General features: G+C 32.3%; 61 protein-coding genes (1 of these 61 cut by a window edge). 32 read left to right on the forward strand and 29 right to left on the reverse strand.

From position 1 onward, the window contains the following. From H8K90_RS07655 to hisIE, 9 genes are all read left to right on the forward strand, one after another. Window positions 1-115: the 3' end of a prohibitin family protein gene (locus H8K90_RS07655; RefSeq protein ID WP_186845379.1), read on the forward strand. It extends 698 nt beyond the left edge of the window; only the last 115 of its 813 coding nucleotides appear in the window; its start codon lies off the left edge, out of view; its stop codon occupies window positions 113-115. 269 nt (window positions 116-384) lie between these two features. After that, window positions 385-1,242, forward strand: a complete 858-nt coding sequence (gene hisG / locus H8K90_RS07660; protein ID WP_186845380.1) for an ATP phosphoribosyltransferase — start codon at window positions 385-387, stop codon at window positions 1,240-1,242. A gap of 1 nt (window position 1,243) precedes the next feature. After that, window positions 1,244-2,530: a histidinol dehydrogenase gene (gene hisD / locus H8K90_RS07665; RefSeq protein ID WP_186845381.1), complete on the forward strand. Its 1,287-nt coding sequence runs from the start codon at window positions 1,244-1,246 to the stop codon at window positions 2,528-2,530. Next, complete coding sequence (hisC, locus tag H8K90_RS07670) at window positions 2,527-3,561, forward strand: histidinol-phosphate transaminase (RefSeq protein WP_186845382.1); 1,035 nt, start codon at window positions 2,527-2,529, stop codon at window positions 3,559-3,561. The genes hisD and hisC overlap by 4 nt, the downstream gene beginning before the upstream one ends. Window positions 3,562-3,647: 86 nt before the next feature. Next, window positions 3,648-4,784, forward strand: coding sequence for a bifunctional histidinol-phosphatase/imidazoleglycerol-phosphate dehydratase HisB (hisB, locus tag H8K90_RS07675; protein WP_186845383.1), 1,137 nt, complete (start codon window positions 3,648-3,650; stop codon window positions 4,782-4,784). A 92-nt stretch (window positions 4,785-4,876) separates the two neighbouring features. Then, the gene (gene hisH / locus H8K90_RS07680) at window positions 4,877-5,458 is read left to right on the forward strand and encodes an imidazole glycerol phosphate synthase subunit HisH (RefSeq protein WP_186845384.1); all 582 of its coding nucleotides are present in this window, start codon (window positions 4,877-4,879) and stop codon (window positions 5,456-5,458) included. Between the two features lie 68 nt (window positions 5,459-5,526). Next, entirely contained in the window at window positions 5,527-6,261 is a 735-nt protein-coding gene (gene hisA / locus H8K90_RS07685) for a 1-(5-phosphoribosyl)-5-[(5-phosphoribosylamino)methylideneamino]imidazole-4-carboxamide isomerase (RefSeq protein WP_186845385.1), read from the forward strand. Window position 6,262: 1 nt separating this feature from the next. Then, window positions 6,263-7,018 (forward strand): imidazole glycerol phosphate synthase subunit HisF, encoded by a 756-nt coding sequence (hisF, locus tag H8K90_RS07690; protein WP_186845386.1) that lies wholly within the window; start codon window positions 6,263-6,265, stop codon window positions 7,016-7,018. Beyond that, window positions 7,015-7,614, forward strand: coding sequence for a bifunctional phosphoribosyl-AMP cyclohydrolase/phosphoribosyl-ATP diphosphatase HisIE (hisIE, locus tag H8K90_RS07695; RefSeq protein WP_186845387.1), 600 nt, complete (start codon window positions 7,015-7,017; stop codon window positions 7,612-7,614). Before hisF ends, hisIE begins: the two co-directional genes overlap by 4 nt. Window positions 7,615-7,708: 94 nt before the next feature. Here hisIE and H8K90_RS07700 read toward each other — a convergent pair whose 3' ends face one another. Together H8K90_RS07700 and H8K90_RS07705 are read right to left on the reverse strand one after the other, a co-directional pair. Then, the gene (locus tag H8K90_RS07700; RefSeq protein WP_186845388.1) at window positions 7,709-8,899 is read right to left on the reverse strand and encodes a S41 family peptidase; all 1,191 of its coding nucleotides are present in this window, start codon (window positions 8,897-8,899) and stop codon (window positions 7,709-7,711) included. Window positions 8,900-8,994: 95 nt separating this feature from the next. Beyond that, on the reverse strand, window positions 8,995-9,789 hold the full coding sequence (locus H8K90_RS07705; RefSeq protein ID WP_186845389.1) for a LytTR family DNA-binding domain-containing protein: 795 nt from the start codon (window positions 9,787-9,789) through the stop codon (window positions 8,995-8,997). A gap of 513 nt (window positions 9,790-10,302) precedes the next feature. On the opposite strand from H8K90_RS07705, the gene H8K90_RS07710 reads away from it, so the two are divergent. Both H8K90_RS07710 and truA read left to right on the forward strand, forming a co-directional pair. Continuing rightward, window positions 10,303-12,075 carry a T9SS type A sorting domain-containing protein gene (locus H8K90_RS07710; RefSeq protein ID WP_186845390.1) on the forward strand — a complete coding sequence of 591 codons (1,773 nt, stop codon included), beginning with the start codon at window positions 10,303-10,305 and terminating at the stop codon, window positions 12,073-12,075. 195 nt (window positions 12,076-12,270) lie between these two features. Beyond that, the gene (gene truA / locus H8K90_RS07715) at window positions 12,271-13,056 is read left to right on the forward strand and encodes a tRNA pseudouridine(38-40) synthase TruA (protein ID WP_186845391.1); all 786 of its coding nucleotides are present in this window, start codon (window positions 12,271-12,273) and stop codon (window positions 13,054-13,056) included. Between the two features lie 54 nt (window positions 13,057-13,110). On the opposite strand, the gene H8K90_RS07720 is transcribed toward truA, so the two are convergent. Both H8K90_RS07720 and H8K90_RS07725 read right to left on the reverse strand, forming a co-directional pair. Next, complete coding sequence (locus tag H8K90_RS07720) at window positions 13,111-13,560, reverse strand: hypothetical protein (protein WP_186845392.1); 450 nt, start codon at window positions 13,558-13,560, stop codon at window positions 13,111-13,113. A 126-nt stretch (window positions 13,561-13,686) separates the two neighbouring features. After that, the gene (locus H8K90_RS07725; RefSeq protein WP_008271622.1) at window positions 13,687-13,908 is read right to left on the reverse strand and encodes a hypothetical protein; all 222 of its coding nucleotides are present in this window, start codon (window positions 13,906-13,908) and stop codon (window positions 13,687-13,689) included. Between the two features lie 251 nt (window positions 13,909-14,159). Here H8K90_RS07725 and H8K90_RS07730 point away from each other — a divergent pair, with 251 nt between their 5' ends. The 5 genes from H8K90_RS07730 (at window position 14,160) to H8K90_RS07750 (ending at window position 16,858) form a co-directional block, all read left to right on the forward strand. Then, complete coding sequence (locus H8K90_RS07730; protein WP_186846172.1) at window positions 14,160-14,657, forward strand: Dps family protein; 498 nt, start codon at window positions 14,160-14,162, stop codon at window positions 14,655-14,657. Window positions 14,658-14,711: 54 nt separating this feature from the next. After that, entirely contained in the window at window positions 14,712-15,614 is a 903-nt protein-coding gene (locus H8K90_RS07735) for a mechanosensitive ion channel family protein (protein WP_186845393.1), read from the forward strand. A 114-nt stretch (window positions 15,615-15,728) separates the two neighbouring features. Then, the gene (locus H8K90_RS07740) at window positions 15,729-15,890 is read left to right on the forward strand and encodes a DUF1328 domain-containing protein (protein WP_186845394.1); all 162 of its coding nucleotides are present in this window, start codon (window positions 15,729-15,731) and stop codon (window positions 15,888-15,890) included. A gap of 41 nt (window positions 15,891-15,931) precedes the next feature. Continuing rightward, window positions 15,932-16,105 carry a hypothetical protein gene (locus H8K90_RS07745; RefSeq protein ID WP_186845395.1) on the forward strand — a complete coding sequence of 58 codons (174 nt, stop codon included), beginning with the start codon at window positions 15,932-15,934 and terminating at the stop codon, window positions 16,103-16,105. Window positions 16,106-16,180: 75 nt separating this feature from the next. Further along, window positions 16,181-16,858, forward strand: coding sequence for a DUF2461 domain-containing protein (locus H8K90_RS07750; RefSeq protein ID WP_186845396.1), 678 nt, complete (start codon window positions 16,181-16,183; stop codon window positions 16,856-16,858). 7 nt (window positions 16,859-16,865) lie between these two features. Here the strand turns inward: H8K90_RS07750 and H8K90_RS07755 are convergent, their stop codons facing one another. Then, the gene (locus H8K90_RS07755; RefSeq protein ID WP_186845397.1) at window positions 16,866-17,282 is read right to left on the reverse strand and encodes a glyoxalase; all 417 of its coding nucleotides are present in this window, start codon (window positions 17,280-17,282) and stop codon (window positions 16,866-16,868) included. A gap of 260 nt (window positions 17,283-17,542) precedes the next feature. Between H8K90_RS07755 and H8K90_RS07760 the strand changes: the two genes are divergently transcribed. Continuing rightward, window positions 17,543-17,938 (forward strand): acyl-CoA thioesterase, encoded by a 396-nt coding sequence (locus tag H8K90_RS07760; RefSeq protein WP_186845398.1) that lies wholly within the window; start codon window positions 17,543-17,545, stop codon window positions 17,936-17,938. On the opposite strand, the gene H8K90_RS07765 is transcribed toward H8K90_RS07760, so the two are convergent. Then, the gene (locus H8K90_RS07765; protein ID WP_186845399.1) at window positions 17,935-19,173 is read right to left on the reverse strand and encodes a mechanosensitive ion channel family protein; all 1,239 of its coding nucleotides are present in this window, start codon (window positions 19,171-19,173) and stop codon (window positions 17,935-17,937) included. The genes H8K90_RS07760 and H8K90_RS07765 overlap by 4 nt on opposite strands. Beyond that, window positions 19,166-19,459, reverse strand: coding sequence for a DUF3817 domain-containing protein (locus H8K90_RS07770; RefSeq protein WP_186845400.1), 294 nt, complete (start codon window positions 19,457-19,459; stop codon window positions 19,166-19,168). The genes H8K90_RS07765 and H8K90_RS07770 overlap by 8 nt, the downstream gene beginning before the upstream one ends. Before the next feature lie 133 nt (window positions 19,460-19,592). Here H8K90_RS07770 and H8K90_RS07775 point away from each other — a divergent pair, with 133 nt between their 5' ends. From H8K90_RS07775 to H8K90_RS07790, 4 genes are all read left to right on the forward strand, one after another. Beyond that, window positions 19,593-22,064, forward strand: a complete 2,472-nt coding sequence (locus H8K90_RS07775; protein ID WP_186845401.1) for a zinc-dependent metalloprotease — start codon at window positions 19,593-19,595, stop codon at window positions 22,062-22,064. 1 nt (window position 22,065) lies between these two features. After that, complete coding sequence (locus H8K90_RS07780) at window positions 22,066-22,530, forward strand: DUF4251 domain-containing protein (RefSeq protein WP_186845402.1); 465 nt, start codon at window positions 22,066-22,068, stop codon at window positions 22,528-22,530. A gap of 169 nt (window positions 22,531-22,699) precedes the next feature. Continuing rightward, the gene (locus tag H8K90_RS16895; protein WP_222611336.1) at window positions 22,700-23,155 is read left to right on the forward strand and encodes a cold-shock protein; all 456 of its coding nucleotides are present in this window, start codon (window positions 22,700-22,702) and stop codon (window positions 23,153-23,155) included. Next, a complete protein-coding gene (locus tag H8K90_RS07790; protein ID WP_246457617.1) occupies window positions 23,130-23,684 on the forward strand; it encodes a GyrI-like domain-containing protein in 555 nt (184 codons plus the stop codon). The genes H8K90_RS16895 and H8K90_RS07790 overlap by 26 nt, the downstream gene beginning before the upstream one ends. Before the next feature lie 16 nt (window positions 23,685-23,700). Here H8K90_RS07790 and H8K90_RS07795 read toward each other — a convergent pair whose 3' ends face one another. Together H8K90_RS07795 and H8K90_RS07800 are read right to left on the reverse strand one after the other, a co-directional pair. After that, window positions 23,701-25,929 (reverse strand): type IA DNA topoisomerase, encoded by a 2,229-nt coding sequence (locus tag H8K90_RS07795; RefSeq protein ID WP_186845403.1) that lies wholly within the window; start codon window positions 25,927-25,929, stop codon window positions 23,701-23,703. A 60-nt stretch (window positions 25,930-25,989) separates the two neighbouring features. Further along, on the reverse strand, window positions 25,990-26,928 hold the full coding sequence (locus H8K90_RS07800) for a peptidoglycan DD-metalloendopeptidase family protein (RefSeq protein ID WP_186845404.1): 939 nt from the start codon (window positions 26,926-26,928) through the stop codon (window positions 25,990-25,992). 177 nt (window positions 26,929-27,105) lie between these two features. Between H8K90_RS07800 and H8K90_RS07805 the strand changes: the two genes are divergently transcribed. The 5 genes from H8K90_RS07805 (at window position 27,106) to lpxD (ending at window position 32,562) form a co-directional block, all read left to right on the forward strand. Continuing rightward, window positions 27,106-27,525: a PepSY-like domain-containing protein gene (locus H8K90_RS07805; RefSeq protein ID WP_186845405.1), complete on the forward strand. Its 420-nt coding sequence runs from the start codon at window positions 27,106-27,108 to the stop codon at window positions 27,523-27,525. A 106-nt stretch (window positions 27,526-27,631) separates the two neighbouring features. Beyond that, entirely contained in the window at window positions 27,632-29,185 is a 1,554-nt protein-coding gene (locus tag H8K90_RS07810) for a DEAD/DEAH box helicase (protein ID WP_186845406.1), read from the forward strand. 69 nt (window positions 29,186-29,254) lie between these two features. Further along, entirely contained in the window at window positions 29,255-29,857 is a 603-nt protein-coding gene (locus H8K90_RS07815; RefSeq protein ID WP_186845407.1) for a DUF4251 domain-containing protein, read from the forward strand. A gap of 106 nt (window positions 29,858-29,963) precedes the next feature. Beyond that, window positions 29,964-31,082, forward strand: coding sequence for a DEAD/DEAH box helicase (locus H8K90_RS07820; protein ID WP_186845408.1), 1,119 nt, complete (start codon window positions 29,964-29,966; stop codon window positions 31,080-31,082). 490 nt (window positions 31,083-31,572) lie between these two features. Further along, window positions 31,573-32,562, forward strand: coding sequence for a UDP-3-O-(3-hydroxymyristoyl)glucosamine N-acyltransferase (gene lpxD / locus H8K90_RS07825; RefSeq protein ID WP_186845409.1), 990 nt, complete (start codon window positions 31,573-31,575; stop codon window positions 32,560-32,562). 135 nt (window positions 32,563-32,697) lie between these two features. On the opposite strand, the gene H8K90_RS07830 is transcribed toward lpxD, so the two are convergent. Further along, window positions 32,698-32,961, reverse strand: coding sequence for a hypothetical protein (locus H8K90_RS07830; protein ID WP_186845410.1), 264 nt, complete (start codon window positions 32,959-32,961; stop codon window positions 32,698-32,700). Between the two features lie 368 nt (window positions 32,962-33,329). Between H8K90_RS07830 and H8K90_RS07835 the strand changes: the two genes are divergently transcribed. Next, window positions 33,330-33,521 (forward strand): cold-shock protein, encoded by a 192-nt coding sequence (locus tag H8K90_RS07835; RefSeq protein ID WP_186845411.1) that lies wholly within the window; start codon window positions 33,330-33,332, stop codon window positions 33,519-33,521. Between the two features lie 86 nt (window positions 33,522-33,607). Here the strand turns inward: H8K90_RS07835 and H8K90_RS07840 are convergent, their stop codons facing one another. Next, window positions 33,608-33,994, reverse strand: a complete 387-nt coding sequence (locus tag H8K90_RS07840; protein ID WP_186845412.1) for a hypothetical protein — start codon at window positions 33,992-33,994, stop codon at window positions 33,608-33,610. A 2-nt stretch (window positions 33,995-33,996) separates the two neighbouring features. Beyond that, window positions 33,997-34,305 (reverse strand): HPF/RaiA family ribosome-associated protein, encoded by a 309-nt coding sequence (locus H8K90_RS07845; RefSeq protein WP_186845413.1) that lies wholly within the window; start codon window positions 34,303-34,305, stop codon window positions 33,997-33,999. 185 nt (window positions 34,306-34,490) lie between these two features. Here H8K90_RS07845 and H8K90_RS07850 point away from each other — a divergent pair, with 185 nt between their 5' ends. Next, entirely contained in the window at window positions 34,491-35,228 is a 738-nt protein-coding gene (locus tag H8K90_RS07850) for a hypothetical protein (protein ID WP_186845414.1), read from the forward strand. 741 nt (window positions 35,229-35,969) lie between these two features. On the opposite strand, the gene H8K90_RS07855 is transcribed toward H8K90_RS07850, so the two are convergent. From H8K90_RS07855 to H8K90_RS07895, 9 genes are all read right to left on the reverse strand, one after another. Then, on the reverse strand, window positions 35,970-36,350 hold the full coding sequence (locus H8K90_RS07855) for a hypothetical protein (protein ID WP_186845415.1): 381 nt from the start codon (window positions 36,348-36,350) through the stop codon (window positions 35,970-35,972). Between the two features lie 10 nt (window positions 36,351-36,360). Then, window positions 36,361-37,392, reverse strand: a complete 1,032-nt coding sequence (locus H8K90_RS07860; RefSeq protein ID WP_186845416.1) for a hypothetical protein — start codon at window positions 37,390-37,392, stop codon at window positions 36,361-36,363. 11 nt (window positions 37,393-37,403) lie between these two features. After that, entirely contained in the window at window positions 37,404-39,869 is a 2,466-nt protein-coding gene (locus H8K90_RS07865; RefSeq protein ID WP_186845417.1) for an AAA family ATPase, read from the reverse strand. Next, window positions 39,869-40,204: a hypothetical protein gene (locus tag H8K90_RS07870; RefSeq protein ID WP_186845418.1), complete on the reverse strand. Its 336-nt coding sequence runs from the start codon at window positions 40,202-40,204 to the stop codon at window positions 39,869-39,871. Before H8K90_RS07870 ends, H8K90_RS07865 begins: the two co-directional genes overlap by 1 nt. A 216-nt stretch (window positions 40,205-40,420) precedes the next feature. Then, complete coding sequence (locus H8K90_RS07875) at window positions 40,421-41,539, reverse strand: hypothetical protein (RefSeq protein ID WP_186845419.1); 1,119 nt, start codon at window positions 41,537-41,539, stop codon at window positions 40,421-40,423. Between the two features lie 752 nt (window positions 41,540-42,291). Further along, window positions 42,292-42,450, reverse strand: coding sequence for a hypothetical protein (locus H8K90_RS07880; protein ID WP_186845420.1), 159 nt, complete (start codon window positions 42,448-42,450; stop codon window positions 42,292-42,294). 90 nt (window positions 42,451-42,540) lie between these two features. Next, window positions 42,541-43,590, reverse strand: a complete 1,050-nt coding sequence (locus H8K90_RS07885; RefSeq protein ID WP_222611337.1) for a S1C family serine protease — start codon at window positions 43,588-43,590, stop codon at window positions 42,541-42,543. Window positions 43,591-43,602: 12 nt separating this feature from the next. Next, window positions 43,603-44,301 (reverse strand): hypothetical protein, encoded by a 699-nt coding sequence (locus tag H8K90_RS07890; protein ID WP_186845421.1) that lies wholly within the window; start codon window positions 44,299-44,301, stop codon window positions 43,603-43,605. Window positions 44,302-44,356: 55 nt separating this feature from the next. Then, entirely contained in the window at window positions 44,357-44,671 is a 315-nt protein-coding gene (locus H8K90_RS07895; protein ID WP_186845422.1) for a DUF2147 domain-containing protein, read from the reverse strand. 250 nt (window positions 44,672-44,921) lie between these two features. Here H8K90_RS07895 and H8K90_RS07900 point away from each other — a divergent pair, with 250 nt between their 5' ends. After that, a complete protein-coding gene (locus H8K90_RS07900; protein WP_186845423.1) occupies window positions 44,922-45,965 on the forward strand; it encodes a sensor histidine kinase in 1,044 nt (347 codons plus the stop codon). Further along, the gene (locus H8K90_RS07905; RefSeq protein ID WP_186845424.1) at window positions 45,962-46,687 is read left to right on the forward strand and encodes a LytR/AlgR family response regulator transcription factor; all 726 of its coding nucleotides are present in this window, start codon (window positions 45,962-45,964) and stop codon (window positions 46,685-46,687) included. The genes H8K90_RS07900 and H8K90_RS07905 overlap by 4 nt, the downstream gene beginning before the upstream one ends. A 486-nt stretch (window positions 46,688-47,173) precedes the next feature. Here H8K90_RS07905 and H8K90_RS07910 read toward each other — a convergent pair whose 3' ends face one another. The 6 genes from H8K90_RS07910 to pcaH are packed head-to-tail and all read right to left on the reverse strand — an operon-like array spanning window position 47,174 to window position 53,447. Beyond that, a complete protein-coding gene (locus tag H8K90_RS07910) occupies window positions 47,174-48,526 on the reverse strand; it encodes a 3-oxoacid CoA-transferase (protein WP_186845425.1) in 1,353 nt (450 codons plus the stop codon). A gap of 6 nt (window positions 48,527-48,532) precedes the next feature. Then, complete coding sequence (locus H8K90_RS07915) at window positions 48,533-49,726, reverse strand: 4-hydroxybenzoate 3-monooxygenase (RefSeq protein ID WP_186845426.1); 1,194 nt, start codon at window positions 49,724-49,726, stop codon at window positions 48,533-48,535. Between the two features lie 4 nt (window positions 49,727-49,730). Further along, window positions 49,731-50,861, reverse strand: a complete 1,131-nt coding sequence (gene pcaDC, locus H8K90_RS07920) for a bifunctional 3-oxoadipate enol-lactonase/4-carboxymuconolactone decarboxylase PcaDC (RefSeq protein ID WP_186845427.1) — start codon at window positions 50,859-50,861, stop codon at window positions 49,731-49,733. Between the two features lie 4 nt (window positions 50,862-50,865). Beyond that, entirely contained in the window at window positions 50,866-52,176 is a 1,311-nt protein-coding gene (gene pcaB / locus H8K90_RS07925) for a 3-carboxy-cis,cis-muconate cycloisomerase (protein WP_186845428.1), read from the reverse strand. Between the two features lie 14 nt (window positions 52,177-52,190). Then, window positions 52,191-52,730, reverse strand: a complete 540-nt coding sequence (locus tag H8K90_RS07930; RefSeq protein WP_186845429.1) for a peptidase associated/transthyretin-like domain-containing protein — start codon at window positions 52,728-52,730, stop codon at window positions 52,191-52,193. Window positions 52,731-52,739: 9 nt separating this feature from the next. Further along, window positions 52,740-53,447 (reverse strand): protocatechuate 3,4-dioxygenase subunit beta, encoded by a 708-nt coding sequence (gene pcaH / locus H8K90_RS07935; RefSeq protein ID WP_186845430.1) that lies wholly within the window; start codon window positions 53,445-53,447, stop codon window positions 52,740-52,742. A gap of 255 nt (window positions 53,448-53,702) precedes the next feature. Here pcaH and H8K90_RS07940 point away from each other — a divergent pair, with 255 nt between their 5' ends. Beyond that, window positions 53,703-54,572 (forward strand): helix-turn-helix domain-containing protein, encoded by an 870-nt coding sequence (locus tag H8K90_RS07940; RefSeq protein WP_186845431.1) that lies wholly within the window; start codon window positions 53,703-53,705, stop codon window positions 54,570-54,572. A 61-nt stretch (window positions 54,573-54,633) separates the two neighbouring features. Here H8K90_RS07940 and H8K90_RS07945 read toward each other — a convergent pair whose 3' ends face one another. Further along, window positions 54,634-55,617 (reverse strand): PDR/VanB family oxidoreductase, encoded by a 984-nt coding sequence (locus tag H8K90_RS07945; RefSeq protein ID WP_186845432.1) that lies wholly within the window; start codon window positions 55,615-55,617, stop codon window positions 54,634-54,636. Beyond that, on the reverse strand, window positions 55,607-56,677 hold the full coding sequence (locus H8K90_RS07950; protein WP_222611338.1) for an aromatic ring-hydroxylating dioxygenase subunit alpha: 1,071 nt from the start codon (window positions 56,675-56,677) through the stop codon (window positions 55,607-55,609). The genes H8K90_RS07945 and H8K90_RS07950 overlap by 11 nt, the downstream gene beginning before the upstream one ends. Window positions 56,678-56,893: 216 nt before the next feature. On the opposite strand from H8K90_RS07950, the gene H8K90_RS07955 reads away from it, so the two are divergent. Next, on the forward strand, window positions 56,894-57,655 hold the full coding sequence (locus H8K90_RS07955) for a cyclase family protein (protein WP_186845433.1): 762 nt from the start codon (window positions 56,894-56,896) through the stop codon (window positions 57,653-57,655). Window positions 57,656-57,671: the final 16 nt, after the last annotated feature.

The following is a 57,671-nucleotide window of genomic DNA, read 5'->3' on the forward strand; positions in this document are numbered from 1 at the left end:
TCTTCAAGATAAAGGTATAGAAGCAACGGTAAAATTGTCTGAGTCACCAAACAGCAAAGTCATTGTTATTGGTTCTGGTGATTCTGGAATGCCAATTATTTTAGGAAATCAATAATTTATAGTCTAAATATTAAAAATATCTTAAAAATTATAATTCGTACATTATTTGTTAGGATTAATAATTTTAATTTATCGATATTTGTACTAACAAAAGAACAACATGGTATTTATTCAATTACATCATCATTTTCATATAATCGCTCAAGCGAGGTGAAAGTGTATTGAATAAAATCAAAATATATTTTAAAAACCCGTTTGAGAATTCAGACGGGTTTTGTGTTTTTTTAACTCAAATGAATTCTTAGACATAACTAAAAGTAGAAAATGAGTAAACTAAAAATTGCTGTTCAAAAATCGGGTCGCCTTCACGATGATTCTATGAAAATTCTAAAAGAAATCGGAATTTCAGTTGACAATGGTAAAGATCAACTTAAGGCATCAGCCCGAAATTTCCCATTAGAAGTTTTTTATCTTAGAAATGGTGATATACCACAGTATTTAAGAGATGGTGTTGTAGACGCTGCAATCATAGGCGAAAATGTGCTAATAGAAAAAGGAAATGATCTTACTATTGTAGAGCGTCTTGGATTTTCTAAATGTAAAGTGTCTATTGCTGTACCTAAATCATCTAAGGCAAACAGTTTAAAAGACTTAGAAGGCAAACGTATAGCAACTTCATATCCAAATACTGTTAATCAATTTTTAGAGAAAGAACATATAAAGGCCAATCTTCATATCATTAATGGTTCTGTTGAGATTGCACCAAATATTGGTCTCGCTGATGGTATTTGTGATATTGTTTCTAGTGGAAGCACCTTATTCAAAAATGGATTAAAAGAAGTTGAAGTGCTTTTAAAATCCGAGGCTGTTTTAGCTACTTCGCCAAAAATATCAACGGATAACCAAGCGTTAATTGATAAGATTCAGTTCCGTTTAAAATCCGTTTTAAAAGGACGAGAAAACAAATATGTATTGTTAAATGCACCAAACGACAAATTAGAGCAAATCATAGATATTCTTCCAGGTATGAAAAGCCCAACAGTTTTACCCTTAGCACAAGAGGGTTGGAGTTCTATTCACTCAGTAATCAATAAAAATGACTTTTGGAATGTTATTGACGAGCTAAAAGCTAATGGTGCAGAAGGTATTTTAGTATGTCCAATAGAAAACATGGTATTATAGTATGAAACTATTTGAAAATCCAAATAAATCAGATTGGTCAGAATTACTAAAACGACCGACACAAACTGTTGAAGATATTGAGATAATTGTAAATCAAGTTTTCGAAGATGTTTCAAAAAATGGTGATAAGGCTGTCGAAAAATATACTAGTAAGTTTGATGGTGTAACACTTCAGAATACCATAGTATCTCAAATAGAAATTTCTGATGCTGTCGCAAATATTCCTGAGGAATTAAAACAAGCCATTCAACTTGCAAAATCTAATATTGAGAAATTTCACAGTGCCCAAAAAACAGACAAGGTTTTTGTTGAAACCATGAATGGAGTAGAGTGCTGGCAAGAAAAACGACCTATCCAAAAAGTAGGTTTATATATTCCAGGTGGCACAGCACCATTATTTTCAACGGTTTTAATGTTAGCTGTTCCTGCTCAAATTGCAGGTTGTAAAGAGATTGTTCTGTGTTCACCACCTAATAAAGAAGGGAAAATTGCTAACGAAATTTTATACGCTGCGCAATTATGTGGAGTGACTCAAATTGTAAAAGTTGGTGGTATTCAAGCTATTGCTGGACTCACATTTGGCACAGAAACGATTCCACAAGTTTATAAAATATTTGGACCAGGAAACCAATTTGTAACCGTTGCAAAGCAATTGGCAACCAAGTATGGTGTAGCTATTGATATGCCTGCAGGTCCAAGTGAATTGTTGGTAATGGCAGATGAATCTGCTAATACTGCTTTTGTGGCATCCGATTTATTGAGTCAGGCAGAACATGGAAAGGATAGTCAGGTGATATTAGTGACTACTTCAAGGAGTTTCGCGGATTTGGTTTCGGCAGAAGTAGAAAAACAATTAGAAGGGTTACCGAGAAAAGATATGGCAAAGATTGCCATTTCTAACTCTAAATCTATTGTGGTCGATAATTTCGAAACAGCTTTAGATCTCATTGATAGGTATGGACCAGAGCACTTTATTGTTGCTACTAATGATAATGACTTCTTTGTAGAAAACATAAGCAATGCAGGTTCTGTTTTTATTGGCAACTACACACCAGAAAGTGCTGGTGATTATGCTTCAGGTACCAATCATACCTTGCCAACTAATGGGTTTTCAAAAGCATATTCTGGAGTTAATTTAGATAGTTTTCAAAAGTCTATGACCTTTCAGAAAATTTCAAAAATAGGTATTCAAAATATAGGAACTGCTATAGAATTAATGGCAGAAGCTGAAGGATTACAAGCGCATAAAAATGCGGTTTCATTACGATTAAAAGATTTGGAGTCATGAATATAGATAGTTTAATTAGAGATAATATAAAAGCTCTTAAACCATACTCTTCAGCTAGAGATGAATTTAAAGAATTCTCTAGTGATATTGTTTTCTTAGATGCAAATGAAAATCCATTCGAAAATGGAGTAAATCGCTATCCAGATCCACAACAACTTTCAGTGAAAGCGAAATTGTCTGAAATAAAAAATATAGCAAACGAGCATATTCTTTTAGGAAACGGGAGTGATGAAGTCTTAGATTTAATATTCAGAGTTTTTTGTGAACCCAATAAGGATAACATAATAACTTTGCCACCAACGTATGGTATGTATTCAGTTCTTGCAAATACCAATGCGGTAGGTATTAAAGAAGTGTCGTTAAATGAAGATTTTCAGCCAAACGTTGATGCTATTCTAAAAACAGCAGATGCAAATTCAAAGTTGCTATTCTTGTGTTCGCCTAACAATCCGACGGCAAATAGTTTTGATGCAAAAAAAGTTGAAGATTTAATAAGAAAATTTGAAGGCATTGTTGTTATTGATGAAGCTTATATAGATTTTTCAAATCAAGAAAGTTGGCTAAGTCGATTAAATGAATTTCCAAATCTTATAGTCACTCAAACATTGTCTAAGGCTTACGGAATGGCAGGCATACGCTTGGGAATCTGTTTTGCTTCCGAAGAAATTATAAATGCTTTAAACAAAATTAAGCCACCATATAATGTTAACCAATTAACACAAGCCAAAGCGTTTGAAAGGCTTATTAAAATTGATGACGTTAACAAAGAAATTGAGGCAATTTTGAATGAGCGGAAGCGATTAATAGAAAAGCTTAATTCGATTTCATTTGTTGAACAAATTTTTCCATCTGATGCTAATTTTGTTTTAGTAAAAGTTGATAATGCAACTGGGCGTTACAATGAACTTGTAAAAAAAGGAATCGTGGTAAGAAATAGAACCAATCAACCTGGTTGCGAAAATTGTTTACGTTTTACGATTGGGACGGAAAAAGAAAATATGAGGTTAATAGAAATATTAAAAAAAATGTAAAAGTGTTTGTCATTCCTGCGAAAGCAGGAATCCAATTAAAAAAATAACCAAAATAGATTCCTGCCTACGCAGGAATGACAGAAAATATGAAGATACCAGTACTATTTATAGACAGAGACGGAACCTTAATCAAAGAACCTGCAGATGAACAAATCGATTCATTTGAAAAATTAGAGTTCTACCCAAAAGTATTTCAATATTTAAGCAAAATTGCTAAAGAACTGAATTTTGAAATCGTAATGATTACCAATCAAGATGGTTTAGGGACAGATGTATATCCAGAAGATACTTTTTGGCCAGTACATAATTTTGTTCTCAAAACTTTTGAATCGGAAGGTATAATTTTTAAAGAACAATTTATCGATAGAACCTTCGCAAAAGATAACGCTCCAACACGGAAACCAAATACAGGTTTATTAACCAAGTATTTTTCTGAGCCTTATGATTTAAAAAATTCATTTGTTATTGGAGATCGACTTACAGATGTTGAACTAGCCAAAAACCTTGGATCAAAAGGCATCTTTATTAATGACAATACCAATTTAGGAACAGATGAAGTTACAGTAAGTAATAATGAATTAGAGCAGTATATTGCTTTAGAAACAAATGATTGGGAAGAAATTTATAGGTTTCTAAAATCTACAGAACGTGTTGGTAGCATAGAGAGAAATACCAACGAAACCAAAATTAAAATCGATTTAAATTTAGACGGAACAGGTAAAAGTAGTATTGACACAGGGATTGCTTTTTTCGATCATATGTTAGATCAGATTGCACGTCATGGTCAATTAGATTTAAACATAAAGGTTGATGGTGATTTAGAAGTAGATGAGCACCACACTATTGAAGATACTGCTATTACTTTAGGTGAAGTATTTGCTACAACATTAGGTAATAAATTGGGTATAGAGCGTTATGGTTTTTCATTACCTATGGATGATTGCTTGGCGCAAGTTGGTATTGATTTTGGAGGAAGAAACTGGTTGGTTTGGGATGCCGAATTTAAACGTGAAATGATAGGCAAAATGCCAACAGAAATGTTTTACCATTTCTTTAAATCCTTTACTGATGGTGCTAAGTGTAATCTTAATATAAAAGTTGAAGGCACCAATGAACATCATAAAATTGAAGCCATCTTCAAGGCCTTTGCAAAAGCCATTAAAATGGCTGTTAAGCAAGATGTTGAGAAGATGATTTTGCCTTCTACAAAAGGAATGCTTTAATTAGGGTTTGTCATTCCTGCGAATGCAGGAATCCACTTTGAAGTATTGAATAATTAGATTCCTGCTTTCGCAGGAATGACAATAAATGGCCAATGAAAATAACAATAGTAAATTACGGAGCAGGAAACATAAAAAGTATTCAATTTGCTTTTCAAAGATTAGGTTTTGAAGCCGTTTTAACGAATAGCCCTGAAGAGATAATAAAATCTGATAAAGTAATATTTCCCGGAGTAGGTGAAGCTAGCACAGCAATGATAAAGTTGAAGCAAAGTGGCTTAGATGAGTTAATACCAACTTTAAAACAACCTGTTTTAGGAATCTGTTTGGGTATGCAATTAATGTGCAATCATACCGAAGAAGGAAATACACCAGGTTTAGGAATTTTTGATGTCAACGTAAAACGTTTTTCTAATAAGGTAAAGGTGCCACAAATGGGTTGGAATACCATTTCAAATCTGAAATCCGATTTATTTAAAGGAATAAAAGAAAAAGAATACATGTATCTTGTGCATAGTTATTATGCCGAACAGTGCGATGAATCCATTGCAACATCAGATTATGATCTAGAATATGCATCAGCATTAGAGAATGATAATTTTTTCGGAGTACAATTTCATCCTGAAAAGAGTAGTAAAGCAGGAGAGCAAATTTTAAAAAACTTTATTGAATTATAAGATAAAGGTCGCTTTTACATGTTAGCACATCGCTAAAAGATAAAAGCCAAAAGCCAAAAGCTAATTATATGAGAATAATACCAGCCATAGATATCATAGAAGGAAAGTGCGTACGTCTTACAAAAGGCGATTACGACACCAAAAAAATATACAACGAAAATCCCTTAGAGGTTGCCAAAGCTTTTGAAGCTTCAGGTATTGAATATCTGCATCTTGTAGATTTAGATGGAGCTAAAGCGAAGCACATCGTAAATTATAAAGTGTTAGAATTACTAGCTTCAAAAACAAATCTCAAAATTGATTTTGGTGGAGGCTTAAAATCTAATGAAGATTTAAACATTGCATTTAATTCTGGTGCAAAACAGATTACAGGAGGAAGCATCGCTGTAAGTGATAGAACCACTTTTGAAGGTTGGTTATCTAAGTATGGAGCGCAAAAAATCATTTTAGGTGCAGATAGTAATGATGGAAAAATAGCGATAAACGGTTGGCAAGATAATAGTAAAGAGGAAGTGATTTCTTTTATAAAAGATTATCAAAGAAAACACATTCAATATGTTATTTGTACCGATATATCTAAAGATGGTATGTTAGAAGGCCCTTCAATTGAGCTGTATAAAAAGATAATAGACGAATGCAGTAATAGTAGTGGAGCACAATCTATAAAATTAATTGCTTCAGGAGGTGTTTCAGAAATAAATGATTTGGAGGATTTAAAAACTATTGGTTGCGAAGGAGTCATTATCGGAAAAGCTATATACGAAAACAGGATAAGTTTAAAGGAACTAGAACGATTTATTTAATATGCTCACAAAACGTATAGTCCCTTGTTTGGACATTAAAAATGGAAGAACTGTTAAAGGTGTCAATTTTGTAGATTTAAGAGATGCAGGCGATCCTGTAGTATTGGCCAAACAGTATGCAGAATTAGGAGCAGATGAATTAGTGTTTCTTGATATTGCTGCAACACTCGAAAATAGAAGGACTATGCACGACATGGTTTTAAAAGTAGCAGAACAAGTTAATATACCCTTTACAGTTGGTGGTGGAATTTCATCAGTTGAAGATGTAGATGATTTATTGCATTGTGGTGCTGATAAGGTGTCAATTAATTCTTCTGCGGTAAAACGACCAGAACTAATTAATGAACTTTCAGATAAATTCGGAAGTCAGTGCGTAGTGGTGGCAATTGATGCCAAAGAGGTAAACGGTGAATGGTTGGTGCATTTAGCGGGAGGAACAATTCCAACAGAATTAAACCTTTTTGAATGGGCTAAAGAAGTAGAGCAACGTGGTGCTGGTGAAATATTATTTACCTCGATGAATCACGATGGTACCAAAGCCGGTTTTGCAAATGAAGCTTTAGCCAAATTATCTAGCCTAGTTAACATTCCTATAATAGCATCTGGTGGAGCTGGTACAATGCAACACTTTGTAGATACTTTTAAACAGGGAAAAGCTGATGCTGCATTGGCTGCGAGTGTGTTTCATTTTGGTGAAATCCCAATTATAGAATTAAAAAAAGAATTAAGAAAAAATAATATTGAAGTACGATTATGAATGTAGATTTTAATAAAAATCCAGATGGTCTTGTGCCGGCAATAATTCAAGATGCAACTACTAATACTGTATTAATGTTAGGCTACATGAATGCTGAGGCGCTTAAAAAAACAATAGAAACCAAATTGGTTACTTTCTTTAGTAGAACTAAACAAAGGCTTTGGACCAAAGGGGAAGAAAGTGGTAATGTTTTAAATTTAGTTGATATAAAATTAGATTGTGATAGTGATTCTTTATTGATAAAAGTCAACCCAAAAGGACCAACTTGTCATAAAGGAACAGATACTTGTTGGAATGAAACTAATGAAGCATCTTATGGTTTCATTTCAAAACTTGAAAACACCATTACATCTCGAATAAAAGCAGGTGAATCCGAGAAGTCTTATGTAGCATCTTTATTTGCTAAAGGAATAAATAAGGTAGCTCAAAAAGTAGGAGAGGAGGCAGTAGAAGTAGTTATAGAAGCTAAAGATAATAACGACGAATTGTTTTTAGAAGAAAGTGCTGACTTATTATTTCATTATTTAATGTTGCTGCAGGCTAAGGGTTATAAATTAAATGATGTGGTTGATGTTTTAAAAAGTAGAGAGAAATAAAAACTGCCACTAAATTTATTTAATGGCAGTTACTCTAATGAATAAAGAAAGTTTAATCGTGCATTAGAACCACGTTAACTTTGTTTTTTTTATGTTATTTATTAGCATCTATAATTTCTAAAGTTTGTTCCAGCCAGTCTCTATTAAAATCTAACTGAAATTCTGGTGTTATTCCTTTTCCTTCATAAGCTATGTATTTATGAAAATTCATATCTGTTGGTGTCATGTTGAAGTATCCTGAAGGTGTATTATAATTATATCCGTAATTCATTCCATAAGCTATAATACCTCGAGTAGTTTGTCCTAAATGCGTGGCGTTTTTGTTTTTTAAAAGTTTTAACGTGAATTGTTCTCCATTACTTCCTGCAAAGCAGTTAGTTATTACATATACATTTTTGTCCTTTATTAATTGAAGAAAGGAATCTGAGAATTTTTTATTTCCACCACTATTGCTTCTTAAATCAACAATGATATTCTTAGCAGTTAGTTTGTCTTTAGTATCGTTATAGAATTTTATTAATTCTCTTTTCTTACTATTACTAAACGTTTTAAAATAGAGGTACTGTGTGTCCTTATTAATTTGACTAAACGATGCCACTTTAACATCATTATCAACAAACTCGTAATTTAGATTATTGCCTTCTTTCTTATAAGACCAAATACGACCATTTTCAAAAGACAGACTTTTTACAAAACCTGGTATTTTAGTGTCAACATTATAATAATAAAAGTTGTATTTATTGCCTTGGGTGTGTGTTGCATAAAATCTAATATCACCAGTTTGCCAATGCTCTAATTCTGTTTCTAAAACAACACCTATAAGATCTTTCTTATTTTCTGAATAATAAATACCAATTCGCTCTTTCTTATTATAGTTGTAGACGCCTTCTAAGTCATCTAAATCTTTTTGACTTAATTCTTCAGTTAACTCAGAAATATCATAACTAGTCTTAGGATGCTTATTAATGTTTTCTTTAGCACTATTAGATTTATTAACTTGAAGCGAGGCATGAACATCATTAACCAAATTCATCTGCTCTAATAAAAGTTTATAGCAATCTTCTACTAATATTGGCTGTTGCATTTTAGCTGATACACGATTGTAGGTATTTAAGAACTCTGTTGTTTTCCCTCCTTTAATCTGCTTTTTATAAGAAGGCATTTTTTTCATTTTATCGACTATGAAATCTAAATCGGTTTTACAGTCACAAGTTTCTGATTGTGCAGTAATTGAAATAGTCCCAAATAAAAAAAGGAGTAGTAGTAAGAATAAATTTTTCATCATTAAGTATTTTTTGTGATTAAACTTTCTGAATCAAAGATATTTTACAAGCTTGTATTATATCAATTATAATGAGTGTTTGGGGCGAAATAACCTTATTATGTGGTAGAATTTATTGAAGCTTTAATAGCTGTCTGATATGTTTTTGAAATAGGAACGATAATATTATGACTAAGAATTACATTGAGCTTTCCATTATCCGTTTTCCATTGCTGAAAATGATATGGATTTATAAGATAGGAGCGGTGTGCTCTTAACAGCTCCGAGAATTCATTATCAATAACTGAAAGTTTATTGCGAATCAATGTTTTTTTTAAACTATCTCCTGAAAGATAAAAGACTTCTATATAATTGTCGGAAGATTGAATACAGATAACATCATTTAATTGCAAACGTAAACCTTCGTAATTGCCCTCACCACTAATCTCAATTTTTTGATCTTCTAATTGCTTTTCATGATACTTTCCAAATGCAAATCTTCCGATTAATACAATTGGTAGTATGGTAAGCATTGCTGGTAAAATGATTGCCCTTATATGATACCATAATGTATAAGCATTAGGATTCCAATCGATAACAATGTGCAAATAAAATAGCCTTAAAACAATAATGCCAATTATAATAAATGATAACGTAAAAGCAATTTCACTGGTTAGAAACCATTTCTTATTTCTTTTTCGATATAACCAATTCTGTAACGGGAGATTAATAAAGTATAAGATAGTTCCTAGTAGACCATAAGCAGGTAAATAAATAAGTTTCTCTTCATCGCTAAATTCATTAACATCTAAGGGTTCTGTAAAATATAGGAATACAAAAATCCAAATTGCTAGTACTAAACCAATAATAGCATGGTGCTTTAACAAAGGATCAAATGGGTAACTTCTTTTCAATAGAATTTTTTTTTTAGAAACATAAAAATAAGTATTGCTTTTGGAATCATCAATAAATAACGCTCTTGCTAAAAAAGTATAATCGTCGCTAATTTTTTATTTATAGAGATAACTTACGATTTTATACTAATTCTTTATATACTTGGTTGACTATTTTATAATTTTTTCATTTATTTTTTGACAAACCTAAGACGGATAATTTTGGTAAAATAGCAACAACCTAAATACACAATTACATAAAATTTTAGAAATATTTCTTCATTTTGGTGTAATCGGTTGTGTAAAACACTGATTTTAAATATCTATTTTTAATAAAATGCGTTCAAATGTGATTTTTGGCTTAAAAAGCGACTTGTACTTCGTCGATTAAAAATACTTTTAAACGACAATAAATGAATTTTATCGAAAAATTAAATTTTTAATCGATAAAATTTGAATTTAATCGGTTAAGAAATAAGGTTTTATAAGTTTGCTTAAACAATTTTTTTTAACCAAACTATAATCCTAAATCTTATGAAAAACTTTACCCCTACTTTAGTTTTTTTATTCAGTTTGTGCATTTTTAATTTATCAAAAGCACAAGAAAACTTTGGATACAATATCCAACAAAACAATCACAATGACCCTCTAGATTATTTAGAAGATAATTATAATACAGAGAGTGATCTACCTCCAAATTTAAACGAAGAAAATTTTAGTAGATTTTCTTCCATTGAATATACTTTTGACGGTAGTTGGTCACCAGCTAATCCTATTGGACTAGCTACATCATTAGATGATATAAAAATATTGTCTGGCAAGGCTAGTATTTCCGCTAATACTATTTGCAATAATTTAGTTGTTGAAGCTGGAGCATCTCTAACAATTTCCGCAGGTGTTACTCTAACAACAACGGTTGTAGATTTATATTCTAGTTCTACAACTTATTCTAATCTCATATCTGATGGTACAATTATTGGCGTGGTCAATTATCACAGGTATACAGCGCAAATTGGTACAAATGATTTAATTTCATCTCCGCTAGATGGTCAGTTGTTTGAAACATTTGCTTTAACTAATAGTGATAATTTGGCTAGTTCTAGTTTTATTAGAGCATTTGCACCTTATGTTACTTCAACAGGGTCGTACCAAAATTATAGTGTAATTACAAATTTGCTTACGCCAATTGAGTCTGGTATAGGTTATAGAGCAGCTACAACCGATGGAAGCGCTTTAACATTTACTGGCCAGGTAAGAACTACTGATGTTTTAGATATACCGATATCAGATGCAACGGCTGGTGGTGCATGGAATTTAATTGGAAATCCTTACGCTTCCTACCTCGATTTTGCAACGTTTTTTGAGTTAAACAAATCAGAACTTGAAAACACGTCTTTTATGGCTGTTTATGGTTATGATGGAAATGCTTCAGATGGTTGGACGGTTTGGAACCAAGCTACCATAGACTCTCCAGCTGTAACCGAATTAATTGCGCCAGGACAGGCCTTTTTTGTAAAAGCAAAAACGGGTGGTGGATTAATTGATTTTACTACTGATATGCGTACCATAGGTTCATCTGATGATTTTATATTAGGTAGACCACAACAATCACCACATTATGGTTACATAAAATTAGATATTGAAGCGGACGATTCTAATTTTGAAACGGATATTTATTTTAATAGTAATGCATCCAAAGGATTTGATACTGGGTATGATGCGGCACTATATGGACAAACGCCACCTTCATTTTCAATTTACACAGAACTTGTTGAAAATAATACAGGTGTACCATTTGCCATTCAAGCGCTAAATCCTGAATCTATGGATGATGTTGTAATTCCATTGGGCCTTAATGTATCTCAAGGACACGAGGTAACTATTAGCAAAATTGCTGGTGATTTACCCGAAGACATAAATGTATATATAGAAGACACTGCAAATAATACATTTACTTTAATAAACACTAGCGATTATGTATTTACGGCAACCGAAGATCTATCTGGTGTAGGACGTTTTTACGTTAGGTTTGAAAAAAATCTACTTGGAACAGTTGACACTCATTTAAATGAATTAAATATTTATTCTGATAATTCAAATAAAACGATTGTTGTTGCTGGTCAACTTCAAAATAATGCAGCTACCAAACTATATGATGTTAATGGTCGTATGGTGATGTCTACTTCGCTAAATTCAAATATGTTGAGCCAAGTAATAGATGTAAGTCATTTAACTACTGGTATTTATATTATTGAGATAGACAATGAAATAAATGGAAATTATACACAAAAGCTTATAATTAAATAATAACCCTTTTTTAAATATATAATTAAAAGCAGCCATAATAAGTAATTATGGCTGCTTTGCTTTCAGTAAATGTAATAAATTGATGTTTTCGTATTAAAGTAAAGGAAAAAGTAAATTCCTTCTAATACATAAAGTGAATCATATAAATCTAAATATTGCTTTTGGTTTTTACAAGAAAATAGCGTTCTTGCTGCTATGTTTGATAAACGTTACTATTATCTTATAAAAATTCAATATTTAGGCTACCGGTTTCATGGTTGGCAAAAACAACCAGATGTAAAAACAGTGCACCTTATGATTGATCGTACATTGAAATTTATACTAAAAGATGTACGATTTAAAACCTTAGGTGCTGGTAGAACTGACGCTATGGTTTCAGCTAATGAAGCCGCTTTAGAGTTGTTTATTTATAATGAGCCAATTGAAAATTTTGAAGTTTTCTTAGAGTTATTCAACCATAATTTACCACAAGATATTAGAGCTTTATCGATTATTGAAGTAGATAAGAAATTTAATATTATACAAGATTCTAAAATAAAAGAATACCACTATGTGTTTTCTCAAGGTCAAAAAAACCATCCCTTTTGTGCACCAATATTAACAACTATTTTAGAACCATTAGATGTTGATTTAATGAACGAAGGTGCCAAGCTATTTGTTGGTGTTCACAATTTTAAAACCTATTGTTATCGTGCCACAGACAAAGGTGAATACTTTAGAACAATAGAATCCTCAGAAATAATAGATAATGACTTGTATGTAGCAAATTTCTTTCCTAAAAATTCTTACGTTTTTAAAGTACGAGGTAAAGGGTTTATGCGAAATCAAATTAGACTAATGTTTGGGTGTTTAATTAAACTTGGTAGAGGTGAAGTAACACTTCAATATATAGAAAACACATTAAAAGCCGAAAGTAAAGAAGTGATGGATTATATAGCTCCAGCTTCTGGCTTAATTTTACACTCAGTTGATTTTGAATAAAAAAAGGAATTAGTACATTATACTAACTCCTTTATAAATTTGGTTGGTTATAACTTATTTTATCCAGCCATTTCTAGCCGATCCTCTAGCAAATAATATTAATAAAAGTGCAACAGCAGGAATAGCTATTGCCATTGATAATTCAAATGCATTGATGGTTAAATTCATATCTGCATAAATATCATTTAAAATATAGTTATGCAATACTTGTCCTAAGACAGCTATAAATGATATTATAAACATTGGTTTTGCCCAAGTCTTTCTCATTAATAAAAATATGCAGCCCAAAAGGCCAGTAAAAACAGCTAATGCATAACATGCTGTATACCACGCAGGGAAATCTAGTAATTGAAACGCTTGTTGCCTTTCATCTAGTTGAGAAATCATTTCATCTGTCATATAAGCATCAGCTATATATGCCATAACTCCCATTCCATTCCAGATTAGTGCAACGACACTTATAATCCAAAACCAAATAGGTGGTTTGCTCATTGAATTTGTCATAAAAAGTTGATTTAATTAGTTAGTATCGGCATCTAAAATGTACCAATTTATTCAACAATTTATGAAAAATTATAAGAAACACTAATTTCAGTAAGAAATTAGTTAATGAAAAGTTGGGAAATAAAATTAACCTACAACGTGTAATTTCGGATTCTTATCAACGAATTTACCATCGACAGATTCTCCTAAAATAAGAACTTCTTTAGAACGTTCGTACATTTTTATCGCACGATGCATCTGTAATTTAGTTCCGCTATAAAGTTTTACGCCTGATTTTGAGCCTTTGTTTCTAATCTCAATATAGTAACCGTCTTTGAGTTTTGTTGGTCTTGTTGCTGGTCTACCCATAAAAGTTAATGTGTGTTTTAAAAGTAGTGCATAATAGTAAAAAATCTCACAACACACAAGTTAATTCAAAACAAAATATACAATATTAATTATGTTATTTTTTTTAACATCCATATAATAACTTAACATAATTTTATGTTAAGCTCATCCTTTAATCGTTAAACCTTGTTAAGTCACTTGACAACTCTTGTATGGCCATTATATTAAGAACAGAACGAAAATACAAACCAATAAAAATTAGAACAATAGTTATGAGTTATTTAAACATTAGAGACGAAAAATCATTATCAACTGTTGTAGAACTAAACACTTTATTAGCAAATTATCACATTTATTATCAAAACCTAAGAAATTTCCATTGGAATGTATTAGGCGAGAATTTTTTTGATTTGCATAATAAGTTTGAAGAACTCTATACGGATGCAAGATTAAAAATAGATGAAATTGCAGAGCGTATATTGACTTTGCGTTATCATCCTATGAGCCATCTCAAAGATTACCTCAATACAGCATCCATTAAGGAGGCAGCGTCTAAATTAACTGATAAGGAAATGGTTAAAGTAATATTAGACAACCATTCTGTTTTACTTAAGCAAATGTCAGTGGTAATAGAAAATGCCGAGAAATCTAAAGATGAAGGAACCATAGACTTAATTGGTGCATATATTAGAGAGCTAGAGAAAAGTAGTTGGATGTTAGATGCGTTTTCAAAAGAAACGACATCGCAATTAAATGTTAGCGTTATGTAATCTTGTATTTATCCTAAAAAAAACAAAGAGTATTAATAACAAACATTAAAAACAATGAAAGAGCAATTTAGTACAGCTTTTGGAAATCTAATAGATAAACTTCAAGGCTGGTTTAACACAACAATAGAATACATACCAAACTTTATTTTAGCAATTTTAGTGATGATTACGTCCTATTTTGCTGCTAAATACATTAGTAAATTTGTAGGAAAGTTAGTTTCTAAAAAAATAGAACAAGCATCAATTAAAAATGCAATTGCCAGAGTCAGTGCAGTTGTTGTAGTAGCCTTAGGTTTATTTATAGCACTAGGTGTTATGAATTTGGGTAAAGCCTTAACATCATTATTAGCAGGTGCAGGCGTTGTAGGTTTAGCAATAGGTTTAGCCTTACAAGGTACTTTGGCAAATACATTTGCCGGACTTATTTTATCCTTTAGAAAGAAAATACAAATTGGAGATTGGGTAGAGACAACTGGCTTTGCGGGTGAAGTAATGGATATTAATCTTAAAGATTTTACCTTAAAGGAATCGGACAATAATATTGTTGTAATTCCTAATAAAACAATCTTAGAAAACCCATTAAAAAATTACTCTTTAACCACAAGAATGAGAGTTTTTATAGAGTGTGGTGTAGGTTATGAATCTGATTTAGAAATGGTAGAGGAACTTACCAAAAATGTTATTGCTAACACCTTTGAACAAGTAAAATATGCAAATGATGTGGAGTTTTATTATACCGAGTTTGGTGGAAGTTCTATTAACTACTTATGTCGTTTTTGGATAGATGCAGAAAGTATGCTCGAAAAAATGCGGGCAAAGACAAAAGCTATTATAGAAATAAAAAAGGCTTATGATAAAGAAGGAATTAATATTCCATTTCCAATTAGAACACTTCAATTTGATAATAAGCTAAGTGTAAAATCTAGTGATTTGCATCAAATGGCCTCCAAGAATTAGAATATGCGTTAACATGTAACGCAAAAGAGCAAAGATGTGGCTTTAATCTAAGATATCTTTGTACTGTAAGGTTCTGAAAGACAGAATGCTTCATTAACATTAAAACTAAAAATTATGTTACGTTGGACAATCACATTTGTAATAATTGCAATAATAGCTGGAGTCTTAGGATTTGGCGGAATAGCAGGAGCCTCTGCAGGAATTGCTAAAATATGCTTCTTTATATTCTTAATCCTATTTGTATTATCTCTTTTTAAAGGGTTAGTCAAAAAATAGTATTGAGAACCATAATATATTAATCACAAAAAAATAAAACAATGAAAAAATTATCATATTTATTTATCGCATTATTTAGTCTAAGTTTAATAACAACGAGTTGTAGAGAAGAAAAATCGACTGGTGAAAAAATAGAGGAGGCAGTAGATGATACTGGAGATGCTATAGAAGATGCTGCTGACGAAGTTGAAGATGCAGTTGATGACAATAAATAATTTTCACAATAATTATAATACCAGAAAGCCATCTAATTAGATGGCTTTTTTTACTTTTATAGAAACTAAAGAAATATGAGCTACAGCATACCTAAAGAAGCACTTTCCTTTTTTAAAAAATTAGAAAAAAACAATGATAGAGATTGGTTTAATGAACATAAACCAGAGTTTAAAGCTATTGAGGCAAAGGTGAAAGCCGCTTATAATCATTTAGGAGAATTAATGAACGCTCATGATCAAATAGAAAAAATAAAAATGTTTAGAATATATAGGGATGTACGTTTTTCTAAAAATAAGCAGCCTTATAAAACGCATTTTGGCGGTTCTTTTGCTAGAAAAAAACCAGAGTTAAGAGGTGGCTATTATTTGCACATTCAACCTAATAACGAGTCTTTTATTGCTACAGGATTTTGGCAACCTAGCAAAGAGGATTTGCTGAGAATTAGAAAGGAATTTGAAATGGACGATAGTGAAATGAGAGCTATTTTAAAGGATAAAACTTTTAAAGTTACTTGGGGAGATTTTGTAGGTGATGAATTAAAGACGGCACCAAAAGGCTTTGATAAAGAGCATGCTGCTATAGATCTAATTCGCAGAAAACAATTTATTTTTACTAAAAAATATACAGATCGAGAAGTTGTTGCTGATGGTTTTTTAGAAGAGGTTAATAAATCATTTAAAGATATAAGACCATATTTTAATTATATGAGTGATGTTCTAACAACAAACTTAAATGGAGAATCGTTGCTTTAAAATTAATCTAAACAGCAATTAAAACCTCTGGTTTAACAAAAGCCTGTACACTATCTATTAAACGTTCCTTTACAATATTCATCATACGTTTATTAAGTGCAGAGGAATTCTGAATATATAACTCATATTCTTCAACAGTAAACTGACCTATTATCATTCCTTTTATGGAATTTCTAAACTTCATGTCTTTTTGTATGGAATTATCAATATAGGCTAATTGCTTAGGTAGTGACAAATCATAAAATACATTTTTCCTTTTAGCTATGTAATTATTAAAAACTGCTATCAGTAAATTATGCTGCATTTTTATTATTGGTCGCAAAGTTTTATTCTGAAATAATTCATCGCTACCCATTGAGTCATAAATTTTTGCAGATTCTATAATTGGTCTTATAGCGAGTAGGTCTTCAGTTCTAGAAGTCATATACAGATTATTAACGGGTTAATACGGAATTAAATTTAGGTATTAACAAAGCATATATGCCTAAAGACTAAATATGTTGTTAACTTGGTTATTAACAATACCAATTTTTATATTCATTTTTCTAATCTTATTCAATTTAAAATGTGCCTTTAAATCTTATCTTTGAATAAAATCATCGCTTATAAACCAATGTTTAAAAAGTTAGATTTTAATTAAGTATATCTTAATATCTGTTAAGATTAATAACATAAATTACTTAAATGAGATTCCACACAAGAAAATGGGTAAAACCCGAAGATTTAAATCCTAATGGCACCTTATTTGGTGGTCAGCTTTTGGCTTGGATAGATGAAGAAGCTGCACTATATACTATAATTCAGCTCGAAAATTCTAAAATTGTTACAAAATACATTTCCGAAATCAACTTTATGGCGTCAGCTAAACAAGGTGATATTGTAGAAATTGGTATTGAAGTCACTAAGTTTGGAAAATCATCAATTACACTAAAATGCGAAGCTCGTAATAAAATGACTAGAGAGACCATCCTTACGGTAGATAATATCATCATGGTTAACCTAGGAAAAGATGGTAAACCAATACCTCATGGTAAAACAGAAGTAGAATTTGTAAAGGATAGATTAAATAGCAATACTTAAACTTTGTTGCCCAAAGTAAGCTCATAAATTTCTAAATCAAAATACTTAACGGCTGCTAATACATGGTCAAAAATATCACCTATAATAAATTCGTAGTTTTCCCAACGTTGGTCTTTACTAAATGCATATATTTCCATAGGAATACCTTGAGAGGTAGGTTCTAACTGACGAACCATTAGGGTCATGTTTTTATTGATAGCAGAATGATTTTCTATATATGTTTGTAGATACTTTCTAAAAACACCAAAATTAGTTAAGTTAACTCCATTAATTAGTACTGTTTTATCAGCTCCATGTGCAGTGTTATACTCACTTATTTCTTTCGACTTATTTTCAAGATATTTAGTAACCAACTGAATTTTTTTAAGCTTCTCAATATCTTCAGCAGTTAAAAACTTAATAGTCGATACTTTTATAATTACCGAGCGCTTAATACGTCTTCCGCCTGAGGCTTTCATGCCTCTCCAGTTTTTAAACGAGTCCGAAATTAATGCATAAGTCGGAATAGTGGTAATCGTCATGTCCCAGTTCTGAACCTTCACAGTTGCTAAGTTGATTTCAATAACATCACCATCTGCACCATATTTTTCAAACGTAATCCAATCTCCAATACGCACCATGTCGTTTATAGATACTTGAATACTCGCAACAAAACCTAAAATGGTGTCCTTAAAAATCAATAGGATAACAGCAGAAGCAGTACCTAATGTAAAGGCAAATTTTAAAAATGTAACACCAGTTAAAATTGATAATGTAGAAAACACACCTAGAATCCAGGCAAATATCATCACAACCTGTATATAGCTGTCTATAGGCTTGTCTTTATACTTTTGCAAGGTTTTAAGGTAATCTCTAATAGAATGTAAAACACTTTTTATAATTCTAAGTGTTAGTAGTATGGCAATAATTTTTAAGGTCTTCTCAATAATATCTTCTGTGTATGCAAAATCTGCAAACACTTGAGGTACAAACTCAATTAGTATAATTAGTGGTATAATATGCGCAATATTTCTAGGGAGTTTATTGCTTATAAGTATGTCATCAAAATTAGTTTTTGTGGTTTTTGCAACACCAGAAGAAAACCTCCATAAAATTCGTTTGGTTATAAAATCTACAATAAACGCAATTAGCAAAAGCCCTAATAAAAGTGCAAGCATATTAAGGTATTTGGCTGCAGAATCAGACAAACCCTTTTCGATTAGTAAATCGTAAATAAAATGTCTTAGACTAAGCATGAGATTTTTTTAAGTACTTTTTGTCGATGTAAAAGGTTCCAAAAGGAATTACTGATGCTATTAAAACAATCCATAAAGTACGAGTAGACCATTTCATGTCAGAGCTTATTAATACTGCTATTACAACATAGGCCATAAATAAAATGCCGTGTGGCATACCAAGCATTTTTACATACTGAGGATCATCTAAAAAGTATTTTATAGGTGTTGCTATAAAAAGTAATAAGATATAAGAAACACCTTCTAATAAGGCTGTAATTCTGAATGTTGGCAGTAATTTTGACATGCTATTTATTTTCTGCAAAAATACTCTAGATTACTATAACGACATTGTATTTTAACAGCTTTTAAGAAATAATTTAAAACTACGATTCTATTAATTATCTTTAAGCACTTATTTAATATACATCAACCAAATTATGAAAAACTTTCTAACGCTAACACTTTGCTCACTAATTATCTTTTCCTGTGCCACAGCACAATCTAGTAGTAAGAAAAAAAGTAATGCAAAAACTGCGCAAACATCACCACCAGCGCCAAAAAAGAAACAGGGTAAAATTAAAGACTACGCTAAAGTTATTACAAAAGATGCTATAACGGATGAAGGTTTATTTAACGTTCATATGGTAGGTGAAAAATACTATTACGAAATACCTATAGAGTATTTAAATACAGATATGCTATTGGTAAGTCGTTTTTCAAAATTGCCATCAAATTTAGGAGGAGGTTATGTTAATGCTGGAACCAAAACCAATACTAGGATGATTAATTGGGAACGTTTTAAGAATAAAATTCTCATTAAAGAAAAATCATCTAGTGCAGTTGCAGCAGATAGTTTACCTATCAATGTTTCGGTGAAAGCCAATAATTATGAACCAACGTTATTTGCGTTTGATATTGAAGCGTTTTCAAAGGATTCGTCTTCTGTAGTAATCGATGTTACTAAATTTTATAGTACAGATGTAAAAGCAATTAGTGGATTGGGTTCTAGATTACGAACAATGTATAAGGTTAGAAATTTAGATAACTCACGTAGTTTTATCAATTCTATGAAGAGTTTTCCGAAGAATATAGAGGTAATTCAAGACTTTACTTATAATGCGACGAATCCTCCTGTAAATACAGGTGATCAAACAATAAGTATTCAAATGAATCAATCGATGATTTTGTTACCAAAAGTACCAATGCAGCCTCGTTATTTTGATGATAGAGTAGGTTGGTTTACATTAAGTCAATACGATTATAGTAGTGAAGAATTAAAAGCAGATAGAAAAACCTATTTAAGACGTTGGAAATTAATTCCAAAAGATATCGAAGCTTATAAACGAGGTGAGCTAGTAGAGCCTGTAAAACCTATAGTATATTATTTAGATCCTGCTACACCAGAAAAGTTTAGATCGTATATGAAAGATGGTATTGAGCTTTGGCAAAAAGCGTTTGAAGCTGCTGGATTTAAAAATGCCATAATTGCTAAAGATCCTCCAACCAAAGAAGAAGACCCAGAGTTTTCTCCAGAAGATATTAGGTATTCGGTTGTAAGATATGTGGCAAGTACAACACGTAATGCAACAGGACCAAGTGTTTCCGATCCACGTAGTGGTGAGATAATTGAAAGCGATATTATATGGTATCATAACCATTTACGCTCATATAGAAACCGTTATTTGTTAGAAACAGGAGCGGCAAATCCATCTGCTAGAACTTTAAATACTCCAGACGAAGAAATTGGTGAAATGATGAAAATGGTGATCGCTCACGAGGTTGGTCATACATTAGGTTTGCCTCACAATATGAGTGCAAGTTACGCTTACGATGTAGAGAGTTATAGAGATGGTGCATTTACACAAAAAAATGGAATAGCTGCTACAATTATGGATTATGCACGCTACAATTATATTGCGCAACCAGGCGACACAAACATAAGGTTTGTTAGACAATTAGGACCTTACGATGATTATGCTATTAACTTTGGATATCGCTATATTCCAGGTGCAAATTCACCAGACGAAGAAAAAGAAATATTGAATAGCTGGATAATGGAGAAAGCTGGTGACCCAAAGTATAAATTTGGGAAGCAAAGTAGCCGTTTCGATCCTACTGCTCAAACTGAAGATATAGGAAACAATAGTATTAAAGCTAGTACTTATGGACTTAAAAACTTAAAAATTGTTGCAAAGAATTTACCAAGTTGGACGAGTGATAAAACGGATAATTACGAAGACTTATCAGAGCTTTATGGGGAAATGTTAGGTGTTTGGAGTCGTTATGTCGGACACGTCGTTACACATGTTGGTGGAGTAGTAGAAGACACTAAAAATCCATCGCAAGAGGGTGAAGTTTATGGTCCAGTTGATAAGGCTTATCAGAAATCTGCAATGCAATGGTTGCAGAAAAATGCTTTTGCTACACCAGAATGGTTACTAGATGACGCTATTTTAAAAAATATTAACTATGCAGGTTATACAGATCGTATAAGAAGCTTACAATCACGTCACTTAAACAATTTATTAAATTTTGAACGTTTAGGTAGGTTAATAGACCATAAAGCCATGGATGCTAAGAATTATTCGGCTTTAGATATGTTGAGAGATTTGCGCATTGGACTTTGGTCAGAGACAAGAGCTGGATCTAATGTTACAGTTTATAGACGTAATTTGCAACGTGCGTATTTAGATAGAATGGCATATTTAATGACTGAAGAGTTAAATCCACAACGTAGCAGACAATATTTTAATGTTAACCAGTCAGATGTTAGAGCTTTGGTTAGAGGTGAGTTAAACCAATTAAAAAGTGTGCTTAGTTCAGCGTCTAAATCGGCTTTAAATACCGAAACTAAATACCATTACAGAGATTGTATAGAACGAATAAAAAATGTATTAGACCCAAAATAATATGAAAAAATTAATAGTAACAATTGTACTGCTTTGCATATCATCATTAGCTTTAATATACGGGCAACAACAGACTCAAAAAGAGCAGTTTAAAGTAACTTACAATGCTTCTAAAGCATTAGTAAAATCGCAACAATTTAGTTTTGTTGGTGAAGTTGTATATAATAATAAACACAGAGAGCTTTTAGGTGCAGAGTCTAACACTCTAAAGATTGATAAGTCTGATATTTCTGGTAAAATAATATCATTGAGCACAGCCAATAAATCTTTTGATTTAAATGGTAAACTTGAAGATTTTAAGGCTACATACGATGATGACAAACAACATATTGCTATTAGTTTTAAGGTTGATAGTTCTAATGAAAAATTAGATGTATTTATAGATATAAAGGCAAATGGTAAAGCTTTTTTAACAGTAGCTTCTGGTAATCATTCTAATATATCTTGGACAGGACATCTTAAATAAATCATAAAAGTGTATCTTTGTAATCAGTTTATTGAAGATACACCGCACTAGTAACATATATTCTAAGTTATTTTTTTGGTTCAAATACGATTCATGGTTAAGCTAATTAACTCGTCTTCACTATTTTACATTTTCATAAGCGAGCATATATTAATTTTTAAAACAACGAATGGCTAAATCACAACAGACTTTTAGTAAAAGTGAAAAAGAGAAAAAGAGATTAAAAAAGAGAGAGGATAAGCGTAAGAAGATGGAAGCGCGTAAACTCGCAAAAGAAGAAAATGGTTCTGGAGGTATTCCTTTGGCTTATGTAGATCATAATGGAAACCTTACAGATACACCACCAGATCCATCAATGAAGATTAAAGTAAAAGCTAAGAATATTGTTCTTGGAGTTCCACAGAAGGAGGATAGTGATGAGGAATTTGACCCTATCAGAAATGGAAAAGTGTCGTTCTACGATAGCTCTAAAGGGTTTGGTTTTATTATAGATACCGAAACAAACGAAAAGCATTTTACGCACGTCAGTGGTATTATTGATGAAATTACAGAAAATGATAAAGTAACTTTTGAACTTGAAAAAGGACAGCGCGGCATGAATGCTGTTAAAGTTAAAAAAGCATAACAATAAGATTACAACATATATAGCCATTATCGTAGATAGTGGCTTTTTTTATTTACAATTGTTTATGAACCCTAGAATTGTCAATCTACAAGAGAAAAAAATCGTTGGATTAAAAAGCAAAATGTTGCAACATCAATATGGAAATATTGTAGCGCTATGGAAGCAATTTATGCCTAGAAAAAAGGAAATTCTAAATACTTCAAATTCCGAATTAATTGCATTGCAAAATTATTCAGATTTTGGAAACTTTGAGAAACCTTTTGATATTTGGGCTTGTGTAGAAGTAACGGATTTGAATGTAATTCCAGAAGGAATATTATTTAATACAATTCCTAAAGGTGAATATGCCGTGTTTCCTCATAAGGGCATGGATGCATCTGCAACTTATCAAAAGATTATGACAGAATGGTTGCCAAACTCTGGCTACCAAATAGGTAACAGACCACACTTTCAAGTGATGGGAGAGAAGTATAAACAAGGAAGTCCAGACTCTGAAGAGGATTTTTATGTACCAGTGAAGCGCAGATAGATGGTGACAGTTTTAATTAATTAAATTTCATGCGATAGTCACAACCACTCTTATAATTACTACATCCAAAGGCAGCTTTGCCTTTTAAAATTTTGCCTGTTTTGCACTTAGGGCAAGCATCACCAGCTTTTACAGTTTTTGACTTAGTCTGCTTTGGTTCTAGTTTTAGCTTAAAACCATCATCAAAACGCAATAAGCCATCAATGGATTTTCCATCTACTTTAAAGCCTTTTAAGTTGACTGTTGAGCCTTTACTCAATAATCTCAAATACTGATTTTCGGAAATCTTTTTACCTCCATAATTCAACGGTAGCGTAAAATCGCAAGACTTTCCATACAAATTACAGCCGTAAGCCGATTTTCCTTTTAAAAGCTGTCCGGCTTTGCATTTAGGACACGAAGCTCCAACCAGTGTTTCTGCTTTAGACTTCGACTTCGCTTTCGTTTTCGAGTTCGAAACTGGTTTATTGTTTACAGCAGAAATGCGGGTTTCAACTTTTTCACTTCGTACTTCATAGACTAAAGCATCCACCATACGTTTCATTCCAGATATAAACGCATTAGCACTTATTTTGCCTTTTTCTATGTCCTTGAGTTGCTTTTCCCAGGTACCTGTAAGCTCGGCAGACTTTAATAATTCGTTTTGTATAGTATCTATAAGTTGAATACCAGTTACTGTTGGTAAAATCTGCTTTTTGTTTCGTTTTATGTATTTACGTCTAAAAAGTGTTTCTATGATGTTTGCACGTGTAGATGGACGACCAATACCATTCTCTTTCATTAAATCTCGTAGTTCGTCATCATCCACATGCTTTCCAGCAGTTTCCATGGCACGTAGTAGAGAAGCTTCTGTGTATTGTTTTGGTGGTTTGGTCTGCTTTTCTAAAAATGAAGGTTCATGAAGCCCTTTTTCACCTTTTGTAAAGGTCGGTAAGATAGATTCACCTTTGTTCTTAGAGGTGTCTGACTCAAATACAACACGCCAACCTTTGGACAAAATTTCTTTACCAGTTGTCTTAAAATTTACATCAGCTGCTTTTCCAATAACGGTTGTATTAGAAACTTTACAATCATCATAAAAAACGGCTATAAAACGCTTCACAATAATATCATAAACTTGTTGCTCATTGTATTGCAGATGCGTTTGCATTCCGGTTGGAATAATTGCATGATGATCTGTTACTTTTTTATCGTTAAATACCTTTGCTGACTTCTTTATTTTTTTATTTAACAAAGGTGTTGTAAGATTCGAGTAATCAGTTAATTTAGATAAAATGCCTTTTACTTTTGGATACACGTCATTTGGTAAAAAAGTAGTGTCCACTCTTGGATAAGTAACAGCCTTTTTTTCATATAGTTTTTGAGCTATTTTTAAGGTGTCATCTGCCGAAAATCCAAACTTAGTATTGCAATAAACCTGCAAACCTGTAAGGTCAAAAAGTTTTGGTGCATATTCGGTACCTTTCTTTTTGGTGATAGAATCAATTTCAAACTCGTGCTCCTTAACTTTATTGGCTAAAACTTCACCATCTTCCATTTTTAAGAAACGTCCTTCTTCATAACTAAATAAAGTATCTCTGTACATGGTTTGTAATTCCCAATAAGGTTGTGGCACAAAGTTTTCAATTTCTTTGTAACGATTAACAAGCATCGCAAGCGTAGGAGTTTGAACTCTTCCAACAGATAAAACCTGTTTATAACCGCCATGTTTTACAGTATATAATCGGGTGGCATTAATACCTAAAAGCCAATCTCCAATAGATCTAGAAAAGCCAGCGTAATAAAGATTATCATAATTTTCCGAAGGCTTTAAATTGTTAAATCCTTCTTTTATAGCTTCTGTGGTTAAAGAGGAAATCCAGAGACGTTGTACTTTACCTTTATACTTCGCTTCATTGATTACCCAACGTTGTATCAATTCACCTTCTTGGCCAGCATCACCGCAGTTTATAACAACCTCTGCTTTATCAAAAAGACTTTTTACAATTTTGAATTGCTTTTTAATACCATCATTATTTGACACTTTTACCTGAAATTTTTCAGGTAGCATAGGTAAATTATTTAAATCCCAGCTTTTCCAATACGGTTTATAATCTGCGGGTTCAAATAAGGTGCAAAGATGTCCGAAGGTGTAGGTTACTGCATATCCATTGCCTTCATAGTAACCATCACGTTTTGTGGTGGCACCAAGCACAGAGGCAATTTCTCTGGCAACACTAGGTTTTTCGGCAATACAGACTTTCAAATTGTTTTATATTTTGAAAGTGCAAAATAAAGAAATTTATAGTTTTTTGAAGCGATTTCTCTAGAGTTCTAGAACTAATTTCTGACCGATTTTTAAAGGTGCTGTTTTCTTAATAGAATTAACATCGCAAATTTTAGAGATAGAGAGATTGTTGCGTCTAGAAATACCATAGAGTGTATCTCCTTTTTTAACGACATAGACCTTTTTTTGTTTGACTAAACTTGCTAATGCTGCTTCTTTGGTAGTTAAAACACTCACTTTACTCACACGTCTCGAGTTATGAAAACGTGCACGTGTCCACTCGTGTGTTACCCATAGTTCTTGAGCTCTAATGGTATTGGCTTCAGAAAAATCGAAAAGATATTCAGGATGAATGTATTCACCTTTATAACTTGCCACCAGGTGCAAATGACTTCCGGAAGATCTTCCTGTATTACCACCTTTTCCTATATATCCACCTTTAGAAATAGTGTCATTAGCTTTTACAGCAATATGCGATAAGTGTGCATACGTAGTTTCTAATCCGTTAAAATGACGCACTACAACTGTTTTTCCATGGCCACTACTATATCTGGCAAATCTTACAACTCCGTCTAATATAGATACTACACTATCGCCAGTTACCAAATCTATATCAATACCTTGATGTGGTCGTCCTCTTCGCCAACCATAGCGCGATGTAATTACTTTTTTATGAGCAACAGGAGACGCATATACACTATCTGTAAACTTTAATTGTAATGGAAACTGCACTAACGTATTTCGGTAAGGGTTGTAAACTGTTGTATCCCAATGTTCTGATTTAATATCTATAACTGGTACTGAATCTGTTGAACTTACAACAGGTATTTCTACTTCTTCAATAATAGTTTCATTATGAAATAAGCTCGTTTTAGGTAGTTTTATTTTTAGTGAATATGAAAGCGAATCTTCCTGTGCAAAAATAAAATTGAGGGAAGCACTGCCTATTAAGACAATACATAAAATAATGTATTTCATAGAGGGATTAATATAATAGCATTTTCAATTGTAAATATATAATAAAAAATAATGTGTTGTTTACTTGTGTAAAATACTTATAAACAGCTCATTATGAAATGCATCATTATTCACATCGATTAAGCACATCTAGTCGATGCTTATCTATTAATTTAGCAGTATTAAACAAAACATATTATGAAAAAGATTTTAGTTGTAGGGTTATTTTTAATTTTTGCTTGTGGTTCTGAATCAAAAGCGCAAGCTCCAGATGCAGTAAAGAAAACATTTCAGGCAAAATATCCTGGTGAAAACGATCCAGATTGGCATCAGGACGATCATGGGTATTTTGAAGCTCATTTTAAAATAGATGGTATTAAGTACAGAGCAGACTTTAATGCTGATGGTTCTTGGGTAGAAACTGAAACTAGTATTAAGAAAAAGGACTTGCCTAAGGCAATAAAAGATGTTATTAAGGATAAATATGGAAGTGAAGATATTTCAGAAATAGAAAAGGTGGATAGTGCCTCTAAAGGAGTATTTTACGATGTAGAGTTTAAACAAAAAGGAAAAAATAAGGACGTAGAGTTTAAAGCAGATGGCACAATAATAGGTTAATAGCAATAATTAAAATCACAAAAAGCATCAATACCCATTGATGCTTTTTTTATGCTATAAAGTATTGTAAATTTGCAATTCTATTCAATACTTCGAAATAAAATTTATGTCTCAAACAAATCAAGCACTTCAAGAAAAGAAAACTGATAAAGAATTATACGATTATCAACAAGGTGCCATCAATAAGATTTTTGAAAAATTTGATAACGCTCCAGACGATTATCACTTATTATATCAATTACCAACTGGTGGTGGAAAAACAGTGATTTTTTCTGAAATGGTGCGTCAATACTTAAAAAATCACGATAAGAAAGTTTTGGTAATGACGCATAGAGTAGAGCTTTGTAATCAGACTTCTAAAATGTTAACAAGTTTCGGAGTAACGAATAAAGTGGTGAATAGTAAAGCCAATTTAGATGACCAAGCAGATTACTCTTGTTTTGTAGCAATGGTTGAAACCTTGAATAATAGATTGAATGATAATAAACTCGATATCTCTGATGTTGGTTTAGTTATTATTGATGAAGCGCACTATAACTCATTCACCAAATTATTTAAGTTTTTTGAAAAGTCCTTTATTCTTGGTGTTACAGCAACACCTTTAAGTTCTAACAAAGAACTACCAATGAAGGATAATTACCAAGAATTAATCACTGGTGAAACTATTGAAAACCTTATTGAAAACGAATTTTTAGCTCGAGCCGAAACCTATGCTTACGATATGGGATTAACCTCTCTAGAAGTTGGTTCTAATGGTGATTATACGGTGAAGTCTTCAGAAGATTTATACAGTAGTCCTGCTATGTTGCAAAAAACTGTAGATGCTTATAAAAAACATTCGCTCGGTAAGAAGGCGCTAATTTTTAATAATGGTATTAACACTTCTATAAGTGTGTATTATGCCTTTAGAGAAGCAGGTTTGCCAATTATGCACCTAGATAATACAGCAACGAAAAAACAGCGTAAACAAATATTAGAATGGTTTCATGAAACGCCAGATGCTATTTTAACTTCGGTGAGTATTTTAACCACTGGTTTTGATGAGCCTACAATTGATACTATTATCTTAAACAGAGCAACAAAATCCTTAACGTTATATTACCAAATGGTTGGTCGTGGATCGCGTATTCTTAACAATAAATCTAAATTCACGATTATTGATTTAGGAAATAACCTATACAGATTTGGGCCTTGGGGAGATAATTTAGATTGGCAACTGATATTTAAATCTCCAAATTGGTATGCAGATAGAATTAAGAGTGACGAATCTATTGAAGCCAATTTTAAGCACGAATTAGACGATGAGATAAAAGGTGAATTTTCTAAGTCTGAAGACACTTATTTTGATATTAGACAAACCTACAAAGATGCTGTTGATAAAGGTGAATCTTCAAAAGTAGTTTTGGAGCGCTCCATAGAGCAACATGCTAAAATATGTATTGAAAACAGTGAAGATGTCTATGATGCTTTGGCTTTAGCTAAGCTACTTAAAGATGATATTAATCAGCGTATTGAAATCTACGCTAAATGTATAAGTAAGAGCACCCATAACTTTTTAAAATGGTTAAAGGACGATTACAAAAAGAAGCTAAATTCTTATTTGCGTACAAATTTTGATGAAAAATTTGAGGAAATTCACGGATTTCCACCAGAAGACTAATTTATTAAACTTTAAAAGACTGTTAATGTGGTTGTTATTTTAATCTTTAGATAGTATATTTAGAATACTATGATTAAAGCACACATATACCAGAGAATTAAACTACTCATCCTTTTAGGTGTTTTTTGTCTCTTATTTAATTGTAAATCGAAGGCTAATCTCAACGATAGTGCATATGTTGCTGACATCAGTCAACTAGAGGCACTTATGGAGAATGATGCTTACCATATAGATATAGAAGTAGCATATCCATTTACTACAGCAGCAACTACCCAAGTTGTTAATGCTCTATTGCTCCAAAATACTGGTAATTCTGCTAACAGAATTGATGTAAGAGGAGATGGTAATTCTGTAATTATTCAAAATGATTCTGTAATAGGTGATTTATCATTTTTTGGTGAAAGGCGTTTAAGTGCTGGGCGCTATGGTAGTTCTGATGGTGGAATACATTTTGAAGGCATTCCTAAAAACTTCGAGAAAACCATAAATAAAGAAAAAAGGAAACTTGAGATTAATTTTAAAACCAATGAAAAACAACAATCATCCGAAACTTATGATGTTAACATTGTAATATTTCCAAGTAAACGCGTAGAAGTAAAGGTGACGTCTACTTTCAGGACTTTTATGCGCTATTCAGGACGTCTTTTACCTGTAAAACCCCAATTAGAATAAGATAATATAGAACATTTACAGATTCTTATTAATTCAAACCACATTTTACCATTAATTCTATTGTTTATTAGAAGGACAAATTACCTTTGCATCATAATTTTATATCATGACATCATTTTCAGAATTAGGGATTCACAAATCCTATATAAAGGCTTTAAAAGAGCTTAACATTGTTAATCCTACAGAAATACAGGCTACTGTAATTCCTATTTTATTAGAATCTAAAACAGATTTAATAGGTTTAGCACAAACTGGTACTGGTAAAACGGCCGCTTTTGGTTTACCTGTGCTACATGCTATAGATCAAAACAATTCTGAAGTACAAGCGCTTATCATAGCACCAACGCGAGAGTTGGTGCAGCAAATACAAAAGCAACTGTTTAGATTTACAAAGTACATTGACGGTAAAATTTTTGCAGAAGGTGTGTATGGTGGTGAAAAAATGGACAGGCAAATTAAGGCTTTAACAAGAACAACACATATTGTGGTCGCTACGCCTGGACGTTTGCTAGATCTAATAGAGCGTGGAGCAGTGGATATCTCTAATGTAAAAATTTTAGTGTTAGATGAAGCAGACGAAATGTTAAGTATGGGTTTTAAAGAAGATCTGACAAAAATCTTAAAATACAATACCAAAAAAAGAAACACTTGGTTGTTTTCTGCTACCATGCCAGATGACATCAAAAGCATGATTAAAAGTTATATGTCGCCAGATGCGGTGAGAATAACTGTGAATAAAAATGCCTTGGTTAACGAAAATATCTCACATCATTATATTCAAACCAATATAAAGGATAAGCTGAATATGATTATCCGAATTTTAGATAAACGCCAAGACGAAAGGGGTATTATTTTCTGTAGAACTAAAGCAGGTACAAAAACCTTAGCACAGCAATTACAAAACGAAGGTTTTGCAGTTGGAGCACTCGAAGGAGATATGCAACAAAAAGAACGAGACAAAGTAATGCGTGCTTTTAAAAATGAAAGTTTGCAAGTCTTAGTATCTACAGATGTTTCAGCAAGAGGCATCGACGTTAATAACCTCGCTTTTGTATTACACCATCAATTACCAGAACAATTAGATTATTATACGCACAGAAGTGGACGAACTGCAAGAGCTGGTAAAACAGGACAATCTATTGCGCTAATAATTCCTGGAGAAATGCAAAAGGTAATTGAAGTACAAACCGCTTTAGGAATTACATTTAGAGAAATTACCATGTAAATCTGTTGTTTATGATTTGTTATGCTGAATTCAATTCAGCATCTTACTTACCAATAAATAGATACTGAAACAAGCTCGGCACCACACTGTTGAGTTATTTTCATTTTCAAAATCATATTTCTTGCATATATAACTACTTATATTCGCTCTAAAATCTATTAAACTGTTGAAAGTTTATGGTTTGTCATGCTGAATTCATTTCAGCATCTTACTTACCAATAAATAGATGCTGAAACAAGCTCAGTACTACACTGTTGAGTTATTTGCATTTTCAAAATCATATTTCTTGCATATATAACTTCTTATATTCACTCTAAAATCATTTTTAGTTGTTGAAGGTTTATAGTTTGTCATGCTGAATTCATTTCAGCATCTCACATACGATTAAATAGATGTTGAAACAAGTTCAGCATAATGCTATGGAGTTCTCTTCTTTCATATAATAGTATTATCTTGGGTGTCTAATTAATTAACTGAATATATCACACCAATGAAATCATTAACAATACAAGAGATAAATGCTATTATAAACGGAGAAATTGTAGGAGAAACTACTCATAAAATCTCTGGATTAGAACAAATTCAAAAGGCAAATAATACACAAGCTACATTTATCGGAAATCGAAAATACGCTAAACATTGGGCAGATTCTAATGCGGCATTAGCGATTGTTAATGATACCATTGATTTAGAACCAGGAGACAATAGAGTGCTTATAAAAGTAAAAAATGCAGATTTGGCTATGGCCAAATTATTAGAAGCGTTTACACCAGAAGCACCCTATTTTGAAACAGAAATTCATCCAACAGCGGTTATAGATAAAACCGCTAAAATAGGTAAGGGGAGTAGAGTTGGAGCAGGTTGCTACATTGGTAAAAATGTTGTTTTAGGTGATAATGTAACACTTTACCCAAATGTGACGGTTTTAGATGATACTACCATTGGAGATTATACTACAGCTTGGTCTGGAACCATCATTAGAGAACGTTCTGAAATTGGAAGCCATTGTATTTTTCATAATAACGTCAGTATTGGAGCAGATGGCTTTGGGTATCGTCCAAGCGATGATGGCAGAGGACTAGTTAAAATTCCACATATTGGCAATGTCGTCATTGGAAACGGAGTAGAAATAGGTGCCAACTCATGTGTAGATCGTGGTAAATTTAGTTCTACCATATTAGGTGACGGTTGTAAAATTGACAATCTAGTGCAAATTGCACACAATTGTGTATTAGGACGTTCTTGTATTATGGCAGGAAGCTCAGGACTCGCAGGTTCTGTAACCTTAGGAGATGGTGTTATGATTGGCGGTAGTGCTTCTATAAAAGACCATACCACAATTCATTCTGGTGCAACGGTAGGAGCAGGTTCTGGAGTTATGAACGATGTACCAGCCGGAAAAACCGTATTGGGTTATCCTGCAGTAGACTCTAGGGAAATGCTAAAACAATGGGTTGCGTTACGAAAATTAGCGCGATAAAACACTAATAGGTCACTTTGAGTGAAATTCCTTTTTCTGGAATTTTGTATCGAGAAGTCTTTAAATTAAAAATGGTTCTCGATACAAATTTGCTTTGGCAAATTCACTCGAACTGACAGAATATTTTATTTAAATCTAAGCCGATTTTTGGGTTACATTTTCTTTTAAATGCAACAAACCAGCCACCATACCGTCTAGTTCGTGCTCTAAAAAGTTTTCGTCCCTTTTACTAAATCCACGTATAATGTTAGAATAAAGCTCAACACCACAATGGGTAATACAAACACTATAGGTGTCATTTTCTGCATCTAAATTAACGGAAGATCTGTAATCACTTGATACTAATAACCAGTAACATAAACTATTAATCTGGTTAAATAACGAAAATTTTGTTTCCATAATAATTTGGTTTTTAATACTAAATAAACTTCAATTTGATTGGTTAAATTCGTTTCTATTTCCTTTCTATTTCAATATAAAATAGAACTGTAGCTAATGCTATACTTATATTTTCTATCTCATTTAAAGAAAATATAATTCAAATTTACCTTCAACAATATTAAAATTCATTTAGTATGATAGATTGAGGGGAATCTACTAACGAAGTTATTGGCTAAACCATTTGACATCAAACTTGTTTGTTATTGTGATAGTTTTCTCCGATAATGTGTTTGTTTTGGTTTTAAAAGTCGATGATTTGCGTTAAAAAATTCTTGGCATACTTGTTGAATACCATTATGTATTATTAATAAATTAAATATAATACAATGAGTACAGGAACAGTAAAATTCTTCAACAATGACAAGGGCTTCGGCTTTATTACAGAAGAAGGTTCAAACACAGATCATTTTGTCCATATGTCTGGATTGGTAGATGACATTCGCGAAGGCGATAACGTTGAATACGATCTTACAGAAGGCAAAAAAGGATTAAACGCAGTAAACGTAAAAGTTATTTAAGATATATATTGCTTAACCTAGATTATGGAAGCCCATTACAATGTAATGGGCTTTTTTTATTAATAGGGCTATTATTATATTTTTGCTTATGGTTTAGAAATTTTATTGGTATCAGCATCTATAAATTCTAATACCTTTGAAGGATTTAAGATAAGTTTTGCTATGTGTTCAGTAAACACTATCGCTCCTTTTAATGCAGAAGGATTCTCACGTAATATGGTAATACAATCAGAATCGCTAAAATTAGTTATATCACCATCAATTTGTTCTTTATCTATAAGGTTACAAAGCTTTTTATCGAGGCGCACAGCTAGTTCTGCCCATTGTGTGCCTGTTATTTCTTCCTTTGAAATGTCTAAACTTAATAAACGCTTTTCTGATGCCGTTAAATAAGCTAATGTTTGCTTGTCTTTATTAGATTTACTGTTATAAACACATGTAATCTGTCTATCATCATCGCTAAATACTCCCATAATTAATAAGTTTTCATCATTTCTTTACGTCTCTTTAATTGTGACGTTAGATCTCTAACTGTTTCGGTAACCGCGTCCTGAAAGTTATAACTAGAAGTTTCTGCAAATAGGCGAGGACCAGGTGCGCTTAATCGAATACCACATATTTTTCCTGTATTTTCGGAAGTGTTTTCAGATTTAAAGAAAACGTCTGCACGAATTACAAAATCGAATTTTGTGAATATGGCATTTAACTTCTCTTTAGTAAAAGATTCTAAGCTTTCACTTGCAGATACGTCGTGATATTCGAAAATAATATTATAATCTTTCATGTTAATATATTTTAATGGGTTTGTATGCTACAAATTTAAAGGGATAGCTTTAATCCCTTTAACTCATATGGTAGAGATCTTAACTACATCGTATCATTAAAATTGAGTTTAAGAATAGGTAAGACTATCATTATACCTAGCTTATATATATGTAGAATTTTTATAAATTGTTGTATTTTAAGGGCATGAAATTATTTAATGGTATAAGACAAAAAATGATAGAAGGGAAGCGCCTTAAGAATTATGTATTATATGCTATAGGCGAAATTGTTTTAGTGGTAATTGGTATTTTAATAGCTGTAAGTATTAATAAAAATACAGAAGTGCGTAAAGCCGAAGAAAACACTAATAAAATGGCCTTGCAAATAAAGCAAAAACTAGAATCTGATATAGAAATTATAAACGAAACACGCAGCATAATTTCTGAAGATCTCAAAATTTATGACTTGTACTTAAAGAAGGATAAAACAGATGAAGAACGGTTAAAAGTTGTAACGCAAGCACCTTTTTTAGTTACCATTAGTGTACAGTTTGCGCCAATAAATCCTATAATGTCATCTGCATTAGAAAATGCAACAAGTAATAATAGCGAACTTTCACAAAAACTATTAGAAATTGAACAGTATTATAAATCCATGGAAAGTACACTAAAGCCAATGGAAAAAATAATCACTGATGAGTTAATCTCAAATCTTAGATATATTAAAGATAATTTTAGTTGGTACGAAAAATTAGTAAGCTTTAACGCTAAATTTACAGTAGATGAATATAAATATTTTGGCTCAGACGATTACAGAAACCGTGTGGTACACATGAAATTTTTATATCTCAATGCTTATGATGGTTTATTAGAATCGTTTGAAGAACAACTAAGTACTCAATTGAAAGAATTAAATGCTTTGCGAGAACAAGAGGAAGCATAGGTTTCTATTATAAGTATTTTACATAATATAAATTATAGGACAAATGCTGTTGTTGGTTATTTAATGAAAGTATACCATTAGTCAACTATAATGATATTATGTAAAATATCCCAGAGGCTTTAGTATTATTGGTTTTAGTGTGCAGTACTTGGGCATTAAACTAGAAACGGTTTGCTTCGCAGCGTTAAAAAAGCACATGTCCTATAATTTGCCGTTATGTCAAATGTCCGCTGTCAAACACTCGATTGCTTTATAAAATCAAATTGCTCTGGCAATTTATTTTGTACACAATTATCCAACGCTTGCCAGCCGCACAATAAAAGCTAACTTTTTAGTTCTATTAAAAATCGCGTAAACGACAAAATGTACGTGATAAAAAATTTTAGACGATTCTCGTGGATTGCCACAAGAGCATAAATTTTGAAAAAAACAAAATTCTATGCACTTGTTATATGTAGAATTCCAAATAGTCTTTTTTTAAGTTTCTAATATCTTTTGTCTTGAAACAAAAGAAACAAAAATTCAAGGCTGCATATAATTTTGGAAACAATTAACGGCTCATTCGCTATATTTTAGGAAACTTCTGAACTGATTAAGATTGTTTAGAAATTCTATTTATAGTTGGACTTCTTTACTTTACGTATTACTAACTCCCTAAAATATGTACGCTCATTTCGCCTATTGTTTTTACCAAAATTTTATGAGGCCGAGCTAAACATTGAAATTCTATTTTACATAATATTATATTGAAAGAGTATTTAGTGAAATCCTTTCTAATGTGAATATGTTATCTGCTTCTGAAATATTTGAGCGAACAATAGCTTTATAATGTCCTTGTGAATTAGCTTGCAAAATGCCGGTAAAATATCTATTTACATATTCAAATATTAAACTTAGCTGTATTTTGTTTACAGTAATATTATATTCTTCATAAAAAACAATCCATTCAGCTAGACTTTGACTTTTCCAATCCTCTACTCTTCTTCTTGTTGGACCATTCCCTATATTATGCATTACTTGCCAAAACAACTCATAATTTATTGCAGCAGCATGAAAGGATTTCATTTCATGTATTCTTTCCATCAACTCATCTTCACTTCTAGCTATTATTCTAAATTCCATTTACATATTGTTAAAGTTCATTTATTTCCTTTTCAATTAATTTGTATTTATCCTTAACATCTTCACCCATATAAAAATCAAGTAAATCTTTCTTATCTAAAATACCATCATTCAAAAATTTAGTTAGATATTCTTGATTAAAATTCATCAGTAGGATACTCTTTTCTAATTGTTTAAGGATTGTTTTATTATTTTCAATATTGCCTTCTACTAGTCTTTTAATATTGGTAATCTCGTTAATATCTTTGATTATGCGATTAACAATCATTGATAATAAATTTTTATCCAATTCTATATTTTTTGCATTTATCGCAATATCTCTTGCTAACATATAAGCAATTGCTAAGTTTGAGTAGTCTCCTCTCTGTGAATCTATTATCGCAATAAAACCAATAGAATGAATATAGCCTACATTTTCAAAAACTTTCAAAATACTATTATCAACTAGAGAAATATCAAAAACAATAATACTAACTTTTGATCTTCTATTTGCATCGGATTCAATCAGTTGACTCCAAGCTGTATCTGTTTTTCTTGTGAAAATATCCTTTTTTTCAATTTCTCCTAACCGGATACTTTTATCAAACTTACACTCTATAGTAATTCTTAATTCTGAATCTCCATTTAATCTGCAAATAATATCACCTGTTTTGTTTCTTGCAAGGTTACCTGTTTCATTTCCTGTTAGTTGAGCAACATCTTTAATTTTCTTTTCTTTAAAATAATTATTTAAGTATTCAGCAATATCATCTTCTGCCAATGAACCCTTAATTGTTGTTTTATAAAAAAGTTCCTTTTTCATATCAAAAATCATTTTCAAACTTTCTAATTCAGTGCCAAGTTCATTGCTAGTCTTAGATAGAAACGCAGAGATTCTATCTTCCATTAGAGCTAATACTCCAATATACAAAGCTCTTATTAGCTTATCTTCTCTTTCATCCATTGATAATTTATCAAAGTAATTAAAAACAATACTATTGTTAATTTCAAAATCCTTGACTTCTACTCTATTTAACTTTTGATTTAATTTTATAATTGCCATTTAATCTTTGTTTATACAGTTTTTAGGCCCTTTACACGTTTAAAATGAATTTCATCAAAGTAGCCTATAATTTGCAATGTGAATTTACAGTATTCTCGTAATTCTGAATCAGAAATATAATCAATAGCTTCCAATTTATGGAGACTTCCATGTGATTCAGTATCAGCAATCTTTTTTAAATGCATCAATCGTTTTTCTACTCCCTTTTTATCAATATCGCCGATTTTTATGCTATCATCAACATTGTGAAGTTCATTTATAGCTTTTCCAATCAAATAATTTAAACCAGGTAGTCTGTCTCCACCTTCATCTTTAACTATAGCGAGTTTAAAAGCTAAAAATGTTTCTAAAACAATTCTAATATAATTTGGTATAAACTTCTTTGCATGTTCATATTCTAAAGTATCATTTTTTTCTTTGAATTTTATTATTTCATCAAGTTTTTGGAGATAAGTATTTGTGAAATTTTTAAGACCGTTAGGGACTTTAGCAATAGCATTTTTATAAGGAGCAATGAAGTATTCATTTACATTCTTTTCTAACAAACCATTTGCTTTAAGAATATTACTTATATATTTCAAAAAAGTTATGTTATGACTTAATAAAAACAATTGTTTTGGTATTTTACTTTCTGATAAATCATTAAAAAAGAAAAATGTATCTATCAAATTTGCAGTTTGAAAAAGTCTGTTTTCATCTAAACTAGATATTGGATCATCTATAACAATAATACAATTTTCATAATTTTCAGCTCCACCTTCAAGTTGCTCAACCCTTATTTTACTCAAAAAGAATGAAAATGCTAATGCTGTTTTTTCTCCATCGCTTAGAGAATATTTTAAAGAGCTTTTTTTAATTCCAGATTTATAAGAAATAGAGATATTATCTGTAGTTTTATCTTTAACTTTTTTAATTGCAAAATCTGTAATTCCTAAATACTCTAAATACAAATTAACATATTTAGTTTCTGCATCTAATTTTGAGATTTCTTTATCTCTATCTGTTTCTAAAAGATTAATTTCTATATCTACCTTTTTTTGCAAGCTGATAACCTTATTTGAAATAAGAGAATTTGTTTTTTTAGAATCTGAAAGAATACAATTTGTGTCTAAATTATACTCAATAGTAGCAAAATCTTTTATTTTTAATTTAATTTCATCTGTAATCTTTCTTTCTAATAATTCTTCAAGTCTTTTATTTTCTTTGATGATAGCATTATCAATTTCAACTTTTATTGCTTTTAATGATTCATTATAATTTTCAAAAGTTGCTTGTATTGAGTCATCAATTTTTAAATTTGAGTTATAAGAGGTCTTTTTATCCGTTAACAATTTAGTCAAACTAACAAAGGCTTTGTTAATAGTCTCTTTATCAAAAAGTTTTTCTACTAAAGGTTTTAAATCATAAGCTTTTAATAAGGCATCAATGTCTTTCTTTGAATCAATATTTTCTTTAACATTTAGCATTTGTGATTTCAAAAGCTGTTCGGTTTCCCTAATATACTTTAATAATTCAACTAAACCCTTACTGAAATAAGCTTCATATTCATTAATGATATTGTCGATATTTTCGGTAAGATTGGATTCACAAAGAGGACAAATAGATTCATCATTCTTAGATATTTTCAACAATTGTTTTCCAGAATAGAGCCAACTAGAAACATCTACATTTGTGTTTTGGGTTTTAAGAATTTGCTTTTTTAAATAATTAATTCGCTCTTCTGTCTTTTCCTTTGCTGTTTGATTTATTTCATTTTCTATGTTTATTTTGATTTTCTCAAAATCAATATCTAAAAATTTAAATTCTTCAATTTTTGATTTAATATTTTCAAGACCTTCAGATATTTTTTCTGTAGTCTGAGAGTTTTCAAAATCAAGATATAATTTTCTTAATTCTTCTTTTACAGTTTCAAAGTCGTTTAATGAGGTATCCGAGTTTTTAGGCTTTTGAGTTAGACGTTTACCCGTTATTTTATCATTAAATTCATCTTGACAGACTTTCCAAATTGAATCTAAACATCTATTAAGATCACTATTCCAAGTGATAAATTGATTTTTTCGTATTCTTAGAGTCTTTAATCGATCATCAATACTTTCAATTTTATCATTTGTCAAATTAGCTTCAGAACCAAAAGAATCTAGATTAGACTTTGTGCCATCATATATGTGATCTGTAATGAATTTAGAATTAAAGACATAAAGATTCAATACGGAATCTTTAATGTTTCTTTGAGTAATACTATTAGATTCTGTTTTAATAGATAGATTAGTATTATCCGTTATATATTCATTAATCAAAGAATCTTTATTCAAACAATATTTAGAAGTAAGAAAAAAAAGATTGCTTAAGGTAGTTTTACCAGAACCGTTATATCCATAAAAAATATTTGCTCTGTTAAAATCTTTAAGACTAACATCATCCCATACAAAATCTTCAAAACAACCAAATGATTTTATTTTATCAATCCTATTAATCATTATAATTCAGCATATATTTCTATCATTCTACTATCTCCTCTAGTATATTTTGGCCTCGTGCCTTCAAAATTTTCATCTAATATTTTTAAGTTCATCATTTTATCAACAGTAAATAATCCCCAATCAGGTACATTATTTCTCTCACTAGTGCCATCGATTTGAAATGCTGCTAGATTATCATTGCCTTTAGCAGATACCCCAAATGTATGTGGCTCTACAATACGATGATGGTCTTTGTAAGAAAACTCTAAAAGATTTTTGTTTTCGATTGCTTCAATAATTAATTCATCCATAATGTGTTTTTTAAATTTAATTAATAAGATAAGTGTTGTCAATTAGTATTATAAATGTAAATACTAGGAATTTATTTAAACTACGGAAAACCGTAACTATTAATTAATTAAGGGAGAGCTTAAATATAATAAAATTTGTAAGAATTAAAATGAGAAAAGCCGTAAACAAAGCAAAGTGTTTTTACATGAATTTTAATTTCATAAGCATTCCGTTTATTATCTGTCTTCTCTCATAATAAATGTGTTTAAAAAATTTAATCAATTTATCTTTATGTAATAATAAACAGTCATATTCTTAGGTCGAGTTTCAGTACTAATTCTTGGTGTGCCAAAACCAGCATCAAACTTGCCAGCAGAATTCGTTGCTCCTTTTTGATTTGGTCTTTGATCAGGTTGGTTTGGTAAATCTCTGCTACCTGTCATAACTAAAGTATTCTGTTCAAAATGCCTGTGTCCTTGAAAAGCATCTTTTTGAACTACACCAGCTGATGTATTATCAGGGTTTTTTTGTTCTGATTTTACTTTTCCTACACCATCAAAAGCAACATTATAATCGTTTACATTTCTTAAAAATAGACCTCTTAAATCTGGTACTGAACCTGAAAATTCACCATATTTAGAAGAACGGACATTACGCCCATCACATGGAACCCAGATTGCTTTAGACATATTTTCGGTAGTTTTAAATCTATTTACTTCTAAAAACGTCTCATACTTAAATGTAGAACTTATAATTGTTCCAATAGGCAAGCTTTTACTACCACCAATGTATTCGTCTCCAAAGTTAATTGCTCCAAAAGACAATTCATTAAAATTAATTCCAATTTGGGATGGTTTTTCCTTGTTTATAATTTTCAAATATTGGGTAACACTTCTCCCATTTTTAATTACTAAACCTTCTTTTAATAAAAATCCGCCAATCGGTTCACAATTAACTAAAGTTGCAGTATTTGATAAAGTAACTTTCTCTTGTCCGACAGTATTGCTGAAATTAAGGTTTACAGCAAATACATCCTCTAAATCACCTGTAACTTCATAGTAAACTCCATTTTGTTTTGGGCAAGAATTTAAACAAGCTTCATAAGCCTCAAGTTGATTATCCGAGAAAACATCTGTAACAATTTCTTTAAAGACTTGTTCTGAAATACTTTGATCTTTCTCTATTATTTTTTCGAGATTTCGCATTTTATTTCTTTCATAATCACCATTGCTATCTGAGGAACCTCCAAAAATTCCATAATTTGTAAAAGCTTCTCCTGCAGAAGAAAGACTAAACGATATACTTGTATTATCGGTTTTTTTTTGTAGGAATTTATAATATTCATAAAGTTCAATTCTTAAATCCAAAAGTTGGGTTTCTGTATATTTATTTTTCAATGATTTGTCGAGAGCGTCTGAACAATCACATTGTTTATTTTGTGAATAGGAAAAAGTTATTGCGATACAAAAAATTACAGTTAGAGTGTTTAATCTTTTCATTTTATATGTTTTATTGGTTAGTAAAATTCAAAAAATTTTAAAAAATGAGTCATTATTTATAATTATCAACTCGCTATATAATATTATGGCATTATTCAAAACCAAAACATACCCAATAGTGGGTAAATTTGATAATTAAAAAAAAGTTATTAATTTTAAATAAGGGATATTAATCACTAAGGGTCAAGTGATTGTATAAATATATAGAAAATATTTTAATTTAATCCATTCCACACACATTTTCCACCACTCCTCTGCCCTTTCAGAAAAAGAGTGTTCCATTAACTGAGTAAAGAAGTTTATAGATTAAATTTTTCTACAATAAGAATACTAACATGAGCTTTTAACCAAATCGAGTTTGCGAGATTCATGAACTCATTAATTTAAAATAGAAATCTTGTGAATAAAGCCCATGTTGTACATAACGCAAGTACATTATAGGACATTTATAACAATTAGCGTAATAGCGCTTTTGGGCGTTATTTGATATAATCATAGTTCTAGTGACACGCAGTGTCCTATAACGTTAATGATTATGTACAAGCTAATTGTGGGTTTGAAAATAAAATATTAAAATAACTTTAAAAATAATTGCGTGCCCAAATCCAAGGTTCACTAATTCCGATTTATTAGAAAACTAATTACCTTTTTTAGATTAAATTATCGTGCATATCATTTATAGCTTCAATAACCGTGTTACCATAGCCTTTTGTTATTTCAAATTTTTTATGGTCAACCAATGATACGCAAAAGGATTCATTAAGTTTATTCACTTTTATGTGTTTTAATTGATGTGCATTTATTTCCATTATATAAATGATTTAGATTAGTATTGGTGTAGTGTAAAAGTTTGTTAACAACGTCATATCAAAGGGTTAAATACTACTAGTTAGCTAAGGTTAATTTTTGAAGTTAATCTTGACTTCCTCCTGTTTTCCACCTCTCCAAATCATCAGTGTAAACGAATTCTGATTATAGATGTTTGATTTATTAAGTATGTCGCTACCCAATTTTTCAAAGTTTGCTTTAGTTAATGGAAATCCATTTACAGATAGTATTATATCTCCTCCAACGATTAAAGATTCTCCATTGATATTAATAGTTTCAAATCCACCTCTTATTCCTGCGAAGTCTGCTGGTGAAAATTTTACCACAGATTCAACCAATATACCTCCATCTATAGGTACATTTAAAATCCAAGCTAATTTTTTATCCAAAATAAAGCCACTTATTCCTGTCCATCTTCTATTTCCATCTATAACTAATTTCTTAGCTAAATTTGAGGTTGCTGCAAAACCTAAGCCTTGAAAACCTCCGGATTCAGTGATAATATAGCTTGAAATACCAATGATTTCCCCTTGTAAATTAAACATTGGTCCACCAGAATTTCCTTGATTTATGGACGCATCTGTTTGAAAATATTCATTGATAATAAATTCTGAAGTTCTCGCTTTTTGTGTTCGTTTTCCACTAATATACCCTACAGATAATGAGTGTTCTATACCATAAGGTGCTCCAAGAACCATAATTTTATCTCCTACGGAAACAGTATCTGAATTGCCTATTTTTGCTGTTTTGTACTCCTTTGGCATCCAAGACAACTTCAATAATGCTAAATCTGCAACAGGTGCTGACTTAATAACTTTAGCAAGTATTTCTTCTCCATTTAGAAACTTAACAGTGATTGTCTCAGCATCATTTACAACATGTGCAGCGGTTAATATTTCCCCTTTATCAGAAATTATGACACCTGAACCTATACTCTCATCACTAATAAATTGATGTTGATCATTAAGTACCTTGTATTCTGTTATAATCGTAACTACAGATTTGTTTACTTGCTTGTAAAGCGATGCTATTTCTTGAGCATTACTTATAGCTATTGAGCAAAAAAAGGCCATGTAACATGTTAACTTTTTAATTGCTATAGTTTCTTTAATTTTATTCATGATATTTTTAGTTTAAAATTTATAGGCTAGCGATAGCCCTAAATTGAATGTAGAAATTTTAGGTTTATAATTTGAAGTTGTAACCGCATTGTCAACAGTGGTATCAACATCAGAAATTGTGACAAAACCACCACTAAAAGTGAACGTTGGCATTAGACAAAAGTTTTTTCCTAAATTGCGTTTAAGTCCAATACCAAATTCATACCCTAAGCCTATTCCTGTTTCACTTGAACCATTAATTTCTGTATAAGTGTTTTCATTAGTAGCTATAATTGAAAATTGTGGACAGGAAACTAACATAGGACCAAATCCTATACGTGGAAATAGGCTAAATTTTTTGCTAATACTTACTTTATATGCAATGCCTCCCAAAAGGGAATAGATTTGCCAAGAATTAGAATTACCAATAAAAACTGTACCTTGATTATTTGTTTCTAAACCGTTAGTTAATGCGTTAATATTGGTGTTGAAATTTTGATAACGGAAAGTAAATGTAAAAGTTATATGCTTGCTTAGAATATAGCCTCCATACACATCTAGCTTAGTTCCACTTTCAGCAAATCCAGCGTTGGATTTATTGATATCATTAGCAGTAAAATCTCCCAATGGAAAACTTTTACCATAGGAAATTCCTAAATAATACTTGCTTTCTTGCGCAATAGTAAAAGTTGTAATTAGTAAAAAGCTAACCAGAATAGTGTGTGTTTTCATTCTAATTTAATTTGAAAAATTCTTTAAGTCAAACTTAAATCTGTAGCGCTTTTTATTATTTAACTTGGCTCCACTGTAGATTTGTAGATATGAAACGTGCAGTTACCTCAAGAAGCAATTTATCATCTTCCACCTTACATTTTACATCCAAAAGCTTTCCTCTCTTTTTAGAGTATATTTTGCCAACCCATTTGCCTTCTTTATACTTTAGGTTAAGCACTTCTATTTTATCATTACGTTCTCCTTTAGAGTTAAGAGGATGTCCTATGTACATTTTATCTGATTTGTAGATATCTACTTTTGCTTCACCTGTATCCCAAACTGCTATTATTCTATCTTCTTTGTCTTGTGCAAAGAGATGACAGGACATAAGGAATAGTATCATTGAGATAAAATAAAATTTGTGTTTCATGATTACTATAATTTTGATTACGAGGCAAAACTATTTCCATCGCAATTCAGCAACAAAAAAAATTCACGAAACGCTCATATACATAAACCAAATTGATACTCTGAAGAACAACACCTTTTAATTATCAATATTTAATATTCATGCTATTAAATCATCATTTCATACATTTGATTGTAAGTCAATGTAATATCATTTTAAATTTGCACTTATGAGCAAAGCATTATCAAAGACTGAGCAATTTCTAAAAGTTGGACCATACGTCATTTGGTTTGGGATGCATGTAACTATCAGTTTGATATTAAGTTTTCAGAGAAGCCTTGCAGTTACTACATACTATTTAGTGACTTATGTCTTTTTTGGCTCGCTTATTATTTGGCTTTTTGGATATAAGCTCTTTCCTACCTATTTGGCAAGAGAAGGTAAAATCAATAAACAATTAGGACTGTTAATTGGTCTCAATATGCTTCTTTTTATAGTTGGGATTTACTCACATACCATAATGTCTGAAGTTTTAGGATTAACACAAATTAGTGACCAATATGCACCTAAATCAGTTAGAGTAGTATTATGGGTATTAATGGTTGTTCTTGGACTATTTTTTATGGCGAGTATTCGTATAACACGTGTCTATTATCTCAACGCTGTTCAAAAAATAGTGTATAAAGCGGAAAGAGCTGAAGCAGAATTGAAATTATTAAAAAGTCAAATAAGTCCGCACTTTCTCTTCAATACCTTAAACAATATTTATGGACTTGCCTATCTGAGAGATGAAAGGGCTGCCGAAATGATTTCAAAGCTATCCAAACTGTTACGTTATTTATTGTACGATTGCGATCAGCCAAAAGTACTTTTGACTAAGGAAAAAGAACTGATTGAACATTATTTGAGTATACAATTGCTTAAACATGAAGATTCTCAGAATGTAGATTTTTATCATGCTGGAATTACAAATAATCATATGATTGCACCAATGATTCTTATCAATTTTATTGAAAACTGTTTTAAACATTCTGATTTAGAAACCAATCCCGAAGGTTGGATTAAAATAAGCTTGGAAGTAGACAAAAACGAACTTGTTTTTAGTACAGAAAACACCTATAAGGAAACTGTTGAGGAAACTGCAAAAAAACAAATGGGTATAGGTCTTACAAACTCATTGAAACTTCTTAAAGCGAATTATCCTCTTAAGCATGACGTCGAAATAACCAAAGAACATCAAATTTACCAACTAAATTTAAAGATTACATTATGAAACTAAAATGTCTTATCGTTGATGATGAACACATTGCTCGAAAAATTCTTTCAGATTATGTTGATAAAGTCCCAGAGTTAGAATTAGTAGCAACGTGCAATTCGGCATTACAAGCCCTCAAACATATTAAACAAGGTGGCATAGATATTTTGTTACTGGACATTCAAATGCCTGATCTTTCTGGTCTTGATTTTTTAAAAATTTTACCAAATAAACCAGCAACTATTTTAACTACTGCGTATTCTGAATATGCTGTACATAGTTATGAACTTGATGTTGTAGACTATTTATTAAAACCTATAGATTTTGAACGGTTTTATAAGGCAATTACTAAAGTTATTTCCACAAAGAATTCTAAAGGCAATTATTCCTCAAACACGTCATCTCCTCTACAGACAGACAAATTATTTATTAAGGCAGATAGCAAAATTATAAGTATTGCGTTTCATGATATAATAGTTATTAATGGTCAAGGACCTTATGTACAAATTATTACCGTTCAAGGTCGTAAAATTATGTCGTTACAATCTATGAGTAAATTAGAAGAGTTGCTTCCTCCTAATTTTTACAGAATACATCGTTCTCATATTGTCAATATTAATCATATAGACAGTATAGATGGTAATATGGTAAGATTAAAAGATCATACAGCCATAATAAGTAAAAACAAACGAGATGAATTTCTTAAGTTAATCGATCAGCTTAATTTATTGGGTGATTGATAGCGATTCAACTTAGTCTATTGTATTTTTTTTTAATTTATCAATATAGATTTAAAATCATTTCACACACATTCCACTGCGCTCCTATCTTCGCTTCGTAAAAAGAGTGTTACACTAACTGAGTATAGAAACTGTAGAAGTTGAAGAAAATACAGAAACTATATTTAAAAATCCGCTTTTAACCAAGTCGAGTTTCCGAGCTTCATAAACTCACTAATTTAAAATAGAAGTCTTGTTAATCAAGCCCATGTTGTACATAACGCAAGTACACCTGCCTGCCGGCAGGCAGGTTATAGGACAATTATAACAATTAGCATAATAGCGCTTTTGGGCGATATTCCACATAATCATAGATATATGACAGCGTAGCTGATTATATATCGTTAATGATTATGTTGAGCTAATTGTGGGTTTGTAAAAAATTGCGTATCAAATAAAACCATCCACTGGATGCTTTCATTTGAATAGTATGTAAAATGTCCGCTGTCAAACGTTCGGCAGTAGTTCTACAAATTTGGCTTCAGTTTTTTTACGAACCTCTTCCAATGTACTACCTGGCAATATTTCTATAAGAGTCAATTGTCCGTCAATAAATTTAAACACGGCCAATTCTGTAATCAACATATCTACACAGTTAAAATCGGTAATGGGCAACGTACAATTTTCAACTACCTTTGAGCCACCGTCTCTGTCTGTATGACGTAATGTTATAATTAATTTCTTAGCGCCTGATGCTAAATCCATGGCGCCACCTACACCTAACAAAGGTTTTCCGGGTACGGACCAATTTGCTAGATTTCCTTGCGCATCTACTTCCAATCCACCCATAATGGCTACATCAATATGCCCACCACGAATCATGGCAAAACTATCGGCACTATCAAAATAACTACTTCCAGGCAAAGCCGTTACTGGCACTTTACCTGCATTTACAGGATAGTGCATAGCACCTCCTCCATCTTTAGGTTCGGGACCTACTCCTAACATGCCGTTTTCGGTATGTAGAATGATGCCATCTTCTGGTTTAATTAAATCTGCCACTAAAGTGGGAATACCTATTCCTAGGTTGACTACGTCGCCTTTTTTTAATTCAGCAAAGGCACGTTTGGCCATATTCATGCGTTTTTCATCCATCACTTTTGAAGACCCTACAGATGCAGATGAACCTAAATCTTCTTCTGTTAGTTTTCGCTCCACCAAATAATCTACAAAACAACCTGGTGTATGAATTTCATTAGGATCAATTTCTCCGTTGGGAACAATCTCTTGTACTTCGGCTATCACAATATCAGCAGCTGTTGCCATTGCTCTATTGAAATTTTGTTCCGTCATGCGGTATTGCAGATTTCCTGCCGTATCTGCTTTCCAAGCTCTTATAATGGCTACATTTCCTCTAATACCTTCTATAAAAACTTGCTCTTTTCCATTAAGCATTTTGGTTTCTCGTCCTTCAGCAATCAAGGTTCCAGCTGATGTGGGCGTATAAAATCCGCCAATACCTGCACCTCCGGCTCTAATAGCTTCTGCTAATGTACCTTGAGGCAATAATTCGTAATCTACCCGACCTTCTTGTGCAGCCAAAACTGCCTCTCTATTCGAAGTAAAAAAAGAGCCAATCATTTTCTTTAATTGTCCATTATTCAGTAGGCGACCTCCACCCATATTGGGTTCGCCAACATTGTTGGCAATAAAAGTTAAGTCTTTGGTTTTTGTCTTTGCCAATTCATGAATGATATTTACCGGGTTACCGGTCATACCAAAACCACCACCTAAAATGACGTCTCCATCTTTTACTAAACTTGCCGCTTTTTCAGCACTTATTATTGGAACTGTTTTCATTGGAATTTAATTTTTAAACGATTCAAACGGTAGCCCTACATAGTTCTCTGCTATGGTGGTTTTATATGCTCTAGATACTTTTAGATAATCAAATTTTGCTTTTTGTAAGCGATAGGTAAATGACCCATGAGCGTCTTGTTTGTGAAATAATTTGGTCATGAAATTAGAAAAGTCCTGCGCTCTCCATATTCTACGAAGGGCATCATTTGTATAGGTGTCGAGTAATGTTTCAGAATTCGTTTTATAATAGGCCACAAAGGCGTCAACCATATGTTTTACATCGGCAATGGCCAAATTCATGCCTTTACCCCCTGTTGGTGGAACTATATGTGCAGCATCGCCAGCCAATAATAATCTCCCACTTCGTAAACTATCAATCATATGGCTGCGCATTGGGGTAATGCTTTTTTCAAAAATAGGACCTTCTTTAAGCTCCCAACCAAGGTTAGCTAATCGCTTAGATAATTCACTCCAAATTCTATCATCAGACCAATTATCTACCGATTCATCATTGTCTACCTGAACATATAATCTACTTACGGTCTCTGAACGTAAACTATGTAATGCAAAACCATTCTCGTGATATGCATATATTAATTCATCTGTTGAAGGCGCTACATTTGCCAATATTCCCAACCAGCTGAACGGATAGGTAATATCATAGGACTGGAAACTTTTCTTTGGCAAGGTCTTTCTTCCAATGCCATGAAAACCATCACAGGCCGCCACAAAATCGCATTCCAGAATTCCTTCTTCGCCGTCTTTTTCAAAATGTATTTTAGGACTTTTGGTATCGAAATCTATAATTTTAGTAGCCTTAGTTTCAAAATGAAGGGTCTCGCCACCATCGAGCCAAGCATCCGTCAAATCTTTGGTGATTTCTTGCTGGCCATAAATTGTTATAGTTCTACCACCAGTTAACTCCCCGAAAGGAATATGAATACGTTCTTCATCAAAACTTAGGTACACGCCATCATGAACAATGCCTTCTTTTTTCATTCGAGCATCAAGACCTAATTCTTTCAAGATATCTTTGGTATTCTGTTCTACCAAGCCAGCGCGTACTCTGCCTTCTACATATTCGCGAGAACGCAGTTCAATAATCACGGCATCTATACCATACTTTTTCAACCAATTGGCTAAAACCATTCCTGAAGGTCCGGCACCTATAATTCCGACTTGTGTTTTGATGCTTATCATATTGCTAATATTCTAAGCCTAGATTTTCAAATACCTCTTCGGCCGAATGCATGGCATCATTGGCTGCGGGTAAACCGCAGTAGATACCTGATTGCATTATAACTTCTTTAATTTCATCAATTGTAACTCCGTTATTAAAAGCGGCTTTCACATGCATTTTAAACTCGGCCTTTTTATTCAACGGAATTAACATCGCCAGAGTTATTAGACTGCGACTATGTTTTGGTAGGCCTGGCCGTGTCCAAATTTCTCCCCAAGCATAATGTGAAATAAATTCTTGAAAATCAGAATTGAACTCATTTTTGTTGCCGTTTGCTTTATCTACGTGTGCATTGCCTAAAACGGTACGGCGCACATGCATTCCTCTATCAAAAGTATCTTCGCCAACTATAAAATTGATAAGCGTTTCTGCGTAATAGCTTGGTAATTCTGTGCTCGGTAAGTGTCTGGCATGAAACACTTTTAGTTTTGCGTTCTTAATTTCTTTTTGCATCACTTTTGCCTGAGCTACATTGGTAACAGCATCTTCATCACCTGTAATGATTAATGTCTCTAAAGGAATATTCTTAATGTCTCCTCTAAAGTCTGCAGTACCAATGGCAGCACAACAGGCATTATAACCCGCTGTTCGGTTCGCTAAAAATATATTTGTCATTTCCGCTACGCGGGATGGATGAGTTAGGTGATAGCTTTCGGTAAACCATTTATCCATTGTGGCATCGACAATAGCTTGCATGCCTTGTTCATTGATGGTTTTAATACGGTCGTTCCATCCTTCCACAGTACCAATCTTTGAGTTGGTATTACTGATGATTAGCTTGTGCAATCTTTCTGGATGATTGATTCCTAACCATTGTCCGATTAATCCGCCCATAGATAATCCACAGAAAGAAACCTTTTCTATGTTTAAATCATCTAATAGGTCGATCACATCTTGGCCAAGCATTTCTATGGTATACGGACCATCGGTAAGCTCACTTTGTCCATGACCTCTTGTGTCATATTGTAAAACCCTAAAATATGGTAGTAAATACGGCACCAATTCATCCCACATGGTTAAGTCAGCCCCTAAAGAATTAGAGAACATGAGCACTGGACTATTTGGTGTTCCTTGTAATTTATAATTTGTTTTCATACGCTTATGAATACTTTTTTAATAGGGTTTCGACCCAAGAAACACTATTCCCAATAGCATTTTCTGGTTTGAATAATTCTTCAATATTTTCAATTTTAGGATACATTTCTAAAACCACATCCTTTAAATGTTTGTGCTTTTGTATGGCTGTAGCACATGCTTTTTTGACTGATTCATGCGCTTGCATTTTTCCTAAAGATTTTGACAAATACAGAGATACTCTTTCGGCATAAATGAGTCCGTTTGTGATTTCGATATTTTGAAGCATACGGTCTTTATCTACTTCTAAATTGCCAATTAAATCAACAGATTTGACTAAAGAGCCACTGGTTAAATTCATCAATTGGGTTAGCGTTTCCCATTCGGCATGCCATAATCCTGCAGAACGCTCATGCTCTTGAGGCAATGCCGATAGCATTGTGGATACTAAACCGGGTGTTCGCGTGGCATTACTCAAAATTAGTGCACAGCTTACTGGATTTCGTTTATGTGGCATGGTACTCGAACCGCCTTTACTTTCAGCGGCACCTTCAAAAACTTCAGCAACTTCGGTTTGCATTAATAAGGAAATATCTTTTGCGATTTTGCCAAGCGAACCTGATAGTATACCTAAAAAAGAAGCGAATTCAACCAACGAATCACGCTGAGACTGCCATGGAAAAACCTCTTGTAATTGCAAGTTTTTAGCAAAAGCGGCTTGAACTTCATCTGTTATATTAGCATTACCACTGCCAACTGCACCACCAAGTTGTATACATAATAATCGCTTTTTTACATCTTTAATTCTGTCTTTAGCTCTAGAAATACTTTCTAGCCAACCTGCAGTTTTTAATCCGAAAGTTATGGGTTTTGCTTGCTGTAGCAAGGTCCTTCCAATCATTAACGTATGCTTATGATTTTTGGTCTGTATGAGTAAGGTCTTTTCTAAACGGATTAATTTTTCTTCTAACCAAATTAAATACTCCTTAATAGTCAGTATAGTGGCCGTATCAATAATATCTTGACTTGTGGCGCCTAAATGCACATATTTAGAGGCTTCAAAATCCCGATTCTTAATTATTTTGGTGAGTTGCTTTACTAACGGAATGGCAACATTACCACCCAACACTATGTCGTTTTTTAATGATATAGTGTCAATGGCATCTATTACACAGCAATCTGAAATAATTTTTGCTGCACTGTCTGGAATGATACCTACCTCTGCTTGAGCAATAGCTAATGCTGCTTCTACTTGTAATAGTTTTGCAATAGCACTCCTGTCCGAAAACAATTCAGTTATTTCACGAGCATAAAAGGTTTCTGTATATAAAGACATAGGGTTGATTAAAGTTATAGTTTAAAGAAAACGGTTTCTTTATCGCCTTGCATATGTATGTTGAACACATAGCTTTCACCTTCTTTTTTAGCGACGACGGTTTCTCTACGTTCTTCTGGAATGCTTCTTAAGGTTTCATCGGTGGCATTCAAGGCTACTTCATCAGAAAAATATATACGCGTATAGGAATGTAATAACTGACCTCGCATAAAGAGAATCACATTAATGAATGGTGCATTACCATCTATTGGTTTTGGTTTTATGGTTGTAAAGGTGAAAGCATTATTCTTATCAGTCCCTGTACCATAACGACCAAATCGTTTATGCTCACCATCATTTTGCCAAAGCTCTAGCATTGCATCATCAATGGGATTTCCATGGCCATCATAAACAATACCAGTGATTGTAATGACCTCATTTCCATGCACATTTTTGACCATATTTCCGTCTACCAAAGACGGAAAGTCATAGTTATACTGCTCTGGTGTTAAGCCATAAGCAAAATATGGACCGATGGTTTGTGAAGGGGTTTGTAGTTGTATCTTCTCTTTCATAACGGCTTCTTATTGGTTTTCGAATGGGGTTGCATTATGGCCTCTTAGAACAATATTGAACCGATATCCAAGTGCGAAGCTTGGTTCGGTAAGGTTTAAATCAAAGGTCGACACCAATAAGTCTCTTCCTTTTGGTGGGACGGCATTAAAAATTGGATCGTACTTAAATAATGGGTCATTTGGAAAATACATTTGGGTAATTAACCGACTAGAAATTTGATTACCAAACAATGATAAATGTATATGTGCAGGACGCCATGCATTAGGGTGATTGCCCCAAGGATAAGCTCCGGGTTTAATGGTGTAGAATTTATAATTTCCTTCTGCATCTGTGATGCAACGACCCGTACCTAAAAAATTAGGGTCAATAGGCGCAGCATGCTGGTCTACTTTATGTACATATCTGCCTGCAGAATTTGCTTGCCAAATCTCGATAAGGGTATGCGGTATAGGCTGCCCTTTTTCATTGGTTACCTTGCCATGCACTACAATACGTTCTCCAAGAGGTTCGGCAATTTTTATAGCGTTTTTGGTAAGGTCATGGTCTAAGCTCCCTAAATTAAAATCTTTAAAAAGAGGACCCGTAGTGTCAGACAATGATTTCTTCGGCATGATTAGCGGTTTTGAAGGTGCTCTTAAAATAGTAGACTTGTAAGCCGTATCCAAATATGGTGGCTGTACTTCTGGGTCAAAACCGGTGTTTAATATACTGCTCATACTATAAATTTGTTGGTGTTCGATAATCTTTACGTGTGCATGTTCTTGGTAAAGGATACATAAAAGATTTTACTAAAATCGAAATTAGTTATAGTCAAAGGGTTTTGGTTGGATAATTTATTTTTATAATTGTACTAAATAAACATTTTATTATATTTATATTTGATTTATTGTAAAATATATACATAAATCATTGATAATAAAGATTATAATATTTTTTATATATTTTAATATAATTGTTTAAAATAGACATTTATGAACGATATTCTTAGATATAAAGGCTTATATGGAGAACAACAACTCCCCTTTGTTACTGATTTTATTCATATAGAACCCTTAGAAGAACGCAGTAGAGTGTATTCATGGGAAATACAAGAGCACTTTCATACAGATTTGGTGCAGTTATTTATTATTGAATCAGGCAAGGGTGAATTGTATTCAGAAGGAGAAAAGATGATTTTACAAGCTCCATGTGTCGTCACTGTACCTGCGAATGTTTTGCATGGTTTTCATTTTGAACCACAAATTACGGGAGATGTCATTACCTTATCTATTTCTTTTTTTGAAACACTTTTAAAAGACCGTCCGCAGATTAAAAATGAAAGCAAACGCCTATCTAATTTTACCTTTGAAGCCCATTCTGAAATTGTTGATGAAATTTTATATTTAAAATCTAAAATAGAGGAGGAATTATTAATCGAAGCCTCAGAAAAACTTTTGGCGATTACCATTTATTTTGAATTGTTATATCTCCAATTATATCGCGAAAAATTTAGGACAACTGCTAATGCATTAATTTCTAATAACCGAAATCTTGCTTATTATCAGCAGTTTCAAGATTTAATTCGTCAAAATTCCAAAGACTTACCCTCTATTAAAAAGTTCGCTAAAGCCATTGGTATTACTCAAACGCACCTTAACCGAGTTTGCCAAACCGTGGCCGAAAAATCGGCATTAAAAGTAGTACAAGACTATACGCTGAATGAGGCTAAAAAATACCTTTTGAACACTTCATATTCCATATCTGAAGTCGCCTATTTTCTTAATTTTAATGACCCTGCTTATTTTAATAGATTATTCAAGAAGCGGGTCGGTGTGACACCTGGGGAGTTTCGTAAGGGGTAGTTATCTTATTTTAAGATTTGTTGAATGTGTTGTGACATTTAACTAATATAAATGAGTTGATTTATGAGCCTCTGTAACCCGTATCGATTGTAATATTTCCATTAGCTACTCTACTTACACAGGCACACATTTTATGGTTCTCCCCTTTTTCTTCTTCACTAAAAAAGCAATCACGATGGTCAATATCTCCAGAATATTCGACAATAGTAACTTGGCATAATCCGCATTCTCCTTTTTTACAATCATACATAACATCGATTTTAGCATCTTGCAAAGCCTGTAATACTGTTTGGTTCTTTTTTACCGTTAGTGTTTTGTTAAACCTTGGAATACTAACCAAAAATTCTTGAGGAGCAAATAGACCAGATGCTCCAAAAGTTTCAAAACGTAAATTAGAATTATCAAAGGGGCCTTCTTCCCATGTTTTTCTAACAGCGTTCATAAACGGTAATGGTCCGCATAAGTAAATTTGTGTTTTAGCATTCGTACAATCTAATAATTTTGATGTATCATAATACCCATTTTTATCACTATAATGCAACACTAAATCTGGTCCTAGAATAGATTTCAATTCCTCGATAAAAGGCATTTCCTCTTCATTGTTACCTGCATAGAGCATTTTTACCTTAACCTCATTTTTTCTTTTTAAGGTCTTTACCATACCCATTATTGGAGTAATACCAATACCAGCAGCAATCAAAAGATAGTCTTTAGTATTATGGCTCAGTTCAAAATTATTTGTGGGTTGTGAGATCCTTATTTTGTTCCCAATTTTTAAAGACCACATGTATTTTGAACCACCCTTACTTGAAGGCAACAATTTTACCGCAATGATATAGGGTTTATTGGACGCATATTCACCAACCAAGGAGTAACTCCTAATTTCAGTTTTACCATCAATTAAAACAGACACATCTATGTGTGCCCCAACCGTGAAGGATTCTGTAGTGCCAATAGTAGGTGAAATTTGCAGCTGCATTACAGACTTTGCTACTCGTTCTATTGCTACTATGGTAGCATCATCCCATGAGTTTCTATATCGCATCAGTTCTTGTTTCTAGTTCTTTACGAACCATATTATCCGTAATTCTTCTCGCCCACATGGCTCCGGCATCAATATTTAAATTATAGAATTCCCTATTTGGGTTTTCGTTGATTGCCTTTTGCTGGGCCTCTAAAATATCTTCATCTTGTGCAAAAATACGAGCTACACCGTTTTTAAGTTCAGTCGTATTGCTTTGGTCTTTTATATTATAATTTCTGCTAAAGGCCCAAAAATATAGACAGGTTTGATTAGTAGAAGGAGTAATAGTATTCAATACATAACCATTAACCCCTTTTGAACGGTCACCCTCTGGAGCTCCAGTGCCTGAAATAGCAACTCCAACATCAATATTTACGGTACATGGCGCTTCAAATTTGATAATTTGCCAACGATCAACTTCGCCATCATGATTTATAATCTTATTCAATTGTCCTTTCCAAAAAGGTGGAGGTTTTATCCCTTTCATCCAACGTGTTACGGTAGCTGTTTTGTCCTCATGATGCACATCAAAAGGGGCTTCTGCTACATTACGATCACCTATACTTTCTGAATGCACGAAGGTTTCATGTGTAAGATCCATCAGGTTATCTACTACCAATCTATAATTGCAATGTACCTTTATCATTTGTCCGTCACCAGCCCAATCTGGATCATCATTCCAATGCATATCTGGTATTAATGCCTCATCAGCGAGTGCAGGGTTTCCCATCCACACCCAAAAAAATCGATATTTTAATGTAATAGGATAGGATCTTACACAGGCTGATGGATTGATAGTTTCTTGAGATGGCATGTAAGAACAACGACCATCACTATTATATTCCAGTCCATGGTAGCCACAAATTACGGTATCGCCACGCAGGCTACCCTTTGACAAAGGTAAAAGTCGATGCCAGCAGGCATCTTCTAGTGCTACAGGACTGCCGTCTTTCTTTTTATATAATACTAAAGGTTTGTTGCATATAGTTCTTGGCAACAATTCATTTTTTAATTCTACATCCCATGCTACAGCGTACCAAGCGTTTAAAGGAAAAGACTCGTTCATTGTAAAACTTTGCATAAATGAAATATTAATTTATTAAATTGAATATAAATTCGTAAATTTAATTTATAATTCACTAAAAATGATTGATATTGAATATTACTATCCGATAAATGATTATATTCTTCGTTTTTTTTAAGTGAAATTTACGTTCTATTTTAATTAAAAAATGTATTAATAACATATATACAGTATATGTTTGTTTATGTTTTGAAACCTTAAGTATAAGATATTATGATACTAATAGATTTATCAGTTACCATATCTGAAAAGATAAAAGAACCTTTTCCAACGACCATTAATTATGAAGATCATAAAGAGGGAGCTAAAAAGATGGGAGGCATGCTGTTTGGTGGTGTTGAAAGTTCTGTGTTTCCTGATGGTAACGGTCCAGCTGGTGAATTCCTAACAGTCAATTCTCATACAGGTACTCATGTAGATGCACCATATCATTATTTTCCAACTTGTGGAGGTAAGCCTTCTAGGACTATAGACGAAATGCCCTTAGATTGGTTTTTTAGAGATGGCGTGGTTTTAGATTTTACTGATAAGCCTGATGGCTATATGATTGAGCCAAAAGATTTAATCAAAAAATTAGAGGATATTAATTATACTCTAAAACCTTATGATATAGTTCTTATTAGATGTGATGCCGATAAAAGATTACATGATCCAGATTATGTAAAAATACATGTAGGTGCATCTGCAAAAGCTACTCATTGGCTCATAGATCAAGGTATTAAGGTTATGGGTACAGATGGTTGGGGATGGGATATTCCGTTACACTTACAAGCTGCAGATTTTAAAGCAAACCCAAGAGAGGGTGTTATTTGGCAAGCACACTATGTTGGTATTGAGAAAGAGTACTGCCAAATAGAAAAATTAGCTAACCTAGATAAACTCCCCCCTTTTGGCTTTAAAGTAGCATGTTTTCCTGCTAAAATTGAAAAAGCCAGTGCCGGATGGACCAGAGCAGTAGCGATTTTAGATAACTAGTATTTCGTACAAAAGA

Origin of the sequence: Winogradskyella echinorum (genome assembly GCF_014297365.1) — a bacterium.
Classification (GTDB): Bacteria; Bacteroidota; Bacteroidia; order Flavobacteriales; family Flavobacteriaceae; genus Winogradskyella; species Winogradskyella echinorum.

Coding starts and splice junctions, on each gene's coding strand:
- hisG (WP_186845380.1), top strand. CDS start 385: ATGAGTAAACTAAAAATTGCTGTTCAAAAATCGGGTCGCCTTCACGAT.
- hisD (WP_186845381.1), top strand. CDS start 1,244: ATGAAACTATTTGAAAATCCAAATAAATCAGATTGGTCAGAATTACTA.
- hisC (WP_186845382.1), top strand. CDS start 2,527: ATGAATATAGATAGTTTAATTAGAGATAATATAAAAGCTCTTAAACCA.
- hisB (WP_186845383.1), top strand. CDS start 3,648: ATGAAGATACCAGTACTATTTATAGACAGAGACGGAACCTTAATCAAA.
- hisH (WP_186845384.1), top strand. CDS start 4,877: ATGAAAATAACAATAGTAAATTACGGAGCAGGAAACATAAAAAGTATT.
- hisA (WP_186845385.1), top strand. CDS start 5,527: ATGAGAATAATACCAGCCATAGATATCATAGAAGGAAAGTGCGTACGT.
- hisF (WP_186845386.1), top strand. CDS start 6,263: ATGCTCACAAAACGTATAGTCCCTTGTTTGGACATTAAAAATGGAAGA.
- hisIE (WP_186845387.1), top strand. CDS start 7,015: ATGAATGTAGATTTTAATAAAAATCCAGATGGTCTTGTGCCGGCAATA.
- H8K90_RS07700 (WP_186845388.1), bottom strand. CDS start 8,899: ATGATGAAAAATTTATTCTTACTACTACTCCTTTTTTTATTTGGGACT.
- H8K90_RS07710 (WP_186845390.1), top strand. CDS start 10,303: ATGAAAAACTTTACCCCTACTTTAGTTTTTTTATTCAGTTTGTGCATT.
- truA (WP_186845391.1), top strand. CDS start 12,271: ATGTTTGATAAACGTTACTATTATCTTATAAAAATTCAATATTTAGGC.
- H8K90_RS07720 (WP_186845392.1), bottom strand. CDS start 13,560: ATGACAAATTCAATGAGCAAACCACCTATTTGGTTTTGGATTATAAGT.
- H8K90_RS07725 (WP_008271622.1), bottom strand. CDS start 13,908: ATGGGTAGACCAGCAACAAGACCAACAAAACTCAAAGACGGTTACTAT.
- H8K90_RS07730 (WP_186846172.1), top strand. CDS start 14,160: ATGAGTTATTTAAACATTAGAGACGAAAAATCATTATCAACTGTTGTA.
- H8K90_RS07735 (WP_186845393.1), top strand. CDS start 14,712: ATGAAAGAGCAATTTAGTACAGCTTTTGGAAATCTAATAGATAAACTT.
- H8K90_RS07740 (WP_186845394.1), top strand. CDS start 15,729: ATGTTACGTTGGACAATCACATTTGTAATAATTGCAATAATAGCTGGA.
- H8K90_RS07745 (WP_186845395.1), top strand. CDS start 15,932: ATGAAAAAATTATCATATTTATTTATCGCATTATTTAGTCTAAGTTTA.
- H8K90_RS07750 (WP_186845396.1), top strand. CDS start 16,181: ATGAGCTACAGCATACCTAAAGAAGCACTTTCCTTTTTTAAAAAATTA.
- H8K90_RS07755 (WP_186845397.1), bottom strand. CDS start 17,282: ATGACTTCTAGAACTGAAGACCTACTCGCTATAAGACCAATTATAGAA.
- H8K90_RS07760 (WP_186845398.1), top strand. CDS start 17,543: ATGAGATTCCACACAAGAAAATGGGTAAAACCCGAAGATTTAAATCCT.
- H8K90_RS07765 (WP_186845399.1), bottom strand. CDS start 19,173: ATGCTTAGTCTAAGACATTTTATTTACGATTTACTAATCGAAAAGGGT.
- H8K90_RS07770 (WP_186845400.1), bottom strand. CDS start 19,459: ATGTCAAAATTACTGCCAACATTCAGAATTACAGCCTTATTAGAAGGT.
- H8K90_RS07775 (WP_186845401.1), top strand. CDS start 19,593: ATGAAAAACTTTCTAACGCTAACACTTTGCTCACTAATTATCTTTTCC.
- H8K90_RS07780 (WP_186845402.1), top strand. CDS start 22,066: ATGAAAAAATTAATAGTAACAATTGTACTGCTTTGCATATCATCATTA.
- H8K90_RS16895 (WP_222611336.1), top strand. CDS start 22,700: ATGGCTAAATCACAACAGACTTTTAGTAAAAGTGAAAAAGAGAAAAAG.
- H8K90_RS07790 (WP_246457617.1), top strand. CDS start 23,130: ATGCTGTTAAAGTTAAAAAAGCATAACAATAAGATTACAACATATATA.
- H8K90_RS07800 (WP_186845404.1), bottom strand. CDS start 26,928: ATGAAATACATTATTTTATGTATTGTCTTAATAGGCAGTGCTTCCCTC.
- H8K90_RS07805 (WP_186845405.1), top strand. CDS start 27,106: ATGAAAAAGATTTTAGTTGTAGGGTTATTTTTAATTTTTGCTTGTGGT.
- H8K90_RS07810 (WP_186845406.1), top strand. CDS start 27,632: ATGTCTCAAACAAATCAAGCACTTCAAGAAAAGAAAACTGATAAAGAA.
- H8K90_RS07815 (WP_186845407.1), top strand. CDS start 29,255: ATGATTAAAGCACACATATACCAGAGAATTAAACTACTCATCCTTTTA.
- H8K90_RS07820 (WP_186845408.1), top strand. CDS start 29,964: ATGACATCATTTTCAGAATTAGGGATTCACAAATCCTATATAAAGGCT.
- lpxD (WP_186845409.1), top strand. CDS start 31,573: ATGAAATCATTAACAATACAAGAGATAAATGCTATTATAAACGGAGAA.
- H8K90_RS07830 (WP_186845410.1), bottom strand. CDS start 32,961: ATGGAAACAAAATTTTCGTTATTTAACCAGATTAATAGTTTATGTTAC.
- H8K90_RS07835 (WP_186845411.1), top strand. CDS start 33,330: ATGAGTACAGGAACAGTAAAATTCTTCAACAATGACAAGGGCTTCGGC.
- H8K90_RS07840 (WP_186845412.1), bottom strand. CDS start 33,994: ATGGGAGTATTTAGCGATGATGATAGACAGATTACATGTGTTTATAAC.
- H8K90_RS07845 (WP_186845413.1), bottom strand. CDS start 34,305: ATGAAAGATTATAATATTATTTTCGAATATCACGACGTATCTGCAAGT.
- H8K90_RS07850 (WP_186845414.1), top strand. CDS start 34,491: ATGAAATTATTTAATGGTATAAGACAAAAAATGATAGAAGGGAAGCGC.
- H8K90_RS07855 (WP_186845415.1), bottom strand. CDS start 36,350: ATGGAATTTAGAATAATAGCTAGAAGTGAAGATGAGTTGATGGAAAGA.
- H8K90_RS07860 (WP_186845416.1), bottom strand. CDS start 37,392: ATGGCAATTATAAAATTAAATCAAAAGTTAAATAGAGTAGAAGTCAAG.
- H8K90_RS07865 (WP_186845417.1), bottom strand. CDS start 39,869: ATGATTAATAGGATTGATAAAATAAAATCATTTGGTTGTTTTGAAGAT.
- H8K90_RS07880 (WP_186845420.1), bottom strand. CDS start 42,450: ATGGAAATAAATGCACATCAATTAAAACACATAAAAGTGAATAAACTT.
- H8K90_RS07885 (WP_222611337.1), bottom strand. CDS start 43,590: ATGAATAAAATTAAAGAAACTATAGCAATTAAAAAGTTAACATGTTAC.
- H8K90_RS07890 (WP_186845421.1), bottom strand. CDS start 44,301: ATGAAAACACACACTATTCTGGTTAGCTTTTTACTAATTACAACTTTT.
- H8K90_RS07895 (WP_186845422.1), bottom strand. CDS start 44,671: ATGTCCTGTCATCTCTTTGCACAAGACAAAGAAGATAGAATAATAGCA.
- H8K90_RS07900 (WP_186845423.1), top strand. CDS start 44,922: ATGAGCAAAGCATTATCAAAGACTGAGCAATTTCTAAAAGTTGGACCA.
- H8K90_RS07905 (WP_186845424.1), top strand. CDS start 45,962: ATGAAACTAAAATGTCTTATCGTTGATGATGAACACATTGCTCGAAAA.
- H8K90_RS07910 (WP_186845425.1), bottom strand. CDS start 48,526: ATGAAAACAGTTCCAATAATAAGTGCTGAAAAAGCGGCAAGTTTAGTA.
- H8K90_RS07915 (WP_186845426.1), bottom strand. CDS start 49,726: ATGATAAGCATCAAAACACAAGTCGGAATTATAGGTGCCGGACCTTCA.
- pcaDC (WP_186845427.1), bottom strand. CDS start 50,861: ATGAAAACAAATTATAAATTACAAGGAACACCAAATAGTCCAGTGCTC.
- pcaB (WP_186845428.1), bottom strand. CDS start 52,176: ATGTCTTTATATACAGAAACCTTTTATGCTCGTGAAATAACTGAATTG.
- H8K90_RS07930 (WP_186845429.1), bottom strand. CDS start 52,730: ATGAAAGAGAAGATACAACTACAAACCCCTTCACAAACCATCGGTCCA.
- pcaH (WP_186845430.1), bottom strand. CDS start 53,447: ATGAGCAGTATATTAAACACCGGTTTTGACCCAGAAGTACAGCCACCA.
- H8K90_RS07940 (WP_186845431.1), top strand. CDS start 53,703: ATGAACGATATTCTTAGATATAAAGGCTTATATGGAGAACAACAACTC.
- H8K90_RS07945 (WP_186845432.1), bottom strand. CDS start 55,617: ATGCGATATAGAAACTCATGGGATGATGCTACCATAGTAGCAATAGAA.
- H8K90_RS07950 (WP_222611338.1), bottom strand. CDS start 56,677: ATGCAAAGTTTTACAATGAACGAGTCTTTTCCTTTAAACGCTTGGTAC.
- H8K90_RS07955 (WP_186845433.1), top strand. CDS start 56,894: ATGATACTAATAGATTTATCAGTTACCATATCTGAAAAGATAAAAGAA.